This window comes from Endozoicomonas sp. ALE010 (genome assembly GCF_049310165.1).
Classification (GTDB): Bacteria; Pseudomonadota; Gammaproteobacteria; order Pseudomonadales; family Endozoicomonadaceae; genus Endozoicomonas.
In genome coordinates this window covers 1-57,671 of sequence record NZ_JBLYNV010000013.1, presented here as the reverse complement: position 1 = coordinate 57,671, position 57,671 = coordinate 1, and the positions used below count along the sequence as shown (strand labels likewise).

Genomic DNA, 57,671 nt, shown 5'->3' with positions numbered 1-57,671 from the left:
GGTCATCAATGAGGCCGACAGCAGCTTTATCGTCAATGCGGCAGAAAACAGCTGGACGATTGATCGTAACATTGGCCAGCTGGTGAGCTGGGTAAAAGACGGTAAAGAACAACTGCTTACCCCGTTGGCAGACAATTTCTACCGGGCACCGTTGGACAACGATATTGGTGTCAGCGAAGTTGACCGTCCGGACCCTAATGCCTGGATGCCACGCTGGGAGCGGGCCGGATTAAACAACCTGCAACACCGCTGCCTGCTGGTTGAATGTGATGCCAAGAAAGGGCTTGTTCTGGCTCACCATGGCTATTTCCACCCGGAACAACCGGAAAAAGAGATTCTGCGCAGCGTATGGACCTATCATTTTGCCGCCAACGGCAGTGCCCGTATCGATATTGAGGTCACTGTTGATGGTGATATGCCGCCTATGCCCCGCATCGGTGCCTGCCTGAGACTGAAGGAACAACCGGCACAAGTGAACTGGTTTGGCCGTGGGCCCCACGAAAACTATCCGGACCGCAAGTTAAGCGCGGATATCGGACACTGGGAGCAGTCCCTCAAGGCCATGCACACGCCTTACATTTTCCCAAGCGACAATGGTCTGCGGTGCGATACCCAGGCGCTGATGCTGGGCGATATCCGGGTAACAGGACAGTTCCATTTCAGTGTCAGCCCATACGGCCAGGCACAATTGGCAAGGGCAACACATACCCACGAGCTTCAGGAAGAAGAAGGCATTTTTGTCTATCTGGATGGCTTCCACATGGGTATTGGTGGTGATGATTCCTGGACGCCGAGCGTTCGCCCTGAGTACCTGTTGACTCAACCGATGTACCAGTGGTCGTTCGAACTGTCGTGATCACACGTTCATAACCCTGAATCCACAGTGATACGGGGTTATGACCAGCAAGCTTTGAAACACCCTGAGACGGTTAATGGTTCAGAATTAACCATCTGCCGGGATTCACTACATTTTATTGCTGCTGCTAAACAGGGGGGTTAACGATTCATTCAATGGAGGGTTAATTCAGATGCAATTCTCAGGTATCTTCCTGTTCCCCTGGATTGCTAAAGTAGTCAATCGTCGTTTGATGTGGCCCCTGGCCTGCGGCTTTCCGATTCTGTGCAGCTCCGTACTCTACTTTTCCAGCGTGATTGCCCCGGAAAGCGCCATTCTGGTAGGTCTGGCCGGTGCTGCTCTGAAATTTGGCAACGGTCTGTTCAATGGTCTCTCTACGGTTATGCTGGCTGATCTGGTGGACTACGGCGAAGCCAAAACCGGCTTGCGCAGCGAGAGCATTATCTTTTCAGTGCAAACCATGCTGGTGAAATGTGCCGGTGCCATGGCAGGTTTCCTGATTGGTTTTGGTCTGACGTTTATCGGCTATGTGCCCAACGTTGTTCAGACACCGGAAACCATTGTCGGACTGAAAGTACTGATGATCCTGATTCCCGCAGTACTGATTGCCCTGAGCGCCATCATCTATAAAAAGACTTATCGTCTGGATGCCCGCCTCAGCAAGGATGAAAGTGCTGTAGCTGCTAGTGTCTGAAGACCGGTAGTTCACAAATAACCTGTTTTTGTGCCCCCCTTATGTGGGGGTATTTTTGTTGAATAGTCAGAACCATTTCTTACGAGCACATTGTGATGAGCAAACCGTTAATTCACCTTTTCACAGACACCACCAGCCTGGTGATCAAGGCAGGCACATCCCTTCCGGGGTATTACTGCGCTGTTTGGTCATATGGGGGTAGAGCTGGACCCGGCCAGTGCTTCAGAGGAAGAGAAGCGCTCCTTTGCCAAATACATTGCCCTGCACAAGTCCTTAAGACACCTGTTGCATACCGGTGATCATTTCCGCTGCGACACCGCCCATAAAGCGTCACAGGGCTGGGGAGTTGTTATACCAACTCCACCTTCTAAATATGAACTGCGCAGCCATTTTGAACCGCTGGATCTTCGTTGGAATTCCTCGCAATAGCCCTGCTATTACTCGTCATTCCGCCTTGCCCAGCGGTCCAAAATGACTTGCTCGTTATCATATTTAGAAGGTGGAATTGGTATTAGCACCGATAAGCAGGAAGCCGTGGTGATGTTCGCCCAGCTGGATATGCCTGAGTATGCCATGTCCGCCACTGTGCAAATTCCCGGCCTGGACCCGGAAAAAGACTATAAGGTTCAGGTATTGGAAAAAAGTTCTTCCGATATTTACATGAAACAGTGTCCGCCCTGGATGACAGAGCCTGCCATTATGAGCGCCGCCCTGCTTGAACAGGTAGGTCTGATGATGCCAGTGATGCAGCCGGAAAGTGCACTGCTGATTAAGATTACGCAGGTTTAAAGTTAATACGATAACTGGCAACGTCCCGGGTTTTCAGATTTTGTCTGGAAACCCGAGTTTTTCAGCACCATAAAGTTTGTCACCGAATCCCCAAAAAACAGCCTGGGTTTCTGGCAAAACTGCAACTCTGGCAAAAGCACAACTCTGGCAAAAACACAATGATCTCTCTATTATCCGTACTCAATTAAAAAGCATGGATAAAATTAAAAGTCAGCTTATGCCAATTCTTTCATTTCTTCTCGGAGTGCTCCTGACGTGGCTGTTTATGTCAGGCCTGATGGCTCAGGGTCTGGCACTGTTGATACGTATCTGGTGGCCATCGTCAAGCCGCGAGCGCGAGTTGAAGGTTGATCAGTGGCTGTTGAATAACCCGTTACAGCCCTCCTCCGGCTGGCGCTTGCTGGGTTACTGGAGAGACACGTCCCAATACCGGCAGGCCTGCTCGGAAATGGCGGGGTTACTGGCCGACAAAGTCTGTCTGTCCAGTCAGGATGAAGTCCTTGATGTCGCTTTCACCAGCCATGATCAGTTGCTGGTCTGGTTGGATTATTACCAGGTTCAGCACCTGACGGCAATCGCCAGTGATGAGCAACAGATGGTCCAGGCACTGGAGCATTGCGGGCATTTCAATACGCTTAAACTGGTGCGGGGTGGTGACAAGTCACTGGCAGAACGGCCAGAGAATAGCTGCGACAAGTTAATCGGCCTGGACTGCGTTTACCATCTGGAGTCCCGCTCTCATTTTTTCAGCCATGCCAGGAAAGCACTAAGGCCGGGAGGCACTCTGGTGTTTACCGATATGGTGCTGGCCCGGCCATTTCAGGACCGCCGGGAACAGCGCCTGGTAAACAAGCTTGGTCGTATATCAGGACTCCTGGTTGAAGATATGCCCGTCAAAGAGACCTACGAAAACCTGCTTAACCAGCATGGGTTTGAGCAGGTTGAGATTCTGGATATTACCGATGATGTCCTTTCCGGTTTCTGTTTCTGGTTTGGCCAACACTACCAGAGCCTTTCAGCATTCACACGTTCCAAGATGTGGATCAGGCTGCGACTGCAAGTCTGGTTTATTCGCTGGATGCTTCACCGGGAGCAACTGCGCTATCTGATGATTATTGCCCGCTGACAGGCTCATATAGTTTATCCACAGCTTTTGTGGATAAACTTGTGACAACATTCGGGATAGTTCACAAACACCTGTCAATTCAGGCCACCCGGACAGATTGATTAAAAAATAATCAGACCGGCCTACTGGTATCCGTTCAAGTCTGTTTATTCACGGACAATAAACGAATCTTCTTAATAATGACCCGATCCCGTGTTATGACAAAATCACTGCTCTGGGTATACAGTTTGATTTCTGCATCCACTGCTTCGCGAAGTTTCACCCGACCTGCCGCCTGCCCCTGAAGGTTAATGCGGGTAGCACCGGGCTTAATCTTCTCAAGGTAGCGTTCCATGGACGTAAAAAACCGCAATGCAACCGGAATAATGTGTGCAGGCAGCAGGTTTGCCTCTGCCATCTCCTTGTGAATACCAATCTTAAGGGGCCTTGGATCCGAAACATTGAAGGCACCGGGCCAGATAATTCGCACCAGACGCAGCGCCTCAGAGTTCATTACGTCGCTTTCCGGCCGGTTATGCAGCCTCTCAAGAATTTTCCTGCCCTCTTCCGGAAGCGCTTGATTCATAGGGGAACCGGAAACATCCTGTTCAGAGGCCAACTGCTGTTCCTGCTTCTGGATGCCCTGGTCAGAAATATTACTGTCTTCTGCTGTCATCGACTGCCTTGCCCAAATAACACTCGGCATCCCGGGAAAATGCTACCACTCCCCTGAGATGCCCTTGAAAACCAACACCAAACCAGCCTGAGCCAGCGGGAGCACTATAATGACGGATTCAGCCCCGCCATAAAAGTGTAATTTATCAACAAACCGTACCAATCATAAGACAAGTACTGAAGAACAGGTCATTTTGGGCGACAGCAGACGAATGTTGAGCAAGTACGTGAATCAGAAGGGGCATAACCGGTTCTTCCTGCCCCCTTTGTGGCAGGCAATAAAAAAGGCAGTACCGTAAAGCACTGCCTTTTATATGGATCGCCCAAATAAAAACTGAGTTTTACAGAGGACGGATATCTTCAGCCTGCAGACCTTTCTGGCCCTGAGTAACACGAAACTCAACGCGCTGGCCTTCAGTCAGGGTTTTGAAGCCTTCGGTAGCAATCTGACGGAAGTGGGCAAACACGTCAGGTCCACCGTTTTCCTGGCTGATAAAACCGAAACCTTTCTCGTCATTAAACCACTTAACGGTTCCTGTAGAGGTAGACATACTCATATCCTGATATTCAAACACTATAGGGTGACTTTGTGGGCAAAGCCGTTTAGCTAGAAGTTTTATTTTTGTTTATGAAGGATATGCAGAGAGACTACGCTCGGAACATCAAATCTTTTCATAAAAAAACTAATATCACTTTTAACGGTCCCTATCATACAGACTCTCGTCAGAAAACTCATCAGTGATTACCTTATCTTGAAATAATTCCTGCCTCCATGAACCGGACAGCAGTGAGTAGTCGTAGCGTACACCTAAGGAATTTCAGGTACAGAATGGAACTCTACAGCACATCAGTAGTCGCTGCTCTGGGCAGCGAGTGATAGAACCTGTTGTGCCTTGCATAGTAACTGCCCACTAAACCAAAAATATACGATTCCATTGGCCAACTACTTAATGGCCACTTTGGAGAGGGCAAACAGGGCGTTTCAAGGCATGTTTTTTTACACCAGCTGTATCGGTGTCAGTTTCATCGAGTCAACGACTAATGCTGAAAGGGGGAACTTTTATACGAATCAGTGGTCTTTGGCTGTAATTCAACAGTTCAATAATTCTAATGGACACATTCAATCTGAACCTGGATCCCGATCTTTTTTATGCCAATTTACAGGGTTTTCCAGATGAATTTTTAACACTAAACGACATTTTCAGCTCATCGCCATGCATGGCTGGTTATTCTGTACACAGGCATGACTCACCCCTTGACGAATATTTCAATCAGGAAGTCACAAACCAGGAGCCACCTTCTCCACGGTCACTGAATGACTTTTCAATTTCTCATTTACCATTTGCTGAAAATGCATCAGCTCATTTTTCTCAGCCACCACCCCGTCCGGTTGCTGTGGTTCGCCCATTGAATAAAAACACAGAACAGCCAGGGCATACCGTAACTTCTGGATTTACAGGCACTGAATCTTCCAGTTCTGATGAACCTCAGCCACCTGCGCCTGAAGTGGCCAGTGCTTCTGAAAAACGCAAGACGAACAAAGCCAAATACCAGGCCAAATACAAAGCATCCGAAAAAGGCAAGTTGAGCAGAGCCAGATACTTCAGATCCGAAAAAGGCAAGGCGTCCAAAGCCAGATACACTTCATCCGATCAAGGCCGGGCGAAAAACGCCAGGTACAACTTATCCGATGAAGTCAAGGCAAATAGAGCCAAAAGGCACGCCAGGCATGCTACATCCGCTAAACGCAAAACGTACCTGGCCAAATACGAAGCATCCGATAAAGCCAAGGCATACAAAGCCATCAGAAATGCCAGATCAAACGCCTATACATCTGCCATAAGAAAAGGCTTCAGCGAAACATTGGCCAGGGAGAAAGGAGAGTTGGCAGCTAAGGCCAAAAGAGCAGAATTATCATCAGTGCTGCCTCTTGCCACTGTTAATTAGACTGGCTGAAGGAATATTTGTACCGAATTCACCTTCTCAACATGAACTGTCCAGACAGGGTTTTATTCTGAAAGCAAACGCATCAACCTACTCCCGCCCAAAGCCTGCTGGCCGTGTTGCCCAGCCAGCTGGTTCCAGGGGGATTCCTGATCGCTCAAGAAGTACATTTAACGGTAAAAGAGTCTCAAACCATCCGTCTTATAGAGGTAGAGCTCCCACCCTGGATGTCGGCAAACGTGTTGAGGACGCCTTTTGGGATAAAAACCCATTAAAGGAACGTCACATCTCCTCGGCCGCTGTGCTTGGCACCTATAGAAATGATAAAACGTCTCTCAGAGGTGGCTTCTTTCTGCAAAAGCTCTGCTTACAGAACATTCTACACGGCAATAAAAAAGTGTCCCCGGACCAGGTCATTCAGGAATTCAATCGGAAACCAGATGGTAACAAGCAGTGCAGATTAGCGATGGTCCGCTTCAAAGCGGAATGTTGCCTGAGGGGCCTGCTGTTAAATGGACGACAGGTCTCACCGGATACGGTGATTAATGATTTTAAGGCAGTCAGGGCACCACTGGAGCTGGCGCGCTTTAGGGCAGAATGTTGCCTCAGGGGATTGCTGTTGAATGACCAGCTGGTCACAACGGACGATGTGGTTGAGCATTTCCCGGATAGTCCGGAGGGCAAATTGGGGATGGCCCGGTTTAAGGAACAATGCTGCCTGATGGGCAAGTTAGTGAATGGCCGTCAGGTCACACCGGATACGGTAGTTAAGGGTTATCAGGCCACCAAAGCAACACTTGAGCTGGGGCGCTTTATTGAACAATGCTGCATCAGAGGGCTGCCACTCAATGGCCAGCGAGTCACACCAGCTACGGTGGTCAGGGAATATCAGTCAGCCGGAGCCTACCTGGAGCTGGCACGCTTCAAAGCGAATTGTTGCCTGAAGGGCTTGCCGTTGAGTGGCCAGCAGGTCTCACCGGATACGGTAGTTAAGGATTGTCAGGTAGCCAATGCAACATTGACGCTGGCACGCTTTAAGGAAGAATGTTGCCTGAGAGGCCTGGCGTTGAATGGCCAGAAGGTTACACCGGAGGCGGTGGTTGAGGATTTTCAGAAAGCCGGAACCACACTGGAGCAGTCCCGTTTCAAAGCGGAATGTTGCCTGAGGGGCCTGTTATTGAACGGCCAGCAGATAACACCGGATGAGGTGGTCAGGGATTATCAGGCAGCCGGTGCAACTCTGGAGCTCGCCCGTTTCAAAGCGGAATGCTGCCTGAGGGGCCTGGAGTTAAACGGCCAGCAGGTTGCACCGGATGCGGTGATCACGGTTTACCCTGACAGTCCCGAAGGCAAATTGGGCAGAGCAATCTTCAGGGTACAATGTTGCCTGAGAGGGCTGCTGGTGAATGGCCAGCAGGTCAGACCGGATTCGGTGGTTAAGGATTTCCCGGATAGTCCGGAAGGCAAACTGGGAATAGCGCGCTTTAAGGAAGAATGTTGCCTGACAGGCCTGGCGTTGAATGGCCAGAAGGCGACACCGGATGCAGTGGTTAAGGCTTTCCCGGATACGACAGAAGGCAGACTGGGAATAGCGCGCTTTATGCAGGAATGCTGCCAGAGGAGACTGGTATTGAATGGCCAGCAGGTGACACCGGATGCTGTGGTTAAGGCTTTCCCGAATAGTTCAGAAGGCAGGCTGGGAATAGCGCGCTTTAAGCAGGAATGCTGCCTGAGGAAACTGGTACTGAATGGCCAGCTGGTTACCCCGGATGAGGTGTATAAGAATTTTCAGACGGCCAAAGCGACACTTGAGATCGCACGCTTCAAAGAAGAATGTTGCCTGAAGGGGCTGCTATTGAATGGCCAGCAGGTAACACCGGAGACGGTGGTGAAGGATTATGAACGTGGTGGCTGGTTGCTCGAAAGAGCTATTTTTTATTCTCTACTGGCATTGCATGCCAGAGAGTTGAATGGCAACTATCTGGATAACCAGAAAGTGCTAGAAGCATTTAATGAAGTACCTGGCGATCATTCTTCACGACAAACGATGTATCTGATTCAAAGGCTGAATCAATCCCAGGGATATGATGAAACCAGCGAAGCTCAGGATATCATTCAAAAAGCCTGGCAACTATTAAACAACGTATCGCTCAAAGATGAGCAACATCGGCTGCAATGTATCTTGAAATTCATGGCTATGCAGAATGAATTGACTATCGATCATCAGGAAGTGTCAGCAGAACAGGTGTTGCAATCCATCAAAAAACTGAGGAACTCATTTCAGAATTCACGCGTACATTTCTTCTTCCTGGCACACTGCTATATCACGAGGCAGTCTATTGATGGACTGAAAGTCCATAAGGACCAGGTACTTGGCTGTCTTCAGAGTTTTCCGGAAGGAAGCAAACTGCGCCATGATCTAGGCTTCTGGTTTGAACAATACAGCTACGAAGCCCATTGTGTAAAAAACACCGGACATCGACATAGAGATAACCTCCCCGACCTGATTCCCAATATAGAGAACGCCGGCCGAACAACGAAATACCGGGGTGAAACAGACCATACGTGTGCCACTCAGGGCATTACCACCAATGGGGCACAAACTCTGAAGCAATGGTCAACAACTGGCAGAGCGGATTTCCCGGAAAATCCGGTTCTGCGGTTAAATGCGCTAACACTGAAAACACTGGAGATTATTCAGGAAATCAATGTTTCTTATAGCAATACCCCAATTCTGATTACCGGTTCTTATGCGCGTTTTTTACAGGACCACTGCTCATTATTTAATGATATTGACATTATCTGCTCAACAGAGGAGCCCGCCAGAATACTCTTTGCAAAGCTAGAGGCACTGAACACCACAGACTCAGACATTCCCAAAAGCATCACCATCTGGCAACTCCCGGGATGTCCGGAGATTAAACTACCAAAAACCTACAATATTCATCTCAGGGACGCGGATCTGTGTATGAAAGCCATGGGGCTTCAGGTCAGTGTTGACGACAGATTAACCCATGAAAATACAGCACCATTGGCCCTCCACGTTCCCGGTGTTGCGAGGCCGGTACTGTGTTTGTCGTTTGCTGATGAAACAAAGTTACTGAACGATACGCTGGAATACCTCGCTGAAAACCTGGATCCGCTGACCAGGCAACTACAAAGAGGGGCAGTATTTGACCTGCAACGAACCATTCTTTTTAACGACCCCCAAAATATCGAGGAGCGTATTTATGGCTTGCTTATTCGCTCTCTGCTTACCCTGAATAAAGCCAGGCAGTTTATCGATCTGCACTCTGAAGGCAAACCCGGAACACCTGACTGTCTGCCTGAATATCGTCAAGTACAACAACAACGCCTGCACACGCTTACGGCACTTCTTCAAAAAAAATTGGCTGGCCATGTTTGCCGCAGTGGTTTCGAGCACAGAATTAACAACTGGCTGTCGACCAATCAGTATGTGAGTGATTATGAAATCAAAAAGAAGGATTTTATCAAATCACTGCTTGTGATGATGCATTCGGCATAAGATCTGGCACACACAACAGTTACTCCAAAGTGCTATCCGTAGCACTTAATCTTTGGAATTATCTTAATCCTGTAAAATGCAGCCATTTTCAGAATGAGCTTATGCAATACTATATAATCCATGCGGTCAGTGTATAAGCTGTATTTTTGTCAATGTATCAGCACCAACCCGAGGTAATTTAATATGAAAGTATTCACTCAAATTTTTGCAAATGGCATATCTATCAAAGGCCATGGCACTAATAGCGTCAATGATTTTGTAGGTGGACTTGTTCCGGTAAATATTGAAAAAATGCCCTTTTTCCTTACCAGCCACTTGATATGAAAAACTGACAATGGCGTGTTCATTTTGCTTCATCTCAAGTAACTTCTGCTCACATGAAAATATCAGATCATCATGTTCTCCTTCAAACAACTCCAGTTTCAGTGTTTTTTTTCCCAAGTACATGTCATCAAGTTTGCCATAGACAGTCAGTGTTGATAGTGGTGCTGGTGCATTGAATTCATCACAAAGAATGGGCTGAAACGTTTTATTCTCCAGGTAATGAAAGACCCTCATAGCAACAAACCCACAATTGGCTTTACATTCTGCCTGGTTAATATTGGCAAGAATATCCATGTTCTGCTCCTCAAGCCTATCAGTTTGAGATGCAGTTATATTACTGCTTTGATTTTGTGCGGATAAACAGTCAGAAATCATACATTAGATCAGTGAAGCCGGAATGGGTCGGTACTCTCATTGTTAGCATTAACTTCTTTAAGCGTTAACCAACACAGTGATGTTTTATGCCATTGACCCGCCTCCCAATGCCATGAGGACTATGCCTCTGCGCTCTATAAAAGAAAGTTCATTCTGGTGGCGGTGTAAATGAAGTTTGAGGCCTTTGAGACTGGCTGATTTACGTTGACACAAACTACACTGGTAGGGATACCTTTCTGCTGACAGCTCCTCCTGCCGAATATGGGCATGTTTGGCACAGTTATTGAGTAGACCTTTCCCCTGGTTGAACAGCAATCCCCTGCATGATAGCTTGATATTGTTTCCAAATATTATTTTTTTCCGCTATTTGAGACCTGAGCTCTATCTCTAACCTGTTTTTTTCCGTTATTAGAAATCTGTTTTCTAACTCCAACCTGTTCTTTAACGCTACAATAGCCCTGTTCTCTAACTCAAGCTTGTTTTTTCCCATTATTAGAGACTTCTTCTCTAACTCCAGCCTGTTTTTTTCAGACTTCAACATTTTCACTTCATTGGCAACAGCCTGTTTATTAGCCATTACCCCTTTTCTATATCCTGCTTGATGACGCCTGTTTTTTTCCGCTCTTCTAATATATCTCACGAAACTTTCAACTTCCTTGCTATTTTCTTTCTTGAGAAGCAGATTAAGCTCTTTAGTTGATATCTCAGAAAGTTCCTGACGCGTATACTCTCTATTACCTATAAAAATTTTCTGAGCTGTTTTTTTCAGTGAGTTTTGATCCGTTAAGCCAGCTTCTGTCATTTTGCAGCTTTTGTCTCTGAGATCTGCAGCGACAGAATTATCACACTCTGCTTGACGTTTGACTCCCATGGCTAAGGCCCACTCGTCAATGCTTACCTTTCTGCAAAACGATTTTGAAGCCAGCGTTGCTTGCCTCGAAACAGTCCTGGTCGTCTTGAGAGACATATCGCCAGTATGTGGGCCTACCCCAGTCGCATCGACATTGGCTTGATACATTTATTGACCACCTTTTCTATTGACCACCTTTTACCGATTTTTTCTATGATTTTATTTGAGTTTTAATTAACGCCCCCTGAGGCTAGCTTGAATTTTATATCTGTCCAGTACCCAGATCGGGTAGAGATTCAAGCAAAGACCGAAGGTTCTGGAGCCACATGATGTCGTCTAAGGTTTGCACCGCTGTGTTTTCAAACAGAATATCCATCATCTGTTGTTCATTTTCGGTGAGGTGTGATGGGTCAAAGGGTCTTTCCGGATGATTGAATGGAAGATCAAAAACACTTAACTCCCCACAGTTGCCCTGATGCAATCTGAACTCGATAACGCAATAACTTGTTTCCTTAATTGTTGTTAATTCATAGAGGAAATAATATTTGTCATTGCGCTTGGGCAGAACAAAATCTCGCAAGTAACCAGCTGCCTTGCCCGGATCAGGCAATATCAGTTTTTCATTATCTCTGGTGACAATATAAGGAGTTGATAAAAAAGGGCTATACACATGGTGTTTACCGTGCTGTTGCCTTATTTTGAGGACTTTAAACAGTTCCCGGACTTCGTGAAACAGCCATTGCTCCAACTTTTCATAGGCGGTGCGTTTTTCAGGAAATTCTTTCCAGCCACCGTAGTCCAGAAATATCAGTATTATGACCTTGTACAGGTCGTTGTCCCGATCTCTATTAATGCTTGTGACCAACTCGTTAACGGTCTCATCTGATAGCAGTTGAAACACCTCCTGAAGCTGGCCAGCTCGGATGCACAAAGACACATGGCGGATAACTCTTTGACCACCACGCGTTCTGGTCGTAAAACCGTAGTTAATTATTTTCAGACAGTTGTACGACCAGTGCATTAAGACAGGCAGTGTATTTTCATGTTCCGTTTTTATTCCGAACTCCCTCAACAGAGCGGTAGCGATCTCTTTTGCTTCACACCAACCGGCGGCATCAAGCAGTGAATAGAGTTCCGTTTGCCGGGGGATATTCGCAAGTTGTCTGATATTTTTGAATTCTACAAAAAAGCTGGTCTGTTTGTAATAGTCCCAGCCGACCTCCCGATCCGGTATCTTTATTAATGTCAGAGGTCCTTTGCCGGTCGAGGTGCTGACCTCCGCTTGATTCAGCAGCCCATAGTTAATACCCTGGTCGTGTCTGAGGGAGGTCGGCTCATAGACTGCCGTTAATTGCAAAAGAGTACAGGTACGCTCGTCAAACCCATCGAGGCTTTCCAGCCATCGATTGTATTGTTGGATCAGTTCTTCCAGCGCCATGCCGGTCTCTGAGGGGATGGTTGCCAGCATTTCAAACAGCTTCTCTACCAGCTCACATAAACGCAATTTGACCAGCGTCTCCGATAACAGCGGTGCCAGCACCGTCTCCAGTATTGCCAGTATTTGCTCCCCACCCGTTTGATCAATGGTCAGACTCATTAATGGGTAGCCAAAGTGACATCCGAGGGTTTCCGCAAGTACTGTGCCTTTTCTGAGGGCGATGCCAGGAGCTGTGACTGTGACGTTGTTGGACTCATACTCCATACCAATGAGTCTGGTATTGTTGACTACCGGAGGAAGGCCCAGTATTTGGCTGATATCCCGGTTGAAATACCGACGCTGAACGGCATGGTCAGCCTCAAGAGGTCTGCTACTGTGGGCGGCCGGAACATTCGTTGCAATTGTCGTTGGTAACATAGGCAATGATGGTGGTTGCTCTTTTTCTGATTCAGTGCGTATTGCACCCCCGTATAACAAAAAACAGAAATAAAAAATATAATTTATATTCTTTTTTATTCGACAGCAGGGGGGATGAAAAGTTCATTTAGTAGAGTGTCAAATGTACGGAAAGGAAACCTCTGACTATCAGTGCAAGACGGCTCACAGCATTTGGATACTGCCGTTTTTTCCAAAGATCAGGCTGCCTGAGAGCATGTTGCCGCTGTGGATGTCCCGGTTTTGCACTGTGGATGTCCCGGTTTTGCATTGCATCACACACTCGCCCGCAGATGGAACTTTTTCGCAAACTCAGGTTCTATTAAGACTTAGAAGAGAGGGAAATATAAGAACTATCTTATGCCATTCGATGTTCCATGTAATCAAGCAGGATTATCGTCCAGAGTTCCACTGCAATTAGCAGAATCAACACCTGACCAACAGCTACAAACTGGCTATTTCAACTGCTTGCCCGTTGAGGTTATTCAACATATCGCAAATAAACTGACACTGCCCGACGCGCTCCGGCTCAAGCAGACATGCCATAATGCCAACAATTCTATTGATCAAAAGATTATCGAAGATTTAAGGCATCGAATTCAGTTCAAAAATATGAAAACAGTAGTACATTCGAGCAAATATGAGAGTTTAAAATCAATCTACAATTCAGGCAAATTTGATCATTTTTTTAAACGATATGTATACGACCAACACTCAGGACTTGTTAAAGATCCAGAACGAGTAGATATTAAATGTTTCCTGGCAATTATGGAGCTGGGTAACGCAACCACTAAATACAAAGATGAAAAATATACAATGTACACAGGACTATTTGAAAATGGGCATGTTTTTCTTATTGCACCTCGTCAATCCTCCAGTATTGAAGAGGATACAAATGCAAACAACCCCAACAAAGTTTTATTTAACGGAAATACATCCAGTGTAAATGTTGAAGCTATTTATTCGGGTAGAAGTTTTCAGGAAGTAAAGAAACTGGTAAACATAGTGCATAGTAACACTCCGCTATCAATACACATCTCTCATATTCTTGAGCACGAGTATCAGTAAGAGGCTGTTTTAAAACTACTTAAGCCTTCGCAGAATTATGCGAATCATGCATATATAAACGAAGGCTTCTGAACTCCTTGGCAACTGTTCATAGTCTTTAGACAGTTCCCTTTTGGGCTTACAGCGATAAAACCACTCTTCAAGGTAACCTCGGTAACCACAATCAGCCCAGACTTTCTGGATTTTTTTAAAATGTTTCTTAAGGTGATCACGTGGTCGTCCATTCTTTGGAGTATCATAGCCAGGGTCAGGAAACAGTGGTTCAAGGATTGCACACTCGTTATCAGTCAGGTCGGAAGGGTAAGTAGCTAACCATATGAAATCAGATACCGTAGTTATAGACGACTTTAGATTTTTATCCTGGGTTAATGATCAGTAACTTTTACAACAGGCTCTGAGTTGTTGAAACTCATCAAAAAGGAAAACTGAAGGAGCATATCACCCCTTCAACATATCAAACACCACCCGTGCAAACCCTCTGGCCAGCTCCGGGTTGGACAGGTACTGCAACATCATCTCCTGGTGAGCTTCGTTGCTGTCCATCACCGCATCATCAATGGCCTTCGGGAAATCCCCCAGCAAGGCCTGTTCAGCGGTGTTATTGGCAATCTGTTTCATCACCGTGTCGTTTTCCGCCAGCTTGTCCCGAACGGTATAGGCATAATTGATCAGGTCCGCATCCGACAGGTTGTCGGTAATAAACAGCTCATTCAATCGGGTAAGAATCTGCGACAGAAACTCCTCTTTCTTATCCTTGGGTTTGGCAGTACCCATATCGCTGCCCGGTTCCAGTTTGTACTCGGGACTGTCTTCCTTAAGCTGAATGTCCTGCTGCCGGATTTTGGCAAGACGATAGTGGCTCATCACCACGTTATCAAGGTCAATATCATCTTCGTCCAGAACCTGTTCCCGGAGCAGCGGCCGCAGGTAGCGGGCAAACAGGCTGAGCTGTTCCAGTTCAATATCATCGTAATCGACAATCTGGGACATAAACTCGTAGTAACGGGTATAGCTGCCCAGATCTTTCTTGAAAATCTCCAGCCGGTCTTTTTCCTGCTTGCACTCCTTCAGGCTGTTTTCCCCGTTGGCGATCAGCACCGCATCGCCGGACTTTTTCATCCGGTCCAGCATATCCCTGGCCTGCTCATAAGCCGCCACCGCAGAGCTGTAACGCTTCTGCCACCGTTCCACCGCAGGCTTACAGATATTACTGACAGCAGCATTGCTTTTCTTTCGGGTCAGGAAGGCTTCGCAGAACCGCTCCACTTCATTCCAGGTAAAAATGCCACTGGCCCGCAGCTTTTCATGCAGCTCAAAGATTTTGTCCGGGTCAGACACATCTGCCAGTTCTGCTGTCTGGTAGTAAGGCTGGAAGGCAGCCAGAATATCGTCCGGCTCATTAACAAAGTCCAGCACAAAGGTGCCGCTCTCCGCCTTGCCGGGATAAGTGCGATTAAGGCGGGAAAGGGTTTGCACACACTCCACACCACCCAACGGTTTATCCACATACATGGCGCAAAGCTTGGGCTGGTCAAAACCGGTCTGGAACTTATTGGCCACCAGCATAATCTGGTAATCGTCGGTATCGAACGCCTTACGCATATCCCGTCCTTTGAGGCCGGGGTTCATATTTTTTTCCGTAAATTTCTCATCAAGAATGGCGGCACTGTCCGGATCATTCTGGTCGAACTGCACCTCACCGGAAAAGGCTACCATCACGGCAATGGAACTCTTGTGTTCAGCCAGGTACTTCTCAAAGGCCAGCTTATAGCGTACCGCTTCCTTGCGGGAGCTGGTCACCACCATCGCCTTGGCCTGACCACCCAGCAGTCCCATAACATGTACCTGAAAGTGCTGGACGATCACCTTCACCTTCTGGCTGATATTGTGCTCATGGAGGCGTACCCAGCGCCCCACCTTCACCTTGGCACGTTTGCTGTCCACTTCCTCATCGGTAGCGGCAATCTTCTGGGCCAGCTTGTAGGCAACTTTGTAATTGGTGTAGTTCTTCAGCACATCCAGGATAAAGCCTTCTTCAATGGCCTGTCGCATGGAGTACACATGGAATGCCTGGGGCAGGTTCTTCTTTGAAGGTGGTTCATCCGGATTAGCCAGCCGACCAAAAGTTTCCAGCGTCTTCGCCTTTGGCGTAGCTGTAAAAGCAAAATAACTGAGATTGCCGCTCTTCCGTCGTGCGGCAACAGATGCATTCAACTTGTCTTCTGCCGATAGCTCTGCTTCTTTTGCTTCACCATCCACCATCAACACTTTTTTCAACTTCCTGGCAGTATCGCCCGTCTGGGAAGAGTGCGCCTCATCGGCAATAATGGCATAACGACGTTTCTGCAGATTGGTACTGCTCTCAATAGCTGCCAGTACAAACGGAAAGGTCTGTATGGTCACGATAATAATCGGCTGGGCATTTTCCAGGGCACTGGCCAGCTTCTCTGATTTGGAGCCCTGCCCTTCTTTACTGTTAATACGCCCCACCACCCCATCGGCGTGTTCAAACTGGTAAATGGTATCCTGAAGCTGATCGTCCAGCACCGTCCGGTCAGTAATCACGATCACAGAATGGAACTGTTTATCGCCATCGTCTTTATAAAGGGTGGATAACTGATGAGCGGTCCAGGCAATAGAGTTGGACTTGCCGGAACCGGCACTGTGCTGCACCAGGTAACGATGCCCGTTAACTTCGGTACGGGCAGCGCCAATCAGTTTACGCACCACATCCCACTGGTGATACCGAGGGAAAATCAGCGTCTCCTTTTTGGTTTTGCGGCCTTCCCAGTCTTCGGTCTCCTTAATCTCAAGGTGAGCGTAACGGGCAAGAATATTCAGCAGGTTATCCGGCAGCAGCACCTCATTCCACAGGTAATCGGTGGCATAGCGGTTCTCATCGTCGGGAATATCATTACCAGCGCCGCCTTCTTTTGTCCCCTTATTAAACGGCAGGAAGAAGGTATCAGCACCGGCCAACCGGGTTGCCATATAAACCTGATACTGGCTGACAGCAAAATGCACCAGCGCACCCCGCTTGAAGGTGAGCAGCGGTTCCGGCTTACCGGTTTCCGGGTCTTTGGGCAGGCGAGTTGTTTTATACTGCCGAATGGCGTTATCCACCGACTGCTTGAACTCGGATTTCAGCTCCAGCGTCGCTACCGGCAGACCATTGATAAACAGCACCAGATCAATGCGCCACGACCTGGCCTTTTTACCGGTTTCGGCAAGGTGCTCATCGGTAGCATGGGGCGAATACACCAGCTCCGGCACAAGGCGACAACGGTTCTCTTTATAACGGGCCAGCGTATCCGGATTCAGATCATGCTCCGGCATAAACTGGCACAGGCGAAACCGGGCATTGCGAATCTTCAGGCCGTGGCGCAACACCCCAAGGGTGCCGTAGCTGCGCAGCTCTTTATCAATGGCATTGGGGTCAGCCTTGTTAAGCTGGGTCACCAGGTGGCTGATAAAGTGCTGTTCCGAATCCGAGGGGAATACCTTACAGAACTTCTCCCACTCCTTCGCCTGAGTCTGTTTGACAAAACCAAGCACATCGCTGGTGTACAGCGCCGTTTCCCGGTGGTACTGGTCGCCGGAACCCAGCAGCCACCCATTGGCCTGCATCTGGGCGATTATTTCGTTCTGGAAAACGGCCTCAACGGTGGCGTCCCTGCTCATACACTACTCACTTTTGTTCTCAATACGCTGGCGGGCATTGTGAATGGCCTGCTGGAAGCGTTCTTCCAGCACCGCTTTGGGCGGCAGGCTGGTCAGGTAATCCGCCACATGGATGCCGCTTTTATCCAGCTCCAGCAGTTCAACCTCCTGATCATTTTTACCAGAACAAAGAATAATACCCAGGGGGGAGGCCTCATCGGGCTGGCGGTCATATTTATCCAGCCAGCGCAGGTAAAGCTCCATCTGTCCTTTATGTTCTGCCTTGAAGTTACCTACCTTAAGGTCAATGGCAACCAACCGCTTAAGTTTGCGATTGTAGAACAACAGATCAATATAAAAATCATCACCTCCGATCTGAATACGATGCTGCCGTGCGACAAAGGTGAAGCCCACGCCCAGCTCCAGCAGAAATTGTTGCATCTCCCGCAGAATGGCGTCTTCAAGATCCTTCTCCAGGTAAGCGTCATTCATTTCCAGAAAGTCGAGTACATAAGGATCTTTGAGTACCATTTCCTCATTGAGCTTGCCTTGGCTTCTGAGAATCTCCAGTTCCCTGGTAATGGTCAGCTCAGGTTTTTTGGACAGGGCTGTTCGTTCAAATAACAGTTTGTCGATACGGTCTGCCAGCGTACGGACTGACCAGCGCTCCTGTATTGCCATGGTCAGATAGAACTCTCGCTTCAGGCTATCCTCAAGGCTGATCAGTGCGGTGAAGTGGCTCCAGCTCAATTGTGCAGACAGTGTCTGCACAATCTCCAGAGAGGGAAACAACTCCGCAAACCGGATCATTTGAAACAGATTACGGCGAGACCAGCCGCGACCAAACGCCTGAGTCAGTCGTTTGGACAAGCCGGCAACCACCTCCTGGCCATAATTCGCACGTTCACCTTTGAGCACCTCGCTATTGATGCGCCCCCCCACCTGCCAGTAAAGCAGGGTCAGTTCGGCATTCACAGCCACCGCAGCCCGCTGGCGGGCGGACTGGATCAGGCCTTTGATTTCGCTGAACAGGGTGTCTGGGTGCTCCGGCGGTTCAGGCGGTTTGCTCATGGGGGGCCTCGGGGTGTTTTTGTTGTGGGTGGGCAGTGGGTGTCCAGTCACGGACATCGATCTTTCCGGTAACTGTGGCGGAGATCAAGGCTGCGCGGCGTTCTTGGAGGTATTTAGAAAAAATATGCTGCTCATCAATAAGAGCATCAATTACTTGAACTTGTTCTTCTAAATATTGAACGATTGCAGACACTTCATTCTTAGGCGGTGCAAAAATAGGTAGGTTACTAATATTTTCTTGTGTCATCGTTGGCATGTAACTACCTGTATTGTAATTGAAGATACAGGCCTGAAGAGCGTCGGTTCCTAAGAAGTACGACAAATATCTTGAATCAATCTTTGCACGCTTTAGAAGTACCATCTGAGGGTTGATAGTCATCGGAGTATCAGCTTTTGGTATCACCGCCACTTTACCGAAAGACCAGCTTGTTTTAGCTAACAGGATATCACCATCTTCTACCATGATTTCGGGTGATTCGTAGTACTTTTCCCAACTTAAGAAAGCTTGTTTTTCTAGAGAAAATCCCCTGCCATTTATGTTAGATGGGCCTAGAACGACAGCCCCTTCTCCTTCATCCACTATATCTTCTGCGTTATAACCTCGAAATCCAATGCGTCCTGCGATTTCGACCGTATTTTTCAAGCGGCATACGCTCCAGTGCTCCGGCACTTCACCCAGCCACTCCACACCGGAGTCTTTCATCGGTGCATCAGGGTTAAGGCCTTTGGTCACGGCATGGCTGATCACCGCCTGACGCTTCTCTTGCAGCAGCCGGATCAGGGTTTTCTGCTCCTCGATCAGGGTGTCGATTTTGGCGGTTTCGTGATCGAGGAAGTTGGCGATCTGACTCCGTTCAACTTCTTCGGGCGGCACACCAAAAGCGTAATTACCCAAGTGTTCTTGGGTCATACTCGGTAAAGCAGTATTGGTTGAATAACGGTCAAACTGAATTGTAAGCGCCAGATAATGCAGGTATTTAGCAGGTACATCACTGTTGATCTTTGTATAGTACATTGTATCAACAGTCCAAAATGGCTCTTTTATATAGAGAGGCTTATCTATAGTCCCCTTTCTTCCAAGCAGCACAGATTCTTTGTCGTAAAGAAACTCAGTAGCAAAAGTAAACTGCCCACCAGAGCCAAGTACAGGGTATCCACTGACTGCTTCAACCGCTTTATAGTCCTGACCATTTTGAATTTGTGCCATATGCTTGAGACGTTTAACTTCCCAATGAAGCGGAACTAATCCCAACCACTCAACCCCAGAGTCCTTATACTCCGCATAAGTCTTGTATTTGCCGCCAACATCAGCCATCAGGAATGCACCTCCGCCAGCAGCTTCATAATCCGCCCACTGACCGCATCCAGATCGGCATCAATGGCTTCCAGGGCTCGGGGTGGCTGGTACACATAGAAGTGGCGGTTAAAGGGAATCTCATAGCCGACAATACCGATCTCACCGTCCTGCTCATCCCGCTTGCTGGCATTGATCCAGGCATCCGGTACATGGGGCATCACTTCCCGCTGAAAGTAGGTTTCGATCAGCGTTGAGGTGGTCACCGATGGATCAAGGGGGATATTTTCGTTATCCCGCAGGTCGCCATCGGTTTCAAACTCGACGACGTTGCCTCGGTATTCAAAGGCACCGTAGAGGGGCTGCGACTCTTCTTTTAATACCTTTTTGACAACGGGCTCGGCCTCCGGGTTCTTATGGGTAATGGCATCCAGAAGCTGCTTCTTCTCTTTGGCATCCAGCTTGATCGCCCGCTTTTTAATCACTGCCTTCAATAATTCATCAAAGCGATTGAAATCATCGCTGTTCTCAATACCAACCTCAGACTGAAGCTGTTGCGCCTTTTCCATCAGCTTGCGCTGGAACAACCACAGTTTGGTATCCAGTACTTCTTTAACCTGTTTCTCTTTCAGCTCGGTGAAGTCTTTTTTGATTTTGTTGCGGATGGCTTCTTCCTGGTCTGCCAGTGTCGAGTAGCAGGCATCGCCAAACTGTTCGAATAGCCAGCGCATTACATTGTTAAACGGTTTGGGCGCATAACGCAGGCTGGCAACGGCTTCAGCAGTAATCCGGGCAGAAAGGCGCAGGGGGCGTTCTACCGTTATGCGACGATAACCGAACTGGTATGTCTCAAATAGTTTACTCATTGCTATGCCATTGGAGTCAGTAGCTTCCGCCTCAAATTTGCCAAAGCAGCGAGTCACCATGGCACGGTCTTCCGGGTTCATCATATTGCGCTTGGAACCCAGGGACTTGCGCATCTTGCCAAACAGCTTCGCACCATTGATAAGCTGGACCTTGCCCTTACGCTCCGCCGATTTTTTGTTGGATAGCACCCAGATATAGGTCGCAATGCCAGTGTTGTAGAACATATCGGTAGGCAGGGCGACAATGGCTTCCAGCAGATCGGCTTCCAGAATATAGCGTCGAATCTCACTTTCACCACTGCCCGCGCCGCCGGTAAACAACGGCGAACCGTTCAGGATAATACCAATACGGCTGGGGTTTTGATTATCGGGCGTTATAGCCCGAAATTTGCTGATCAGGTGCATCAGGAACAACAGGGAACCATCGGATACCCGTGGCAGACCCGGGCCAAAGCGACCATCAAAGCCTTTCACGTCATGTTCTGTTTTGACCGTACTTTCGATCTTCTTCCAGTCCACTCCGAACGGTGGATTGGAGAGCATATAATCAAACTGCTGACTGGCAAGCTGGTCACTGGACAGGGTGTTGCCCAGCTTGATACGGCTGACATCCTGCCCCTTGATCAGCATATCGGCTTTACAGATGGCGTAAGACTCCGGGTTCAGCTCCTGACCAAAGGCGCGCATCACCGCATTGGCGTTATGTTCATGCACATATTCCATACCGGAAGAAAGAAAGCCACCAGTACCGGCAGTGGGATCGTAAATGGTGCGGATAATGCCTTCTTTTGTTAAGGCATCGTCATCTTCCATAAACACCAGGGAGGTGGTGAGCTGGACAATATCCCGTGGGGTAAAGTGCTCCCCGGCGGTTTCGTTAGAGCTTTCGGCAAATTTGCGGATCAGCTCCTCAAACACCAGGCCCATATCGTGATTGGAAATGGCATCCGGGCTCAGGTCGATGCTGCCGAACTTCTGCACCACCTTATACAACAGGTTGGCCTCCTGCAGGCCGCCAACAAATTCATCGAACTTGAAATGTTCAAAGATCTCCCTGGCATCCCGTGAGAAGGCAAGCACATAGCTTTCCAGATTGTCTTTAATACCGATCTGTCCAAGTTTGGAGAGATCCATCGGTGATGTATTAAAGAAGGACAACCCGGCCGCCCGCAACAACAGCTTCTCCCGTCCCTCTTCCGGCAGGTTCATCACCGTCACTTTTTCATACTGGGCCAGCACCGCTTCTTTGGTAGGCTCCAGCACACACTCCAGACGCCGGAGCAAAGTAAACGGCAAAATGATGCGACCGTACTGGGACTGTTTAAAATCTCCCCGCAGCAGGTCGGCAACGGACCAGATAAAGGCGGCAAGATTGTTATGGGTGTTGGACATAATGGGTACTTGGCATCAGGGACAATAATGCCGGGGAACAAATAAGCAGACAGGCTCGCTGTCATATAGACGAAGGCAGAGCATCAGACCCGGCTATGGGAAATTGGTTACCGGGGGAGTGTACCGTTAATTAACTATCGGATGTAGTCGAGATGGTAAATATGCTGGGACTAAACAATCATAATCCAGTAACCGACTTGGTATTCAGACGGAGGACATAGCCAAAATGTTCCTCTCTTTGCTTATCTTTAAAACCCAGTAGATCACCCACAGCACATTCGAGCATCATCACATTCTGAACTCAGGAAGCTCACCTTCGCCATAAAGCTCTCCCTTTAAGCGGCTAAACAGTTTTTGTAACGTCCCTGACAAGTAGCTTTCAAATTTCCCCTTACCCAGAGTGCGTTCATAAACATCGGCAGGTATAAATCGCCGCATTTCAGTTTTAAGCCCACCGCCGGTCACTATTTCAGGGATATTCCGAATCAGCTGATCCAGCCGCTGCTCAAAGTCATCAAGCCGGTAGTCGTTCACTTTCTTCTTCACCAGCTCAACATTCACTTCAGCACCCTGTTGCTGAAGCCAGGGCAGGTCCCAAATATCACGGTAACGAATGTATTTTTGTGTTGCAGGCAAAGCGATCAGTTTGTCTGCCAGCACTTCGTCAAGGGTTTCAGTAAAAACCAGAGTGTCTCCATAACCATCGGGAAGAAACGGGTAATTCACTCGTAGCGGCAATGCTTCTTTGGTATATGCCGGAACATTAGCGACTTCAATCTTGATTTTTTGCCGGGGAATATCTTTACGCTTCGGAGAGATTATTACTGAGATTTGCCATTTATCAATATTCATTTGTGCATAACAAGGCTCTTTTCTAAGCGTCGCCGGCTCTTTAACCAATACCTCCAATCCATATCTGGCCCCAATATAGTCCTCAATACAGGTCTTTATATTGGCAAGAGAGGCTGACGAAAAATCCACCCCTCCAACAAAATCCAGATCCTCACTGAACCGGTTACCTCCATGACACAGACGAAGCGACGTACCGCCCTGAAACACCAACTGATCCAACAGGCCTTCCCGGTCAAGACAGAACAGAATGTCATAGTGAAGCAGCTCTTTCTCAACGACTGGCCGCATTAGTGCGAGATGATTATTTTGCATAATCCTCTCAACCAGCTGTGAAAAATCTTCAGTGGTCATTTTCATAACTCTGTGACTCCTTCACCAAATGACTATTCCTCCCCACACGCCTCAAATCACGCATAGCCGCCTCAGGCGTAGCAATTTTTAACGGTCTGTCACGATCAACGACACTGTCCAGAATATCGGCGACTGAACGGCGGGTATGGGTAAATTCAAGAACCCCAAAAGGGGTTTTATACTCTCCCTTCCGGCCTGTGGTCATAATGGTCAGCCGATCAACAGGGATTTGGGAAATAACGCCATACTCTGATAGCGCTGATTCCAAACTGATGTAGTTGTACTCCCCCCTTCGCAAGGCTATGGCAATGCGCTCCAGCATATCTGCATTTTTGTTGCTTGAGAGGGTGAACGTATAAATCCCTTTCATCATCCGACGAAGAATATCATTCTTCACCAACCGAACCAGTCCGGCCTGAAAGGCTCGCGGGGAGTCTTCACTAAAGATTTTGCCCAAATCCCTGGCGGTAAAAACCGAATGTCCCATCCGGTCAAAAGCCGATAGCCGGTGGATTGCAGTGGCCTGATCCATCGTTACCACTCCTTCATGTAAACGTTTTAATCACTTAAATGGTGTATTTCTGTCTACATAATAGCAAAATACACAGCATATAAACGCGAACAACATTAAATAGTGGTATTTATGTCTACTTATTGGCCAGTTGATTAAGGTCAGTTACCGGTACCTTAATCCCTGCCAGTGGCTGGTTTTCTTGGCGTAGCGTTGTTTCAGCTCGGCCAGCCTCTGGTCATAGGCTGTTTGTCTGTTCAGCATTTTGGCCATCAGCTGAAGATCGCCAAGCTTTGTTGACAGCTCGGAATACACGGTAGATGAGCCTCTTTGCTCAAACAGTTCTTCCACCCGACGCCAATAGGCCTCTTCATTGGCAGCAACGCTTTCGGCCTTTTGCTGCTGTTGCAGCTGCTTTTGCATCATGGCCTTTTCATCAGCCTTTTTCCGCAGCTCCCGGGCAGAAGCCAGCAGATGGCCAACCGTGACTGAACTGCTGCGCGGTATTTCCTGAGTTTGATCCACCAGGGCGGCAAACTGTTCTCTTCGTGCAGTACCGGTTTCATCTAACAGTAACGCTTTCAGCTGGGCTCTGGCCGTCGCTTCCGGGAGTTGCATGACATATTGATCAATTAACACTTCAGGCTCAACACTGGCATAATCCGGTTTGACCCTGGCCGACGCAACAACCCGTTGGGCATCCAGTTTCAGGAAATCGCACAACGCACTCTGGCTGGCAGAAAGGTCATCAAGGCCCAGAGGGATGGCGGGGGACAGCGCATCCGGTTCCAGCTCATCCAATTGAGACAACCAGGCCAGATACAGTGAACGATAGTCACCGTGCATCAGCTCACTGCGAATGTTCAGCAGGCTGCCCATCCAGCCATCGCCTTCATCCCACTCATCGTCGTAGCCGTCTTCATCTTCATAGACAAATTCAATAATCCAGTGCGCGCCAGACGATTTGTAAGTGCAGATATCCCCCTGGAGGTAACGCAGCAGTGTCGATTCATCAATAAGATGACGAGGCACCTTAATCGCAAAAATTTTGCAACCAAAATTGGAAACATAAACATAAGCATCGAAGAACCTGCTCAGTAACTGCCTTGGGTCGGCTTTTAAATCACCGTAGTTATAGGTGTTACAGAACCGGGTAGACGATATCTGTGCCCGGCTGGAAATCCCCCGAAGATACCCCATCTCCTCTTTCGACAACTGCCGGTCAACGGCCACCAACTCGTAATACTGGTATTCACTCATAACTGTTATGCCTTCTGCACCTTTCTACAGCTTACGTACCTCGTCAAGGCTGACCACATTATCTGGCAAAGCCAATGAACTCTCCAGCCCAATAACAGTAGCTGCTGCTGCAGGAAATGGATTCGGAAAATTCTCATCCGGCGTTTGTGGATATGCCCATTCAGACAAACCTCTGGCAAACCGGAACAGCCAGTCATCCACCATCCGCGACATGGGAATAAACGACTCCATTCGTTTTGCACCGGGAAACGCCCTGGCCTTTTTGTGAACACAATTGAACATGGATGGCAAGAACAATCCATTGATAATCATCAGACAAACAAGCAAGCAAGCCGGTATAGACGACGCTGGAAAGGGTTTGACACAAGACACAAATAAAAGAGAGTAACTTGATGAGAGGTGTAGGCTATACGTAGATTGGAAATCATGAAAGGCAAATGTATGAGCGCTTACTCATGCACGCAGATACCTCTATTATGATTATGGCGCACCCGAGAGGATTCGAACCTCTGACCTCTGCCTCCGGAGTGATCATTCACCCCATCATCCCAGCCATTGCCTTACAACTTAAAACAAGCCATTATATAGATAACTCATTGATATATATAAAGTTATCACCCACCCACATATTGTACCATGTTGCATGGAATTGTATATCGCTGTCTGAGTTTTACTGGAAATATACTGGAAAAAAATCACTTCCGGCGCTCATTCAAATAATAAAGAGGTAAACGGACATGCCTAAGACCACCAATGAGAAAATTTCATTCACCAACACTTCAGTTGATGACCTGAAACCCAGAGACAAATCATATCGGGTATGGGAGCAAAAACAGCAAGGTCTCTATGTCCTTGTCAGCCCGAAAGGCACCAAAACATATTATCTCAGCTACACAGTGCCGGGTTGCAACCAGAGAAAGGATTTTAAGTTGGGTCGTCATGGAGCTATCACCCCATCTGATGCCAAAAGAATGGCGAAGGCATCCCTAGGAGAGGTAGCCAAAGGTATTGATATTCAGGCTTCCAGAAATGATTCACGTCGCCAGGCAGAGCTGGAAAAAAGCAGCACTCTTGGTGCATTCATCGAGCAGCGTTATAGGCTTTGGGCTCTTACCCACAAAAAACAAGGTGAGGAGGATCTCAAGCGAGCAGAGAGGCATTTCGGAAAGTGGTTCGACCTTCCACTATCAGAAATATCAGTTCGGCGCCTGACACTCTTTCAGACAGAACAGCTCAAGAAGGGCCGGAAAGCATCGGGTATCAACCGGGACGTAAACTGCATAAGAGGAATATTGAGTAAAGCCGTAGATTTTGAATTGCTGGAAGGGACCCCATTACGCAAGCTCAAGAACCTTCCCGTTGATAAGAATAAGCGCGTTAGATACCTCTCCATAGACGAAGAACAGCGTTTGCGTATTGCTCTGGACAACTACGATGATGAGCAGAGGAACAAACGAGTCCGCTATAACCAGTGGCTTTTGGAACGGCGTCGTCCAAATATTCCAGAATTGGCTAGTACTTTTGCATGCCATGTAAAGCCGGTTGTCCTGATCGCTCTGAATACCGGTCTTCGCATTACCGAGGTGCTTGAGCTGAACTGGAACCAGGTCAATATAAATCAGCGCCTACTGACAGTGATAGGAGATAGAGCCAAAAACGGCCAAACCCGTCATATTCATCTGACCGATGAAGCCCATTACGCCTTTCGGGAGTGGCGTAAACAAAATATGGAAACCAAGGTCATTTTTCCTAATAAAAAAACGGGCAAGCCCATGAAGGATATTAAATCCTCCTGGACGAAGATCAGAAAAGAAGCAGGCTTATATAAACCAAAAGAAGAGGATTTACACTTCCGCTTTCATGATCTTCGACACTCATTTGCCAGCAACATGGTAATGGCGGGAGTTGACCTGAACCATGTCAGGGATGCGATGGGTCATCAGTCTATTGATATGACACTCAAATATGCTCACCTGGCCCCTCAATCCAGGCAGTCTGCTATTGCTGTACTGAATGATTATATGAAGGCTTCCAGACAGGCTATGGATGAAGGTGTATCTGAGATCAGTAATGAGCCAGAACAGGAGAAATCTGAAATAGCCTGACCTTCCCATTATAAACTTGGAAAATGCCATTCATTATTAGGTGTGCTCAGATTTGAGTACACCCCCCCTTTTTTTCTATCCTGTAACCTAAGAAAAATCAGGGGTAGCTATCAGATGACTACAAAAGTATAAGATGCGTCCAAACTTGGACACATCGGAATTTTCAGTAACTGTCCATGTAAAAAGATTAACCTTTCTGAAATCAATTCACTCATGACAGTGCTCACATTTGGGCACTGCAAACTTTCCAGTTCCTTAAATTGAGGATTTGAAAATTAATAGTATTTACCCAGCCTTCCCCAAGTTTGAGGAGACCCATCTCACAATATTTCATCAATGACTATCAGCAAGTTTGCTGACACCCCACCAGCAATAGCTATTAGTGGCACTGTCCAAACTGACCACCTCTGCTGTTCAAATGTGACCCACCCTGCTGTTTTTGTGTGACCACCCCGCTGTTCATAGTCCAGTGTATTTTTTGAAATCATCCATCCTGCTCTTCAGCTTCAGGATCAGTGGATGGCTATTCGTACGGTTCGGATCGTCGTCGAATAATACGGACTCAAGCTTTTCGGCTTCTGTCAGGAATACTGACCACAAAAAAGCCTTTTCATCAGCAGCGTTTTTTGTCAACCCGATTTTTCTGGCTTGGGCCAACCATTCTCCATAAAGTTTCAAACTGCCAGAGAAAACAAGCTCACAGTGAGCGAAAAAACCATTAATCAGCTGGCGTTGATGGTCATTATGATCATTAAACTCAAAATAGAATGGATCATAAACCGACGTTGTAAACAGGTGCTGCAGTTGTTCAGATATTGTCGTGTAAAGTTCTTCTGCAACAGCAGATAATGGCGTTAGTAAGCTCTGTCTGAGAAACAGTTTGGTTACTGTCATCTGGCAGCCATGTGCCCGTCGACAAGTATTTTTCTGCTCAGCCCACCCCTCTTCAATAGCCAATGCCAGAAAACAGGTCAGCGAATCAAGCGTGTAAGGCACTTCAAGTTTATTAACAGTTTTGGCCCTTAATGTCTGTCTTCTGACAGCGCTATTTTCATCACTGAAGAGTTTGCCCCTGTACATTGAGGGCAGCTGTAACAGGATATGGTTTAAAAAATCCTGATCAATCTACTGTTGATCAATGAGTTCCCAAAAGCAATGACAGAGAATGCCTTTCGCCCCCTTTGTTTTACTGCATGATTCTACTTGGTTTACCAACTTTTCCTGAGAGGCAGGCTGCCCGTTTTCTTTTCTGTTCCAGAACCTTGAAGAATGGTTCAGCCAGCCGGGTTTCTTCTCTGCCAAAACAGAGTCTTCCAGCAAGCACTTCTTAATCTGGTAAGCGGTTTTTACCCCAAGGCGTTCTTTTATCCAGGCAACCCAGTATCGCGTGGTCAAGGATCGTGTTCTCCGCGACAAACGTTTGTAATCAGTAAAGGAATACATAAGAAAAAAATTGCGCATTGGATGTGCGAAAATTGCGCTGTGCCCGGCAGGGCCTTGGTATATCAGCACTTATCTTTTTCAATGCAAAAAAAGTCGTGCCTTTTTTCTAAAAATAAGCCGCTACGCAAGAATTGTAAAAGCGCTTATTCTTACTAAATGACCACTTATCACTGATATAGATGTGTGGAGGTTAGCTTGAGTACTGGACAGCCTGAGGCGAGGGTGACCGCGTTATCGGCCAAACTGGAAAGTGACCTGCTGACGCTTTATCGCTCACCCGTATTGAGCGGGGAGCAACTTCGTCAGGCAATGGGGTATCGGACCATGGGCGCATTGCGCCAGGCCATCAATCAGCACCATTTTCCTGTGAGGCTGTTTACTATGGCCAAGCGGCGGGGGCGATTTGTCCTGGTCGCTGATGTTGCCCGGTGGCTGGCAAAACAGAGTATTGAAAACTCGTTCAACACGACTGAAGAGGATGAGCAATAAGTAACTGAGAAAGCTTGTTATTCCATTTCAAGGCACTGAAAGCAAAAAGCCAGAGTTGTCGGGACTCTGGCTTTTCACGGGAGGATGAGATAAGACTCAGTCCCCTCATTTAAGCTTTCCAGCTCAACCCTGTCAAATGTCTACATTGATTGGCTGGGTTGAGTTTGCCTTGTTTTCCCATGTTCTTGATGAAAACAAGGAGGATGCATGAAGTCATCTACCTTGCGTGAGCTTTTGCGCTTGCTGCTGTCAACCCATTTTTCAAATCGCCATATTGCTCAATTGACGCAGTTATCAAAAACAACCGTTCGACGATACCGGTCGCGAATCAATAAAAGTGAGTGCTGTTGGGGAGAAGTGAAACAGCTGGATGACCCTGCTTTGTTCCGGTTGGTCAGCTCTTCCTCTGGGCTTAAACCGGACAAGCGGGCTCCAGACTGGTCGCACATTCATAAGTTATTGCAGGACAAGCATCAGTGTCGTCTGCAGATATGGGAGGAATACCGTCGTATCAACCCTGACGATGCGTACTGTTATAGCCAGTTCAATAAATATTACCGGGATTACCGAAAAACTATTGATTTATGCATGCGACAACATTACGAGCCGGGTGATGTCTGTTTTGTTGATTATGCAGGTAAACGTTTGTCGTTTGTTGATTCTGCAACAGGCCAGACACAAAAGGTGGAACTGTTCGTGGGAGTGCTTGGCTACTCACAGTTAATCTTCTGTGTGGAAGTGAAGGTAGGTCATCAAAAGGTTGAAATATTCCATCAGCACCATCGGGTGGCAATCCACCCCCGAAGTCATAGAGAAGAGGGTGCAACCACCTATCCGGAGCACCGTCCTACCCAGCATCAGGCATACGCAAACCAGACCCGGGATTACTTTATCAACTGGGCCAAAGAACAGAGTGCTGATGTGCTGGCAGTTGTGACAGCGCAGTTTGAGAACCTGCCTGAACATTCCTTAAAAGGCGTACGAGCTTGTAGCAAGCTGCAAAAATTGTGTCGGCACTATGGAGTCCAGCGATTCATGAATGCCTGCACCTGTGTGACCGAAATTCAGTCTCTCACTGTATCCAGCGTGCACTCAATTCTGCAATGCCACCTTGATGGACAGCAGATTACGGAAACCTCCACACAACACAAGCTTCCTGCCCACTCCAATGTCCGGGGTGCTTCTTACTATGCGGATCATGAAGGTCATTTGAAATGAGCACGCAACAACTGATAGAGCAAATCAGAGAGCTTCGGCTACCGGGCTTTGAGCAAGCATTGCCCCGTATGTTTGAAACACCCGACCAGATGAAACTGCCTTTTGAAGATCGTCTCAGCCTGTTACTTGAAGCTGAAACGCTGGATCGTAAGCAGCGCAAACAGCAACGACTCAGGAAGGCGGCAAAAATCAAGCAGGCCAGCGCCTACGTGGAAGATATTGATTATGCGGCCAGTCGGGGGATTGATCGGGGTGCATTAGAAACACTGTGTCGATGCGACTGGATAACCAGAAATCAGTTTTTATTGATGCCATTATGGATCGTCTGATTCACCGTTCACACCGTCTGGAACTGTCAGGGGAGTCAATGCGTAAGAAGCAAAGTCTCAGTTCGGTAAAACAGGAATAATATTCAGTAAACCGCAGGCGTGAACAATCAAAAAGGGAACCACAGACCAGTTCTTAAATAATCTATGGTTCCCGTATCTGCAAACTGATGAATACGCCGGATACGGTGCTGTGGCTGAAAAAAAAGACCTTTGGTACTCAGGCAGTGCCATTTTTTACAGCCTGATCGAAAGTGCAAAGGCTAATGGACTGGAACTCTACGATTATCTCTGTCGTGAATTGTAACGAGTACCCGGCTGTAATTCTGTGGATGCTTTGGAAGTCTTGTTGCTATAGCAATTATGTGAACAGAGTCAAAAAATATATTGACTTTATTTATAGCTGTTGACACCGATTTACACTGCTGTTTGAATGTGTTTCATTCAATAAGAACAACTCAATAGTGAAAGGGATACATGGAATGACCCGAGGAATGATGGCCTACGTTCGTGGCCGTACTGCTTATATCCAGTCTTTCGCTGGTACCTGGAAAGAATCGCCTGTTATCAGTAGATGTCGCAAGCTGAAAAGCTTTCCTTCTCCAAGCCTCTTCTAACTGAAAGTTCGTGTTCTGCATCAGGCACGATGTCCATTCATAAAAATAAGTATCTGGACAGTCGTAGTAGTGAGTCAATTCAATTCCATAGATAGTGGCATACATTGCCTGGTGATGCTGGCCAAATTTCATGGCGTAGCGGCAGAGGCTGAGCAGTTGCATTACCAGTTTGGTCGTGGCGATGCAGCGCTTGACGATATAGCCATGCTCAGGGCGGCTAAATCCCTGAAGTTGAAGGCCAGAAAAATCAAAGTGGCAGTGGATCAGCTGACTGATCTGCCGTTGCCTGCGATTGCACGACAGGTGGATGGTCACTACTTCATCATTGCCCGGGTACATGAAGGGAAGGCGCTGATTCAAAGTCCGCTGAAGCAATCCCCCGAGGCAGTATCGTTGGATGTGTTGGAAACGATGCTCTCTGGCGATGTTCTGTTATTCACGAAACGCTCTTTATTGCCGGGCAGTTTTGCCAAGTTTGATTTCAGCTGGTTTATTCCCCCTTTGCTGAAGCATAAAAAACTGCTGTCGGAAGTATTGCTGGCTTCCTTCTTTATTCAATTGTTTGCACTGATCACCCCACTGTTCTTTCAGGTGATTATCGACAAGGTGCTGGTTAACCAGGCATTAACGACGTTAGACGTATTGGCATTTGGCCTGTTGGTACTCTCATTTTTTGATATTGTCCTAAATGGCCTCAGGAATTATGTATTCAGTCACACCACAAACAGAGTCGATGTGGTGCTTGGCTCAAGGCTGTTCAACCATTTACTTCGCTTACCCATTGCATTCTTTCAAGCTCGTCGAGTAGGCGACACGGTGGCCCGGGTTCGGGAGCTGGACACCATTCGGGAGTTTATTACCGGCTCTGCCCTGACGTTGTGTATCGACCTGTTATTCACCGTCGTCTTTTTTGTGGTGATGTATTTTTACAGCCCAACGCTGACCTGGATTGTGTTGGGTTCCATTCCTTTTTATATCCTGCTCTCTTTGATCGTTACCCCGATTCTCCGTGCCCGACTGAATGAGAAGTTCAAGCGTGGCGCAGAAAATCAATCCTTCCTGGTGGAATCGGTCACTGGCATGGAAACCATCAAAAGCTCAGCGGTGGAGCCCCAGATGCAGCGGCACTGGGAAGATCAGTTAGCGGCTTATGTGTCTGCCTCCTTCAGGGCTATGAACCTTGGCAATATTGCCAGCCAGTTTGCCGGGTTAATCAATAAAGTCGTCACGGTGCTGACGTTATGGGTCGGTGCCACATTGGTCATCAACGGAGAGATGTCCGTGGGTATGCTGATCCCCTTTAATATGATTGCCGGTCGGGTGAGTGCGCCGATCCTGAAGCTGGTGCAGCTCTGGCAGGATTTCCAGCAGGCCGGTATTTCGGTGCAACGATTGGGCGATGTACTGAATACCCCCACGGAACCGGGGCACGATCCAAACCGAACCACATTACCTACATTGAAAGGTCAGGTACGTTTTGAACACGTGACCTTCCGTTATCAGCCCGATCGGCCTGCTGTACTCAATGGCGTATCGCTCACGGTCAACCCCGGGCAAGTGATCGGTATTGTAGGGCGTTCTGGCTCAGGCAAAAGTACGCTGACAAAACTGGTGCAGCGATTGTATGTACCTGAATCTGGTCGTCTATTGGTGGACGGTGTTGACCTGGCACTGGTGGAACCCGCCTGGTTACGTCGTCAAGTGGGCGTGGTGCTGCAGGAAAACTTTCTGTTCAACCGCTCAGTGCGGGACAACATTGCCCTGGCTGATCCCGTTGCTTCCATCGAACGGGTGATGGCGGCGGCACAACTCTCCGGCGCGCATGATTTTATTCTGGAATTGCCCGAAGGTTACGACACCAATGTGGGCGAGCAGGGCAGTTCACTGTCTGGTGGTCAGAAACAGCGCATTGCCATTGCCCGTGCTTTGCTCACCAATCCGAAAATCCTGATTTTTGATGAAGCCACCAGTGCCCTGGATTACGAATCGGAACACATCATCCAGCAGAACATGAAAAAGATCAGCCAGGGTCGCACGGTCTTTATTATTGCCCATCGTCTTTCCACGGTGCGGGATGCCAACCGCATTATCGTGATGGATAAAGGGCGTATTGTTGAAGAAGGCAGTCACGATCAGTTGGTTAAACAAGGCGGCCATTACGCAAAGCTCAATGCTCATCAGCACGGTTTACGGGAGGCAGTCTAGATGAAGGCACTGTTCTCAAAAGCCACCAAAGCACTGTTGAGTCGAACTGAGCGGCCTGAAGCACTGGACAACACTCGACGTCAGTTTATGCCAGCGGCTTTGGAAGTGGAAGATACCCCCGCCAGCCCGGCAAGCCGCATGATTGTTAAGGTCATTATTGCACTGTTTGTGATCGCCATACTCTGGGCCTGCTTTGGCAAAATCGATATTGTGGCCACCGCCCAGGGCAAAATTATCCCCGGCGAACGGGTGAAAACCATTCAGCCCATTGTGATTGGGGAGGTGCAGGCCATTCATGTGCACGAAGGCGATGAAGTAAAAGCCGACGATGCGTTAATCACTCTGGTCGGCACCGTCACTGAAGCCGAAAGTGTTCGGTTGCAGCAGGAGATTACAGCCTTGAGCCTGCAGCTCGCCAGACAGCAGGCGTTTGTGACTTATCTTGATCAACACTCCTCCGACCTCGTTCCCACGGTCCCCGTGGGAATGCATACCCCCTCTGCTACAGAGGTAAAAACTTTCGAACAACAATTATTACTCCAACAAATCGAAGATTACAAAACCTCGGCAAACACCCTGATCAGCCAGAAAAAAAGCAAACGCGCCGAACAACAAACCATTGTCGCTCAAGTAAACAAACTCAAACGGGTACTGCCCATTATTGAAGAGCGTACCCAATCGTTGAAAGCCCTTTACGACAAAAGTTACGGCTCCAAGGTGCAATACCTGGAGTTGGAACAGCAACGCATCGAGCTGGAAGAAGATATCAAGGCGCAAACCGCCGCTGTCAACCAACTGGGTGCAGAGGCAGAAGCGTTGCAACATCAACTGGCCAGCCTTCACGCCCAGACACGTCGGGAAAGCCTCGATCAACAGGAACAACTGCGCCGCCAGCTGGATACTCTGGAACAGGAGCGAATCAAAGCAGAAGAGCTGCACGACCAGCAAAAGATCACCTCACCCATAGACGGCACAGTACAACAACTGCAAGTGCATACCATTGGTGGAGTTGTACAACCGGCACAGGCACTGATGCAGATCGTCCCCGCCGAAGCGAAGATGGAAGTAGAAGCCTGGATACTGAACAAAGACATCGGTTTTGTTCACGAAGGTCAAAGCGCTGAAGTGAAAATCGACACCTTTAACTTCACCAAATACGGCCTGATTGATGGTACGTTAACCACCGTCTCTAACGATGCCGTGCCCGATGAACAGCTGGGGCTGAGATACCTGGCCAATGTACAAATCGAAAAAGACTGGATGCAGGTAGAAAACCGTAAGGTGAATCTGGCTCCGGGAATGAGCGTGGCGGTAGAGATCAAAACCGGACAAATACGACTGATTGAGTATTTTCTGAGTCCGTTGTTGAGGTTTAAGCAGGAGAGTATTCGTGAACGATAGTTTTAGATTAGGGATTTTCTGGGAAGTAATTGTTACGACAATTGTTTTTTTGGTTATCTTTTTATTCATCAAAGGAATAGGTTTTGGCGCTATCTTTATGTCTGCATATATCGCTATATGTTGTGCAGTTTTTTATATCCTTTGTACCCCAGGACTGCTAACACACCCAAAAATCTCCTTTATGAAAAGTTGGTCAAGTGTTGCCTTTATTTCACTTTTACCACTGCTTTACTATCTGTTTATTATTCTTTTTCGGTTGTTTTTTTATGATGGATACCGAGAGTATATTTCCTTTTTATCTCCTGCCGAATCGGTTGCCAGCACTCTTATACCTGCAATGACTATTACTGAAGAAGCTCTGGTAAAAAATGGGCTTTATGATCGAGTAGAAGAAGCACGGCATAATTTTTCATTTGCAGTCTTTTGCAATTTTCTTAGTTTTTATTGGGTTCTTTCCTATTTCCCGCGCTGGATTGAAAGTGAAATAGACTTTATTAAAGAGCACGGTATTTCTCAGTCAGACACTCTTGAATTCTCATGGGTTTCAAAATTAGGAGTAATTTTAATATGTGTGGTTGCCATGTACACCTACTTTATGAATTGGGCAACCGATAGCTCATGCTCTGTTAAATGTTATGGTATTGATAATTCAGATCTTGGATTCCTCTTTTTATATTACCTAGGAAGCATACTAGGCTGTACTCTCGGCGGATCTTATAAAGTCATTTACATTTCTAGGTTTATGAAACAGCAAAATGGAAAGCTATATAGTGAGTAAAATTTTTTATCTCGTTCCCACGCTCTTCGGGGGGATGCATAAGGAGACAAACAATTGAACAAAAAAAACGATATGGATTCCTACGGTGGATTGTGGGAGCGAGTAAATTTTAAGCAGGAGAGTACTCGTGAACAATAAGAGTATTTTGCAAAGGTACTATCAAATCATATCATTTACATTGGTAATGATAGCTCTATTTATGTTTTTTAAAGGAGTCTCATTACTTTCAGTAAGTATGTCTGTTTACATTGCTTTGTGCTGTGCTTTGTGCATATATATTGCGCATTTAAGAAATACAGGGGTTTTAAATTATAAAGAGCGTTGGCTACTCGCCTGCTTATTAGGTGTTCCAATACTATATTTCTTATCAATTATGTTTCTTCGTACTTTTTTCTACGAGGCATATGGAACGTATATTTCACTATTTTCAACTGCTGAAAAAATTGTTGCAGAGGTTATTCCTGCAATGGGAAAAACTGAAAGAGATCTTGTGAAGCTAGGGTTGTACGAACGTGTTTCAGAAGTACGCCATAACTTTTTCTTTGTAGCGGGCTGGAGTTGCTTAACGGCTTATCTCATATTTTCTCACTCTATAAGTATGTCTGATTTAGAAAAACAAAATGTATTGAACTTTGGCTTCTCTGAAACAAAAATAATTGGCCCTATGAAAGCTGTTATCTTCATATTGTGTATTCTCATGTTGTCTTTATTTAATATCAGCTTAGTCAGATCAGAATCATGTTCTGTAAGATGTGGAGGTGCTGAGGACGATGATATCCCTTTTCTAGTTCTAAATGGTATGGCCTTTTTTGTTTCTTATATTGTAAGCACTCTTTTATTTAAAAATAAGGTGCTCTCTGAGTACTCTAATCAAGCGATAAAACAAAAAGGAGAAGCCTCTAATGAGTGATATGATTATAGATTCATCACTAGAGTATGATAAAAATGCTGCTGATAAAAATCAGCAACTTAGAGATGTGCTTAACAATCATCTTTCAGCAGCAGCCAGTGGTATAGAAACTGCCATTGAAACGATGCAATCAGACCTTAATAAAAATAATTATATTAGGAGTGAAGATCTAAAAAAATACACCAAGACAATAGAGCCCTTGTTAGGAGATCTTAAAAAGTCTCTTGTTATTTTTCACAGTGCCGCACCTGTGAAATTTGCGTCAAATACCATTAATGCAGTTACTATTGTAAATGAGCTATCTGATGCCATTAGTAAAGGGGAGAGTACTTCGGAGTTATGGATATCACTTGGTAAGATCGCAACTACATCCCTTGCTGCATCTGTTGCTGTTGGCATTGCTGGAACATTTATTAGTGGCGTTGCAGCGCCAGCTATTGGAGTGGCTGTGTTATTAGGTGCTGCAGCGACAGCAGGAACGTACCTCTCTAGTTATCTCTATGATGAATTTTTTAGCTTAATAGAGAGCGACAGAAAAGTGATTATTAGTCCATCACCCATTATCGAAAATACTTCCATTGAGCCTGAAACAGTCCACTTGTTTTCTGATCAACAAGGTGGTTTTGTAAGTGTAGACTCAACAACTTTCGAGATCAAAATTCAAAGCTACGAAGATTACCTGAAGGACAATCTCAAGCCCATTCTCAGCATCCCTGAGATTAAATATATTGATAATAATGGCCAACGATTTGCTGTTATTGAGGGCCGCAATGATGGAATTGTTCTAAAGAATAACCTTCATCGTATTGCTTCAGAGAGCTTTGTTTCTTCTGATGTATTCCTTGGTATTGGTGAAAAAATCAATCTGGGTGAAAAAGGTATTTATGTCATAAAAAGTGGGGATACACTGACATCTATAGCTCATGGTAATGGGTTCAAGGTAAAAGAGCTGGTTCTTCTGAACCGCTGGTTGGCAGATAAAAGTGACCGTTTTACGTTTCACAATGGACGCTTTCTGATTCCTGAAGGCGAAGCTATCCAGAATGATACCACCATTCATCACACTATCACCGGAGACTCCGGTGATAACTACCTGGCAGATTTTGATGGTGGTAATGACACTCTGGATGGGCAATCCGGCAACGACATTATGGAGGGCGGTCAGGGCAATGACACATACATTGTTGATAGTGCTTCCGATCAGGTAATTGAACAAGCTGATGAAGGTATTGATACGGTCACATCTTCGGTCGTGTTTACACTGTCCGATCATCTTGAAAACCTTGAGCTGACCGGTGAAGCAGAGCTGGTTGGTATTGGTAATGAACTTGATAATGAAATTACCGGCAACAATGCCCGCAATACACTGAACGGCCAGGATGGCGATGATAAGCTGCTCGGTAAAGGCGGTAATGATGATCTGCTGGGTGGTGAGGGTAACGATCATCTGGATGGTGGTGATGGTGAAGATACTCTGGTCGGTAATGCTGGCAATGATGCCCTTTTGGGAGGGGCTGGCGATGATACCCTGATTGGCGCAGAAGACGATGATTCGTTGCTCGGTGGCGAAGGTGCAGACAACCTTTATGGCGGGGATGGGCGAGATATTTATCATGCAGATGATGAGGATACGATCCTCGATTCTGATGGTAATGGTGTCGTCTTGTTGCGAGGCAAGGCCCTCTCTGGTGGTTCCCGCAGACAAGATGATCCACCCAATGAATATAAAGGCGGCGGGAATACCTATTTTCTCAGTGGTAAAACCCTGACCATCAATGGCGGCTTGACCATCAATAACTTCACCAATGGCCAGTTAGGTATCCGGCTGGAAACCGAAGATGAAGAGCCGGAAGAGCCACCCGAGCACAATCCAAATGCAACAACGGTTAGAAGTTTTGATCCGCTTTCTTTCGATTTGGATGGCAGTGGTGATATTTCAACCAGTAACGTTGAATCGAGCACGGCCTTCTTTGATCTTGATGAAGATGGTATTGCCGAGAAAGTTGGATGGATTAATGCTGACGATGGCCTGCTGGTTAATGATCTGAACGACAATGGTTCGATTGATGATATTTCTGAGTTGTTTGGTAACGCTCAGATCAATGGCTTCAAGGCGTTAAAGCGGGCTGGTGACAGCAATGATGATGGCGTGATTGACAGTAATGATGAGATTTTTTCCCGCCTGAAAGTCTGGAAGGATACTAATCAGGATGGTTTGAGCCAGGAGGATGAGCTTCATACTCTCGAATCTCTGGGAATTGAGTCCATCAATCTGGAACACGAAGAAGTCAACAAGGACAGTAACGGTAACCGTATCCTGGCGGAAGGTTCTGCGATTATCAACGGAGACGAGGCTTATGCCGCTGCATTTGACCTTCAGCTTGATAACCGTGTGACGAAAGATCCTGGCACTCATACTTTGGATCGCAGCGTTCTGGAAGATTTGCTGGAACAGAATATTGATTTACCGCTGCTCCGCGGATTTGGTTCCGTGCAGGATTTGCAATCCGTATACGCCAAAAATGATACCACACTGGAACTTGTACAATCGTTGGCAGCAGCTGATGCGGCAACCGTTTATGCGAAGTTTGACAAGGTGCTTGCGGACTGGTCGGGTTTAACCGCACTCAGGGAAAAGGCTGGGTTGAGTACTAATCGACCATTGTCTACTACTGAAAAGCTCTGGATTATGGAGAGCTTTTCTGGCATTGAAGAATTTAAAGGAACTATTGAGTTCCAGTTTGCGCAAGGTCGAAACCCTACCGTTAGACGTTTAAATTCTGGCTATCTTGATGGCCGTTTTGAGGCATTAAAGCACCATTATGCGGAACGGTTTCTGGTGCAATCGGTCATGAGCGATGCATTTAAAGGCACATTCTATTCAGTCACTAATAACCGGGTGGAAATCGCTGACAAGGAAATGCTTGAGGCATCGCTGGTTGAATACGCCAAAACTCTGAGTACGACAGATGATGCTGTTGCTTTTGCTCACATTTATAGCACCTTCCGTCATCATTTGGGTGTTAATGAGCAGGCAATGGCTGCGCAGTTGTCAGAGGTGCCAGGTGCTGCAATTTTCCATGATTTGCTAACGGGCGAAATCCAGGATGTCAGCTTCTGGAAGAAAAACCATATTGGCTCCAATGGCAACAGCTACCTGATCGGTTCTGCTGGCAACGATCGTCTGAATGGCGGCGATGGCAATGATGTGTTGGATGGCAACGGCGGTACAGATACTCTGACCGGTGGTAGTGGCAATGACGTGTACCTGTATGGCACCGGCGATGGCAATGTGACCATCAATAACTACGATACCCATACAAACCGTCGTGATGTGCTGCGCTTTAAAGAAGGTATAAAGCCCGAGTCTATTCGTGCCACTCGTTTCAATGAAAATCTTATCCTGACATTTAAAGACTCCGGGCAGCAGATCACCGTTAATCATTATTTTAATGGTGATGCTACTGGTGGTTATGCACTGGACATGATTGAGTTTGCCGGTGGTGAACAGTGGTCAGTTGATAATGTGAAGGCGTTGGTTCAAGATGGTTCGGAAGGCACTGATTATCTTTACGGTTATGCTGTGGACGATCATCTTGAGGGGCTTGCCGGTGATGATCATATCTTTGGCTACGGCGGTAATGACCAGCTTAATGGTGGGCAGGGTCATGACAGGCTTGAAGGTGGGACTGGTGATGATACCTATGTGATTGCCAAAGGTGATGGGCATGACAGGATCACTGAGCATTCGAGTGGCAGTGATACGGATCGCATTCAACTGGGTGAAGGGATTTCACCGGAGAGTGTGGTGGCTCGGCGGCAGAATACAGATCTTTTATTACACATTGGAGATGACCAGTCGGTTCGTGTTCGCAATTATTTTCTTCTTGATGCAGCAACCAATTACGCGGTTGACACGATTAACTTCGCTGATGGGACACAGTGGGATGTTGAAACCGTCAAAGCCAAAGTGCTTCTGGCTACAGACAGAAAGGACATGCTCTGGGGGTATGCTTCCGATGACCATCTGAACGGCCTCAAAGGCAATGATGTTATTTATGCTGGGGCTGGTTCTGACACCATTGTGGCTGGTGAAGATGATGACACGATACACGGTGGCTCAGGTAATGATACTTATGTGATTGCCAAAGGTGATGGGCATGACACGATCATTGAGTCTTCAAGTGGCGGTGATACCGATCGCATTCAGTTGGGTGAAGGGATTACCTCTGAAAATGTGGTGGCTCGGCGGCAGGATGCAGACCTTCTATTGCTCATTGGAGATGACCAGTCGGTTCGTGTTCGTAACTATTTTAACAGTGATGGGAGCACCAATTACGCGGTTGACACGGTTGTTTTTTCTGATGTCACACAATGGGATGTTGAAACCGTCAAAGCCAAAGTGCTGCTGGCTACAGACGGTAATGACACGCTCTGGGGGTATGCATCGGATGACCATCTGAACGGCCTCAAAGGCAATGATGTTATTTATGCTGAGGCTGGCTCTGACACCATTGTGGCTGGTGAAGATGATGACACGATACACGGTGGCTCGGGCAATGATACTTATGTGATTGCCAAAGGTGATGGGCACGACACGATCATTGAGTCTTCAAGTGGCAGTGATACCGATCGCATTCAGTTGGGTGAAGGGATTACCTCTGAAAGTGTGGTGGCTCGGCGGCAGGATGCAGACCTTCTATTGCTCATTGGAGATGACCAGTCGGTTCGCGTTCGCAGTTATTTTAACAGTGATGGGAGCACCAATTACGCGGTTGACACGATTGAGTTTGTTGATGGTACACAGTGGGATGTTGAAACCGTCAAAGCCAAAGTGCTGCTGCCCACAGACGGTAGTGACAAACTCTGGGGGTATGCAACAGATGACCACCTCAGCGGCCTTAAGGGTAATGATGTGATTTATGCCGGGGCTGGCTCTGACACCATTGTGGCTGGTGAGGGCGATGACACCATAGATGGTGGTTCTGGTAATGATACCTATGTGATTGCCAGAGGTGATGGGCACGACACGATTACTGAATATTGGCGTGGCAGCGATACGGATCGCATTCAACTGGGTGAAGAAATTTCACCGGAGAATGTTGTGGCTCGGCGGCTGGATGCAGACCTTCTCTTATATATTGGAGGTGATCAGTCGGTTCGTGTTCGCAACTACTTCAACAGTGATGCAGCAACCAATTACGCGGTTGATACGATTGATTTCGCTGATGGTACACAGTGGGATATTGAGACCGTCAAAGCCAAAGTAATGCAGGCCACAGATGGTAATGACAAGCTCTGGGGGTATGCATCGGATGATCATATCAGCGGCCTCAAGGGGGATGATGTCATTTATGGCGGGGCTGGCTCTGACACCATTGTGGCTGGTGAAGGCGACGACACGATAAATGGTGGCTCTGGCAATGATACCTATGTGATTGCCAAGGGTGATGGACATGACACGATCACCGAATCTTCAAGTGGCAGTGGTGCGGATCGCATTCAACTGGGTGAAGGAATTTCACCGGAGGGAGTGATAGCCCGCCGACAGAGCTCTGACTTGTTACTGCTCATTAATGAGACCCAAACGGTTCGTATTAACAACTACTTTCATCGTGATGCAGCAACTAATTACGCGGTTGATAAGATTGAGTTTGCTGATGGTACACAGTGGGATGTTCAAACTGTGAAAGCCAAAGTGCTTCTGGGCACAGACGGTAATGACAAACTCTTGGGCTATGCATCGAATGACCGCCTTGAAGGCAGAGAGGGCGATGACTCCCTCCATGGCCGAGCTGGTAATGATTATCTTGATGGCGGCAACAATGATGATCGTCTCTATGGTGATGCCGGCAATGACCAGCTTTACGGCGGTGAAGGGGACGACTACCTCGATGGTGGCCAGAATGATGACCAGTTAACTGGTGGTACAGGTAATGACCGACTCCATGGTGGTTATGGAAATGACTCGCTGGCCGGTGGCAAGGGAGATGACAACCTGAGTGGCGGTCATGGGGCTGATGATTACCACTTTGCCCAGGGCGATGGAAAGGATGAGATTTGGGACAACTATGAGGAGCAGACGCGTATATTACTGACAGGTCTTGATCTGGATCAGATCACTTTCCGCCGGGTGGATGATGACCTGACTTTGACCTTCCGTGACAGTGCAGAAGATAAAATAACGCTCAAGTATTTCTTTGTTAACGACCTGCCATCGAGTGACCTGACTCTGATTGGCCCTGATGAAGATACTCGGGTTCTGGATAAAACAGCGATTAACTTAAAAACACTGGAAGGCACCGGCCTTGATGATGTGATTGAGGGCAATAATCTGGTGAATCAGGTGGCTGCTCTCGATGGTAATGACCATGTGCTGGGTTATGGTGGAGATGACGTTATCAGTGGTGGTGAAGGTCAGGATCGTCTTCAGGGCGGTTTTGGTAATGACATACTTGTCGGTGATGGTGGTGACGATTCCCTTGAAGGCGAAGCCGGTGCTGATCAACTAACCGGTGGCTTGGGTAATGACACCCTGACCGGCGGTGAAGGTGCTGACACTTATCATTTTGCTGCGGGAGACGGGCAGGATGTGATTCATAATTACGATAGTGACGGCGCAGATACCATTCAGTTTGCGGAGAGTGTTTCACCGGATAGTGTTGCGGTATCAAGGGCTGGTGATGATCTGTTGCTCAGTTACGGCGAGCGTGATCAGGTGACTGTTTCCCGGTTCTTCCAGGATGAAGGGCATTCCAGATACGCTCTGGATACGGTGACGTTTGCTGATGGCACCGTCTGGAACAAAGAGTTCCTGCTGGATAAAGCACTGCTTGGCGATGGTGGCGATAACCTGCTTCGAGGTTATAAGACAGACGATGCGCTTTCCGGTGACGCGGGTAACGATACTCTGGTCGGTAATGCGGGTGATGATAGCCTGCGTGGTGGTACTGGCAACGACCAGCTGGAAGGGGGCGTTGGCGATGACACCTACCATTTTGCAGCCGGTGATGGCAATGATGTTATTGAAGATAGTGCTGGCATTGATACCCTGATCTTTGAAGACCTGAACGACGATGATGTGTTACTTCGTCGACAGGGCGATGATCTGGTCATTAGCCGTCATGCAGACAGTAATGACAGTGTTCGTATCCTCAATCACTTTACCGACCAGGCGGGTGTTGTCAGCCTTGGTGCCATTAATGTCATTACATTTGCCAATGGCACCCGCTGGAATACAGACGACATTCTGGTTCAGTCGGTCAAAGGCACTGAAGCTGATGATCAGATTCTTGCCCATGCTGAGAATGATGCGATCACCTCGTTGAGTGGAGATGATGTGGTTCATGGTCAGGGAGGCCATGATCAGATCGACGGCGGTGACGGAGCAGATACGCTTTACGGTGAAAGCGGCCGGGATGTTCTGTTGGGTGGTCAGGGCGATGACCGTCTTGAAGGTGGAGGTGACGATGACCGCCTGGAAGGTGGTGAAGGTGTCGATACCCTGTTCGGCCAGGACGGTAATGATCATCTTCTCGGTGGTGATCAGAATGACGACCTCAGCGGTGGCGACGGCGATGACCAGCTCTTTGGTGACGGTGGCAATGACACGCTGAACGGTGACTGGGGTGATGACACCCTATGTGGCGGCACTGGCGATGATGTGCTCACCGACCACACCGGTAATAACACCCTGCGTGGTGGTGAAGGTAACGACAAATTATCTGGCCGTGGTGATCTGTTTGGTAACGATGGTGACGACACCCTGGAAGGCAGTGGTCTTTTAGTGGGTGGCGACGGTCAGGATGTGCTGACTGGCCAGAGTGGCAGTACCCTGAAGGGGGATGCAGGTAACGATACCCTGATTGTGGACAGCCAGCCCTGGGAAAGAGGTGTTCTGAGTACCCTGGAAGGTGGCGCAGGTGATGACACTATTTATGGTGGTTTCACCGATGACCTGTACTTGTTTAATTTGGGTGACGGTGCTGACCGGATGATTGAACGGCGCCTGGGCGAAGCTTATAGCAATTATGACGCCTCTTTTGATGTGCTTCGTTTTGGTGAAGGCATTGCCGCCATTGATCTTTCCTATGCCCGTCGAGGGGATCATATGGTCATCAGCCACAGTAACGGCAGTGACCAGATCACCATTGAGAATTGGTTCCGGGAGCCTACCGAGCACTTCAAAATCAATAGTTTTGAGTTTGCCGATGGCACCATCTTATCCGATGCCGACCTTGAAGAGCAGGTAGTAACTTATGGAACTGACGGTAGCGATCAGACCATGATTGGCTACCGTGATCATCATGATGAAATCCATGCCGGTGCCGGAGACGATAAAGTCTGGGGACGTGCCGGTAATGATGTGATTCATGGCGATGCCGGTGATGATTACCTGGACGGTGAAAGCGGTGATGATCGTTTATTCGGTGGTGATGGTAATGACCAGCTTCGTGGAGAGGGCGGCAACGACACCTTGATAGGCGGCGCGGGTCGGGACACTTACGTCTGGGCTGTGGGTGATGGCGCGGATGTTATTGATAACCGTGGCGGACAAGGACTGTTGTTGCTTCAGGGTGGTGCAACCCCGGAGTCTTTGGACTTCAGCCGTGATGGGGATGACCTGCTGATTGCCATGAAAGATCAGACAGGTCAGTCCATCCGCATAAAGAACCACTTCCTTGGCGGTGACTGGGCACTGGATGGTGTACAGCCAGATGGTGGCTTTATGATCACCACCAACAAGATCAATCAGCTGGTTGCCGGGGGCAGTGATCCGGACTTTGCTTCAGTGGTGAAAGGCACTAACGACGGTGATCGTCTGGTTGGTAGTGCAAACAATGATAAGGTTCTGGGTGAAGGTGGTGATGACACCCTGTTCGGAATGTCCGGCAATGACCGGCTGGAAGGTAGTGATGGAAACGATCGCCTGATGGGTGGTAATGGTTCTGGTCAGGGGTCTGGTGATGATGTCCTTGCCGGCGGTGCTGGAAATGACGTTCTAAACGGCGAAGATGGCAACGACACCCTGAATGGTGGTGTCGGTGATGACCACTACTATTATCAGGCCGGAGACGGTGTAGATACCATTGATGCCACGGGTGGCGGTACCGACTGGGTGCTTTTCAATGGCGGTATCAGCCGTGACCGGATCAGCTTCCATAAGGATGGCAATGATCTGGTCATGCTTCTGGATAATGATCTGAAGCAACAGCTGCGGGTGAAAGATCACTTCCTTGGTGGTGAGAAAGCCATCAGCTATGTGCAACCTTCTGACGGTGGCTATGCTATCCCGGCCTCAAGCTTTGCATCGTTACTAACGGCTCTCCCGGGCGGTGGTGATGGCAGCGGAGGTGAGACTGGCAACGGTAATGGTGATGAATCGGGAGATAACTCTGGTGGCAGTTCCGGTGGGGGTAACCAGGGTGGAGAGACCGGTGAGCCAACCGAGCCAGGACTGGGCGGTGACGATGTCATCACAGGGACCGCTGCCAATGAAGTGCTGCTGGGCGGTGCCGGTAATGACACATTGATTGGCGGAGCTGGCAACGATCATCTGATTGGCGGTCAGGGAGATGATATCTATCACTTCTCCAGTGGACAGGATGTGGTGGATAACACGGGTGGTGGTACCGACAAAGTGCACTTTGTAAATGGTATCACCTTTAACCAGGTAGCCTCTGGCCTCTCCAAAATGGGCGATGACCTGATTCTCAAGGTGAATGGTGGCCCGGATCAGATCACCCTCAAGAAATTCTTCCTGGGCGGTGAACATCTGATCGACAGCTTCACGTTTGCTACTGGTGGTCAGATCACGGCAGCCCGGATTTTTGCTGCCTTTGGTCTGGCCATTCCAACCCCTTCTGAAAACAGTCTTAATGAGGTTGATGGCACAGCCGGTGATGACGCATCGTTAGCGGGTACAACCAACGTTGATCACATCCGTGGATTTAATGGCGATGATCAGCTATCCGGGGATGGCGGTGATGATCTTCTGGAGGGCGGAAATGGTCACGATACCCTGAATGGACAGGCTGGAAATGACACTCTGAAAGGTGGACGTGGTAACGATACCTATGTGTTTACTGCCGGAGATGGTCAGGACGTTATCAACAATGCTGGCGGTGGTAATGATACGCTGTTGTTTGAAGGTATCAGCTTTAACCAGGTAGCCTCAGGCCTCAGCCGTTTTGGTAGTGACCTGATTCTCAATATTCAGGGTGGGACTGATACGGTTACGCTGAAAGACTGGTTCCTGGGTGGTGATAACGTAGTGGATACCATTCGGTTTGCCAGTGGCGGTCAGATTACCGCAGATCAGATATTCGGTGCTTTTGGTGGCACTAACCCTGATACCAATGGTTCACCGGACTACCAGAACGTTCCGGACGAACGGGGTTATGCCACGATTCTGAACGGCCAGGCTGGTGATCAGATCATTCTTGGCTCTTCCGATGCTGAAATGCTGGATGGTGGAGCCGGCGATGATCATCTTCATGGCAACGTTGGCAATGACTATCTGATGGGGGGTGATGGAAATGATACCTACCATTTCACAACAGGTGGTGGTGCTGACACGATCAATAACCTGTCCAATTCAGCAGTGGATCAGGATGTACTGCAGCTGTTGGGCATTGAAGAAGAAAACCTCTGGTTTACCCGCTCCGGTGACCATCTGCTGATTGATGTTATCGGTTCTGATGATCAGATTACGGTACAGGACTGGTACAGCAATGATGCCCAAAAGTTGGATAAAATCCGCACGGGCGATGCTGTGTTGCTGGCCAACAAGGTGGAGAACTTGGTCAATGCCATGGCTGGGTTTGATGCACCGCCAGCTGGTGAAGCTCAGCTGCCACAGAACGTTCGCGATCAGGTTACTCCGGTGATTGCTGCCAGTTGGCAGACGACCGTGAGTTAAGGTTTACACCTTATATTCACGATGAAATGAAGGCAGCACTGGGTAACTGGTGCTGCCTTTTTGGTTTTGGGGTACGAGCAGGTTACAGCGGGTTAAACTTGCTGTTACAAATTTTTTCTGAATGGACACATTGCAGCACGGTGTGCCATCAGCAGTAGGGGGGGGCACTTTTGAACAGCAGGCCGATCCATTTTGGACAGTGCCACTAGTCTATTCTTCCAGAATACTCGTAAAGACCGTCTGATCCGGCATATTCCGTAAAGCCACATCGTTTGCACCCGCCTCAAGAATGATATGAGCGAGCTTATGCGCCAGGTGCATATTCAGACGATCAAAGTTAATGATGACAACGGAGCAGCGCCACAGGCCAGTAAAAATACTCAGCCTGATTCAACTCCGGTAATACCAGGTGATTGAATAGCCCCGCAGAACTGTCTTTTCGAGAAGCAGCCCAACACTCGGGAGCCCCTGCATACAACATCAGGAGCCGAGTATCAGGAATCACCAAGTTTCGGAAATGAGCAGGAATCGATTTTTTATCCATTGATATCATCTGGCTCATTCAACGTCAGTTCAGCCAATGAACGTACCTGGGTAAAACTGTCCATCCACTCATCAAGGTACGTGGCCCGTAACCGTGACAAATCTTCATAAAAATCACGTAACCATCTTGTTTTTATTAGGAAAAATATCAAATTCTAACGGTCGTACCTTTTTCTTCAGGTCCAGCCGGTAATCCCCCAGAAGATTAATATGATGGTCACGGTACGGTGAGAGGTGGCTCAGCATTTCATCCGTGATTTCATGCCCTTCTTTTCGTAACTCAGTCAATGTGCGACTCAGAGTTTCGACTGTGTGAAGTATGACCATATTGGCAGTCAGGTGATTGTACTTGATAATTTTGTCCTGCTGGCTCCGGTCATTCTCCCTTATGACGCCTTTGTTGCCAAAGAACAGCAAGGCAGAGAAGTCATTGAACTTTTCGCTTTTGTTGGTTGCGGCGTTAATCATTCTCCGCATTCCCGTGTCCTGAATGTATTCCAGAAGGAAAAGTGTTCTTACTGCCCGACCCAGTTCTCTGAACCCATAATACACAGAGTTTTTTCGGCTTTTGCTGTTGAGCCGCTTGATGATGGTCGATGCTGAGATCTTCCCGGCTTTGATGGACATGGCAATTCGCAGCATATCCTCCCAGCAAGCCTCGATCCGTTCCCATTTCAGAGTTTCCCGGAACAAAGGACCAATATTATCAATCTTTAGCCCAGTTTCAGGGCGATAAAATATCAGCCTTTTTATGTTTTTGATGCGAGGCATCAGCTTTATACCCAGCAGATGTGCCAAACCAAATACTGCAAGGCTTTGCCCATGGGTATCGGCATGTAATGTGTCTGGTTGTATATCTGACTGGTTCTCCAAAAGGGCATCCAGTATATAAATCGCTTCATAGACTCCACAGGGGATGAAACGGCTAAACAGAGCTATGTAGGTATCAGAGACATGGTAATAGCCGATGCCGCCGTATCCCCCATAGCGAACATGGTATTCTGATAGCAGATTATTTTCATAAAGATCCCACTTTGTACCATCCGCTGAGGCACTCTTTCCTGTTCCCCAGTAACCGGGTAAAGAAAATTTGTTGTAGGCATTAATCACCTCTTTAATACATTGGCTCAGGCCTTCTTCTGAGCTGTATTTCAGGTTCATGCGGGCAATCTGTTTGCGGCTGACTCCTTTGACGGATCGTGATAATTGGGCCGATCCCAGGTTGCAGCCATAGCAGAGTAGAGCCAGTACAAAGCGTTCCTCAAGGTTGTCGATGCGGCTTTGCTGCCCTGATAGCGGTCGCCAGTGCCTACTTAAATTGAGCCACAGCTTTGTTTCGGTCAGTAAATCAAGAATATTGATTGACGGTGTTCGTTCTTGAATCAGAGTCTCAAGAACTTCCAGTTCAGCGGGTTTCTCTTCGGCACGAATAGGAGAGATGACCAGTTCGCCATCCTTTATCTTTGCCTGAGTATTACTTGGAAAAGCCATATCCGTCTTTTGACATACAGCTTTCAGGCGCTGCCTCAAATCCTGACAGAAGGCAACTTTATCAGCAGGGAAACCGACCATATCGCAGTAGTCAGCCTCGCCGTCCCGATACTCCTCATCGCTGATTAGCTGCAGACGCCGGTCACTGAATTCGGTACTGTTTTCAATAAAGAGATCAGCACATTGCAGTCCCTCAGCAACCAGAGTCAGAAGGCATAACTCAAGATAAAGCCGATGAACCTTTACGATTTGTTTTGTCTTTTTATCAGTGCCGGTCACCAGCTTCCACCACTTTCTGGCTGGTATCCAGTCCCAACTGATTTGAGTATCACTCACATCCAGCCAGGTTTTGCGTGACTTCTGGTGCTTTTTGATAAAATGCCATGCCTGTATCAGCCGATAGTCATTACAGGCCGTCCTCAAAGTGAATAACGACATTGCGGTAAGCAGACTGGACCGATGGTATCTGTAGGAAGGAATGGTGAAAGGCAGGTAATTGCCATCAGAGTATTCCAGCAGTTCATTGCAAGCTTTGATGACTTCCTGAGGTTTGTTTTTCAGGGCCTGGCCAATGGATTCAAGAGTAGGGTCTGAGCTTGTGCTTTCCTGCTGGTAAGCCTGACTGACCGACTTTAGCTGGGCAATGAGTTTTTCCTGTTGCTTCGTCTTGCCTTTCTGCCACTCCTGCAGTTTGGTCTGTGCCCTGTTATGAATACTCCGAAGCAATTTCAAAAAAATACTGGCAATGTCGTCGAGTACCTGAGCGTGTCGATAGCGCAATAACAAAGCAAGAAGTAGAGCCTGTTTCTCCGATTTTATACTTTCCATTTCGGATCGATCCTGGGCACACGCTTCAAGTTCCAGTGCCCGGCATTTTTCAGGTGTCATTTCCGGCAGGTTCGGAAGATTTTTACGAATATTTTGGTACCATTGCAACTGGTTGAGGTGCACGGAAGCATTGTTGCGACTCACTTTTTTGTTGATGGGCTTCAGTCGATCCCATGGTTCCTGCTCCAACAATTCGGATAGCTGCTTTTTACTTTCCGTTGAAAGCTTCTGCCAATAGCTTGAGTAAAGGTTACTGTTGAACTCGTGTCGGGCACTGACTGCCATTTTGTTTAAGGTTGAAAACCCTGGGAGTTCACATCGGTCTTTTAACAGAAGCTCAATGACTTCATTAATCATATCCTGTTGATAGTGGCGCGTTTCAGCCGATACTGCCATAGCTTGTTCTGCCAGATCTGTATCAAATGGCCTTACGCCCAAATGCTGCCTTATCTGCTCGATGTAAAACGACCGACGAGAGCTGTGGGCGTCGCGTCGGACGGATTCAACGGTAGATCGATGCCGCAATTTCTTACCGTAATATTGTATAAAACCGGCAGGTATATCTTTGAAGGCAACGTGATAGCCCAGGTGCTGGAACATTTTAAGATGGATCAACAATACATGTCGGTGCAGAGGCTTGGTAACGACCTGCTTAACCCATTTCAGTTCGTCCGGAGCGGGTTCCCAAATAGATCCCTCCAAGTCTTTGAAGGTCGTTCTCGAACGCAACCGGGGATAGGCGGTTTCATGAACTGCAACCATTGATACTTCGTCTTATTATTAATGCTCGGACTGAACATGTTCCCTTCAGTCAGTCAACTTTTCCAGCCATGGGGACTCCCCTGTAGCGCAGGTAGGAGTAAAGTGTTGACTTGCAAATGCCCAGATGGGAAGCAATTTCATCAACGGTTAATTGACCTTCTTTATATAAGGTCTCAGCAGCGCAGGCGATTTTCTGTGCCCGCTCGGGTAGCCCCTTAGGCCGCCCCCCTCTGCGACCGCGCAGCCTTGCAGACTCCAGGCCTATGCGGGTACGCTCCCTGATGATCTCTCGTTCAAATTCAGCCAGTGCCGCAAAGAGATTAAAGCTTAACCTTCCCTGTGGCGTTGAAGTATCCACGGGGTCATTGAGGCTAATCAGGCCGATTTTTTGCTCAATCAATTCGCTGGCCAGAGATACAAGATGTTGAAGTGATCGTCCCAAGCGATCCAGTTTGCAAATGACCAGCATGTCACCAGGTCGGATTGCTTTCATAAGATCTTCAAGACCAGGTCTGTCTGATTTTGCTCCACTGGCCACATCCTGAAAAATTTTCTGGCAACCAGCTTTTCTCAGCGCATCAATTTGTGAGTTCAGATTCTGATCTGAAGTACTAACACGAGCGTACCCAATTTTCATGTTTTCGGTCAAAGTCGTCTGCTGTTCTCAACACTACAGAAGAAAAGTAGACGATAAAAAGTTAGACGGCAAAAATGCACGATTTGGCGGGAGGTACAGAGGTTGGTCGAACCTCCGTACCGCAGTCTGAAAAAACGACCGTTTTTTCAAACGCAACGAAATAGCCTACACGTTATGCTGGATATCGTGGATCACCTAATCACAACTTTTATACCTTTTTCTTCTTTAATAAAACAGATACTTCAGGGGGTAAAAGCGGCTCTTCGCTGTTTCATATGGATTTCAGCACATCAGCTACAGGGCTAGCGATCATGTAGATCCATCATCAAAAAGGTTCCTGTGTTGCGGTAACCTCTTGCCCTGCTTCTGGCCGCCTGAAAAAGACTGTTTAGGCCTTCCATTCGGGCATTTGTGTAGGTTGACGTCCAGCGTTTTAATATCCTGTCAGCATGGCTCTCTACTGTTGATATCGCCTTTCGCACTGGTTCCAGAACCTGACAGTTGCCCAGCTCTGATTTTGCATACTTGAGAAAGTGTGTCAGCCTCCAACGTGCTGCCCTTTATCGCGGAGATAATGACTGTGTGCAACGGCAAGCTCTCCCGCCACTCGAGCAGTATTAATCAGAACCGCCTTGTTTGCTTCCGCTGAACGGCCCGCAGTAGCTTTCTCGATAGCCTTCATAATGAATTTCGTCACTGCGTTTCCGGTCACCCCTTCTGTCTCCGCTTGTTCAACAGCTTGTTTTACTACAAGCTGGATATCCTTACTGTCAATAGCATCCTCTTCACGGGTTGGCGTCGTAATCAACATACCAGCGGCACCGGGAATAGACCAGTTGATTTCAATCGCTCTGGCAATCTCATCAGCATGATCCATTCTCATCGGGCTCTTATATCCACTGGTCTGGCAGTAAAATGCCGGAAAGTCGTTAGACTGGTAAGAAACCACAGGTACGCACTGGGTCTCGAGGTACTCTAGTGTTAGACCAATATCGAGAATATTCTTTGCTCCGGCACAAACTACAGCAACTTTAGAGCGCGTGAATTGGATCAGATCAGAAGAAATGTCCATAGATGTTTCCGCCCCTCGGTGAACCCCGCCAATCCCAGCTGAACTGAAGAAAGGAATGCTAGCGAGTTCGGCTATCACCAGAGATGATGCAACAGTCATCGCCCCCATCTTTCCTGAAGCTAAAATAAATGGCAAATCTCTGCTTGAGACTTTCGGAATATTTGGAGTTGATGCAAAGCGCTCAATTTGCTCGCGATTCATGCCCACCAATACCACACCATTGTCGATACCGATTGTGGCAGGTATGGCACCGCTTTCACGAACGGCAGCTTCAACTTTCAATGCAGTGGTAACATTATCTGGATAATCCAATCCGTGAGTCCCACTTTCACCACCAAAATAACGTAATCATTTGATTTTGAAGCATATATTCTATTCGAATATATGGTTGGCACGATATTTAATCGTTTAAAATCAAAATGTTACCAAGGGGTGGTGAAGGTCGGGTGAGTAATTACGTTCGATTCAAGGGCAACCACTGCGTGACCAGCTTCAAGTGCCGCTTTCACTTCCGGGTGAAACTCAAGTGTTATCATTTGTTCCATAATACTTCTATCCTTATTTTTCATTTTAAAGGAAGAAATCTCAGAGGCTTGACCCTGAGTACTATCCAGAAAACCAGGGTTGCCCGAGGGGCAATCAAACTGGCTTAAGTTCGTTCGCTATTCGACCCAGTAGTCGGTGCAGGGATTATTTTAATATGTTTAGTTTTTGCTTCAATTCCTGCACACCGGTGGCTTTCAAAACTTGGTAGTGGTCAGCATTTAGCTCAAGGTATTTCGGTGCTTCTTTGCTAAAGGCCGGTGTATTTTCAAGGAATGAATAATGGTCATTCTGTGCTTTAATAATTGTGATCGGCGCATTCAGGCATCGGTTTTCCAACTCTTCGAATTGATAACTAAAGCCATAGGTCATAGTGACAATGCGGATAATACGCTTGACCAAGTCAGGTTGCAGTAGCGGAAATCGCTGGCAGATAAATGCAACAAACTCATGTTCCGTGCGGCACAGCTCAATACAGCGTTCCATCAGCCTGCCTGCGACTTTGTGGGCAAAAACAGAAAATAAAATGGCCAGAAAAACCGGGTTCTTGAAGCTGGCCTCATGCTTGAATGCCTGCTCTCTTTCCATCTGGGTGATTGGTGCACCTGGTGCAAGCAGGTAGAGTGCCTCAACAGTCTCACCCGTGGCTTCTAGCTGAGCAGCCACTTCAAAAGCAACCCGTGCGCCGAAGGAATATCCCCATAGTGTGTATGGTCCTTCAGGTTGAACCGCTTTGATTTGCTCAATGTCTTCTTTGGCCATGTCACGAATGGACGCTAGTGGTAATTCATCTGCATTAATCCCCTGTGCTTGAATCCCATAGAAAGCACGTTCGGGGAGCAATTCGTTGGCGATCAGCTTCAGGTTCAGAGGATAACCTCCTAGGCCTGGCCAGCAAAATATTGGTTTCTCAGAACTCTGATTTAGATGGATCACTCTCAAGCATGGGCTTTGCTCCGTTACATTGTTGTCAATCCATTGAGCCAGACCAGTCACGTTTGGCTCCTGAAATAAGACCTGAAGTGGCATTTTGATACCAAACGTACCATTGATGCGGTTGATCAGAGCAACAGCTGTCAGGGAGTTCCCGCCAGCTCTAAAGAAGTTATCAGTGGCGGAAACGTGCTCCCACTTCATGACGCGGCACCAAATGTCACCGACCTTTTTCTCCGTCTCCGTTGTCAACGGGATCAGTGCTTGATCAGCATTTACCTGATTGATTTCATCAAGCTGGTTTAGAGCAATATGGTCGACCTTTCCGTTATTCGTCTGTGGTAGTTTATTCAATACAAGAACTTTGTTCGGAATCATGTAATGTGGCAACAGCAAGGCCAATTCATCTTTGAGTATCTCTGTCGGACCCTGCATATGAACACGATCTTCATTCATGCCTTCACTCATGTGTTGTGCTTCGCTGATCGGCCCACCAACACCAAAGTAAAAACTGTCCATCGGGCGACCATGTTCTGCCAGAATTGCTCTCATTTTCACGGCTGCGGGAAGGTCATGATTGGTTTTTGAACTGTATCCGGAAGACATGATTCCAATCAGAGAGGCGTTACTTTGTAGGCGGTGAAGTGCACGACCCAAATGAATATAGTGACTATCTGAATCTTCACCATGACATACGAGTCCGACACCAAAACTCGAGCGTTCAAATACTTTCTGGTTGATAGCAATCACATCACGCTTTTGCAGCATCTGATTGGTTAGCCAATGCAAATCACCATTTTGGTATTGATAAAGGCCGGGTGAAAGCCCTTCAACTTTGTCCCCGTGTACTTGCACAAGATACTGTGGGCTGGCTGCTTGATGAGTCAACAGGTATGCCTCAAACCGGTAGTTGCCGAGGTAAAAATCCTCACTTTTGCCGTCATACCACTCTGGCAAAGTATCACGTGCAACGGTCTGATCTTGAAGTAAAGATAGGCCATGTTTGGGTAGCAACTCATCGAACACACCCAACATATGCCCCGTTTCCATTTCCAGTACTTCAAGGATATTGTTTTTATACACAGGCTCAATAGCGCCACACTTTCCAATGAAATGTACATTCAAGGTTGGGGTATGATGTGCCAGTAGCGCATGAACTTTGACCAGGCAATGTTCTGCGGGGTGATAGTAGTAAATTCCTGGCTTCATCCCCAAGACGCCATTGATTTCAAAATACATTTGCGTGGCGTATAAGGCCCCTGGTGATGCATAGGCATATTTTGGGAGCAGACGCTCTTCACTTATGAACTGACCAAAGTTTCTTAGCAGACCACCAAAATCCGTCATCGAAAGAGCATCAACACAGCCTGTAAATTTGGCTGGAAGCGGTTGACGTTCCAACATGTTCAGCAACATCGCTTTGGACACAGGAACCTGACCTTCAAAGAAACGGTAAGTTTTTCGGCCGAAGGCATTTACTCGCTGCATTGTCGTCGCCGTTTTCCCTGGCAAGGGCTGGATGTCGTCTACGTCGCAGAGAGTCAAGTCACGGCAACCGGAATTCGATAATTGTGCCTTTACCTGAAACTTGTTCGATTTTGATTGATGATGACTGTCATGATTGCCCTGATCCATTAGTGCCGCTTGCCTTTCATCGAGCTCCACACAGGCAATTAAGTTCTGGTGACCAGTTCGCGGATCACTTTTAACCACCATAGCTGCCATTTTGACCCACTGATGATTTTCAATCGCCAGACGTATCTCATCGAGTTCAACCCGATAACCGCGTAGCTTGATCTGGCTATCCACTCTACCTACAAAATGTGTATTCCCCTGAATATCCTGTTTCACTAGGTCCCCGGTTTTATACATAATTTCATGTCCGGGCAGGTATGGACTTGGGTTAGTGATAAACCTCTCATCTGTCATTTTTGGTCGGTTATAGTAGCCTTTTGCAACCTGAACACCAGAAATGTGTAGTTCACCAATTTCACCAACCTCCGCAGGTTGACCGTCTTCCGTTAGTACGTGGTACAAGCTGTTTGCGACAGGTTTACCAATTGAAATCGCGTCCGGATATTCGTCCAGTGACGCATGAGATAATGTGAAAGTAGAAGAGTTGATCGTACACTCAGTCGGACCATACAGGTTCGTCAACTCAGTGTGTGGTAGACACTGGAAAAATTCTTTAGCAAGATTGCGTGTCAGTGTCTCGCCACCACTGAACACTTGTTTCAAGCCAAGGCAGTCCGTAAACAGTGGATGCTCTACTAATGCTTGAAGTGGTTTAATGACTTAGGACACCTCGTTAAGCACAATAGTACCATTGATGACGAGGTAGAAAGTGACAAAGCAGCGTAAGAATTATTCTCCGGAATTTAAGCGTAAAGCCATTGCTATGGTAGTTGAACAGGGGCAGGCTGCTACAGAAGTGGCCAGAAGTCTTGGTATCCATGATGGTAACCTAAGACGCTGGGTACGTGAGCAGAATGAAAAAAAGGAAATGTCTTTTCCTGGCAAAGGGCAGCAAGCTCTGACGCCTGATCAACAGCGAATAAAAGAGCTGGAAGCTGAAAATCGCCAGTTGAAAATGGAGCAGGAAATCCTAAAAAAGGCGACGGCCTTCTTCGCGAAAGAACTGTTGTAAGGTTTGCATTCATACAACAGGAGAAGGTGGTCTATCCGGTGCAGGTACTCTGCAAAGTGATGCAAGTGGGGCGCAGTGGCTTTTACCGCTGGCAGAAACAACAGACTCAGCAGGAGAACTCCAGGGCTGAACAGTTCCGCCTGGAGGCTGATGCGCAGCAGATTTTTGTCGACTCTGATCGCTCATATGGCAGCCGAAGAATGGCAAAAGCACTGCGAAGCAAGGGTTACAGCATAGGTCGCCATCAGGCAACAACACTGATGAAACGGTTGGGGCTGGTCGTGAAGTATGCGAAAAAATTCAAGGTGACGACGAATAGCAGGCACAAGTTTCCAGTTGCAGAAAATCTCCTGAACAGGGAGTTTGCAGTCACGAAGGCGAATAAGGTCTATACGACAGATATTACTTATTTATGGACTCGCGAGGGATGGTTGTATCTGGCAGTGGTTATGGACCTCTATTCAAG

42 protein-coding genes and 1 pseudogene (1 of these 43 running past the window's edge) are annotated in these 57,671 nt (G+C 47.6%); 21 read left to right on the top strand and 22 right to left on the bottom strand.

The features are described from left to right. From ACO6UY_RS07955 to ACO6UY_RS07935, 5 genes are all read left to right on the top strand, one after another. Nucleotides 1-856, top strand: the 3' portion of a protein-coding gene (locus ACO6UY_RS07955) for a beta-galactosidase (RefSeq protein ID WP_422446958.1). It extends 2,207 nt beyond the left edge of the window; the window shows 856 of its 3,063 coding nt (coding positions 2,208-3,063); its start codon lies beyond the left edge, outside the window; it ends in the stop codon at nucleotides 854-856. A 172-nt stretch (nucleotides 857-1,028) separates the two neighbouring features. After that, nucleotides 1,029-1,550: an MFS transporter gene (locus ACO6UY_RS07950; protein WP_422446960.1), complete on the top strand. Its 522-nt coding sequence runs from the start codon at nucleotides 1,029-1,031 to the stop codon at nucleotides 1,548-1,550. Nucleotides 1,551-1,721: 171 nt separating this feature from the next. After that, complete coding sequence (locus tag ACO6UY_RS07945) at nucleotides 1,722-1,979, top strand: hypothetical protein (RefSeq protein ID WP_422447927.1); 258 nt, start codon at nucleotides 1,722-1,724, stop codon at nucleotides 1,977-1,979. Nucleotides 1,980-2,021: 42 nt separating this feature from the next. Next, nucleotides 2,022-2,339: a GH36 C-terminal domain-containing protein gene (locus ACO6UY_RS07940; RefSeq protein ID WP_422446962.1), complete on the top strand. Its 318-nt coding sequence runs from the start codon at nucleotides 2,022-2,024 to the stop codon at nucleotides 2,337-2,339. A gap of 265 nt (nucleotides 2,340-2,604) precedes the next feature. Continuing rightward, a complete protein-coding gene (locus ACO6UY_RS07935) occupies nucleotides 2,605-3,465 on the top strand; it encodes a methyltransferase domain-containing protein (protein ID WP_422489560.1) in 861 nt (286 codons plus the stop codon). 136 nt (nucleotides 3,466-3,601) lie between these two features. Here the strand turns inward: ACO6UY_RS07935 and ACO6UY_RS07930 are convergent, their stop codons facing one another. Continuing rightward, on the bottom strand, nucleotides 3,602-4,150 hold the full coding sequence (locus ACO6UY_RS07930; RefSeq protein WP_422489558.1) for a ProQ/FINO family protein: 549 nt from the start codon (nucleotides 4,148-4,150) through the stop codon (nucleotides 3,602-3,604). Between the two features lie 310 nt (nucleotides 4,151-4,460). Beyond that, the gene (cspE, locus tag ACO6UY_RS07925) at nucleotides 4,461-4,670 is read right to left on the bottom strand and encodes a transcription antiterminator/RNA stability regulator CspE (RefSeq protein WP_101748687.1); all 210 of its coding nucleotides are present in this window, start codon (nucleotides 4,668-4,670) and stop codon (nucleotides 4,461-4,463) included. Between the two features lie 667 nt (nucleotides 4,671-5,337). Between cspE and ACO6UY_RS07920 the strand changes: the two genes are divergently transcribed. Together ACO6UY_RS07920 and ACO6UY_RS07915 are read left to right on the top strand one after the other, a co-directional pair. Further along, complete coding sequence (locus tag ACO6UY_RS07920; protein ID WP_422489556.1) at nucleotides 5,338-6,066, top strand: hypothetical protein; 729 nt, start codon at nucleotides 5,338-5,340, stop codon at nucleotides 6,064-6,066. Continuing rightward, entirely contained in the window at nucleotides 6,050-9,589 is a 3,540-nt protein-coding gene (locus ACO6UY_RS07915; RefSeq protein WP_422446970.1) for a hypothetical protein, read from the top strand. The genes ACO6UY_RS07920 and ACO6UY_RS07915 overlap by 17 nt, the downstream gene beginning before the upstream one ends. 126 nt (nucleotides 9,590-9,715) lie before the next feature. On the opposite strand, the gene ACO6UY_RS07910 is transcribed toward ACO6UY_RS07915, so the two are convergent. The 3 genes from ACO6UY_RS07910 to ACO6UY_RS07900 all read right to left on the bottom strand — a co-directional run bounded on the left by ACO6UY_RS07910 (nucleotide 9,716) and on the right by ACO6UY_RS07900 (nucleotide 12,993). Next, nucleotides 9,716-10,207, bottom strand: coding sequence for a hypothetical protein (locus ACO6UY_RS07910; RefSeq protein WP_422446972.1), 492 nt, complete (start codon nucleotides 10,205-10,207; stop codon nucleotides 9,716-9,718). A 361-nt stretch (nucleotides 10,208-10,568) separates the two neighbouring features. Further along, nucleotides 10,569-11,306, bottom strand: a complete 738-nt coding sequence (locus tag ACO6UY_RS07905) for a hypothetical protein (RefSeq protein ID WP_422461520.1) — start codon at nucleotides 11,304-11,306, stop codon at nucleotides 10,569-10,571. Between the two features lie 94 nt (nucleotides 11,307-11,400). Then, nucleotides 11,401-12,993 carry a hypothetical protein gene (locus tag ACO6UY_RS07900; RefSeq protein ID WP_422446975.1) on the bottom strand — a complete coding sequence of 531 codons (1,593 nt, stop codon included), beginning with the start codon at nucleotides 12,991-12,993 and terminating at the stop codon, nucleotides 11,401-11,403. Nucleotides 12,994-13,371: 378 nt separating this feature from the next. Here ACO6UY_RS07900 and ACO6UY_RS07895 point away from each other — a divergent pair, with 378 nt between their 5' ends. Further along, the gene (locus tag ACO6UY_RS07895) at nucleotides 13,372-14,079 is read left to right on the top strand and encodes an F-box protein (protein ID WP_422446977.1); all 708 of its coding nucleotides are present in this window, start codon (nucleotides 13,372-13,374) and stop codon (nucleotides 14,077-14,079) included. Nucleotides 14,080-14,094: 15 nt separating this feature from the next. Here the strand turns inward: ACO6UY_RS07895 and ACO6UY_RS07890 are convergent. From ACO6UY_RS07890 to ACO6UY_RS07850, 9 genes and pseudogenes are all read right to left on the bottom strand, one after another. Beyond that, nucleotides 14,095-14,190 (bottom strand): annotated as a pseudogene (locus ACO6UY_RS07890) (IS5/IS1182 family transposase); the annotation flags it as partial. Nucleotides 14,191-14,517: 327 nt separating this feature from the next. Beyond that, nucleotides 14,518-17,760 (bottom strand): type I restriction endonuclease subunit R, encoded by a 3,243-nt coding sequence (locus ACO6UY_RS07885; RefSeq protein WP_422489554.1) that lies wholly within the window; start codon nucleotides 17,758-17,760, stop codon nucleotides 14,518-14,520. Nucleotides 17,761-17,763: 3 nt separating this feature from the next. Next, complete coding sequence (locus tag ACO6UY_RS07880; RefSeq protein WP_422446981.1) at nucleotides 17,764-18,810, bottom strand: PDDEXK nuclease domain-containing protein; 1,047 nt, start codon at nucleotides 18,808-18,810, stop codon at nucleotides 17,764-17,766. Beyond that, nucleotides 18,794-20,125 (bottom strand): restriction endonuclease subunit S, encoded by a 1,332-nt coding sequence (locus ACO6UY_RS07875; protein WP_422489552.1) that lies wholly within the window; start codon nucleotides 20,123-20,125, stop codon nucleotides 18,794-18,796. The genes ACO6UY_RS07880 and ACO6UY_RS07875 overlap by 17 nt, the downstream gene beginning before the upstream one ends. Then, a complete protein-coding gene (locus tag ACO6UY_RS07870) occupies nucleotides 20,125-22,362 on the bottom strand; it encodes a type I restriction-modification system subunit M (protein WP_422489550.1) in 2,238 nt (745 codons plus the stop codon). Before ACO6UY_RS07870 ends, ACO6UY_RS07875 begins: the two co-directional genes overlap by 1 nt. Before the next feature lie 288 nt (nucleotides 22,363-22,650). Further along, nucleotides 22,651-23,571 (bottom strand): nucleotidyl transferase AbiEii/AbiGii toxin family protein, encoded by a 921-nt coding sequence (locus tag ACO6UY_RS07865; protein ID WP_422446989.1) that lies wholly within the window; start codon nucleotides 23,569-23,571, stop codon nucleotides 22,651-22,653. Continuing rightward, complete coding sequence (abiEi, locus tag ACO6UY_RS07860; protein ID WP_422446991.1) at nucleotides 23,555-24,097, bottom strand: type IV toxin-antitoxin system AbiEi family antitoxin; 543 nt, start codon at nucleotides 24,095-24,097, stop codon at nucleotides 23,555-23,557. Before abiEi ends, ACO6UY_RS07865 begins: the two co-directional genes overlap by 17 nt. A gap of 144 nt (nucleotides 24,098-24,241) precedes the next feature. After that, the gene (locus ACO6UY_RS07855; RefSeq protein WP_422446993.1) at nucleotides 24,242-25,336 is read right to left on the bottom strand and encodes a hypothetical protein; all 1,095 of its coding nucleotides are present in this window, start codon (nucleotides 25,334-25,336) and stop codon (nucleotides 24,242-24,244) included. A gap of 24 nt (nucleotides 25,337-25,360) precedes the next feature. Further along, nucleotides 25,361-25,618: a hypothetical protein gene (locus ACO6UY_RS07850; protein ID WP_422489549.1), complete on the bottom strand. Its 258-nt coding sequence runs from the start codon at nucleotides 25,616-25,618 to the stop codon at nucleotides 25,361-25,363. A gap of 455 nt (nucleotides 25,619-26,073) precedes the next feature. Between ACO6UY_RS07850 and ACO6UY_RS07845 the strand changes: the two genes are divergently transcribed. Continuing rightward, entirely contained in the window at nucleotides 26,074-27,441 is a 1,368-nt protein-coding gene (locus ACO6UY_RS07845; protein WP_422461531.1) for a tyrosine-type recombinase/integrase, read from the top strand. A 459-nt stretch (nucleotides 27,442-27,900) separates the two neighbouring features. Here ACO6UY_RS07845 and ACO6UY_RS07840 read toward each other — a convergent pair whose 3' ends face one another. Together ACO6UY_RS07840 and ACO6UY_RS07835 are read right to left on the bottom strand one after the other, a co-directional pair. After that, nucleotides 27,901-28,521, bottom strand: coding sequence for a hypothetical protein (locus tag ACO6UY_RS07840; protein ID WP_422461533.1), 621 nt, complete (start codon nucleotides 28,519-28,521; stop codon nucleotides 27,901-27,903). 45 nt (nucleotides 28,522-28,566) lie between these two features. Next, nucleotides 28,567-28,836, bottom strand: coding sequence for a hypothetical protein (locus tag ACO6UY_RS07835; protein WP_422461534.1), 270 nt, complete (start codon nucleotides 28,834-28,836; stop codon nucleotides 28,567-28,569). 243 nt (nucleotides 28,837-29,079) lie between these two features. Here ACO6UY_RS07835 and ACO6UY_RS07830 point away from each other — a divergent pair, with 243 nt between their 5' ends. The 10 genes from ACO6UY_RS07830 (at nucleotide 29,080) to ACO6UY_RS07785 (ending at nucleotide 48,166) form a co-directional block, all read left to right on the top strand. Beyond that, nucleotides 29,080-29,373 carry a hypothetical protein gene (locus ACO6UY_RS07830; protein WP_422447001.1) on the top strand — a complete coding sequence of 98 codons (294 nt, stop codon included), beginning with the start codon at nucleotides 29,080-29,082 and terminating at the stop codon, nucleotides 29,371-29,373. Between the two features lie 207 nt (nucleotides 29,374-29,580). Further along, nucleotides 29,581-30,591, top strand: coding sequence for a hypothetical protein (locus ACO6UY_RS07825; protein WP_422489548.1), 1,011 nt, complete (start codon nucleotides 29,581-29,583; stop codon nucleotides 30,589-30,591). Further along, nucleotides 30,588-30,920 (top strand): ATP-binding protein, encoded by a 333-nt coding sequence (locus ACO6UY_RS07820; protein ID WP_422464167.1) that lies wholly within the window; start codon nucleotides 30,588-30,590, stop codon nucleotides 30,918-30,920. The genes ACO6UY_RS07825 and ACO6UY_RS07820 overlap by 4 nt, the downstream gene beginning before the upstream one ends. Further along, nucleotides 30,866-31,000: an ATP-binding protein gene (locus ACO6UY_RS07815; RefSeq protein ID WP_422466708.1), complete on the top strand. Its 135-nt coding sequence runs from the start codon at nucleotides 30,866-30,868 to the stop codon at nucleotides 30,998-31,000. Before ACO6UY_RS07820 ends, ACO6UY_RS07815 begins: the two co-directional genes overlap by 55 nt. A gap of 603 nt (nucleotides 31,001-31,603) precedes the next feature. Then, complete coding sequence (locus ACO6UY_RS07810) at nucleotides 31,604-33,739, top strand: type I secretion system permease/ATPase (RefSeq protein WP_422489546.1); 2,136 nt, start codon at nucleotides 31,604-31,606, stop codon at nucleotides 33,737-33,739. Further along, nucleotides 33,740-35,140 (top strand): HlyD family type I secretion periplasmic adaptor subunit, encoded by a 1,401-nt coding sequence (locus tag ACO6UY_RS07805; RefSeq protein WP_422489545.1) that lies wholly within the window; start codon nucleotides 33,740-33,742, stop codon nucleotides 35,138-35,140. Continuing rightward, nucleotides 35,130-35,918 (top strand): hypothetical protein, encoded by a 789-nt coding sequence (locus ACO6UY_RS07800; protein WP_422447013.1) that lies wholly within the window; start codon nucleotides 35,130-35,132, stop codon nucleotides 35,916-35,918. The genes ACO6UY_RS07805 and ACO6UY_RS07800 overlap by 11 nt, the downstream gene beginning before the upstream one ends. Before the next feature lie 127 nt (nucleotides 35,919-36,045). After that, entirely contained in the window at nucleotides 36,046-36,828 is a 783-nt protein-coding gene (locus ACO6UY_RS07795; protein ID WP_422447015.1) for a hypothetical protein, read from the top strand. A gap of 598 nt (nucleotides 36,829-37,426) precedes the next feature. Continuing rightward, the gene (locus ACO6UY_RS07790) at nucleotides 37,427-47,749 is read left to right on the top strand and encodes a calcium-binding protein (RefSeq protein ID WP_422489543.1); all 10,323 of its coding nucleotides are present in this window, start codon (nucleotides 37,427-37,429) and stop codon (nucleotides 47,747-47,749) included. Between the two features lie 294 nt (nucleotides 47,750-48,043). Then, complete coding sequence (locus tag ACO6UY_RS07785; protein WP_422447021.1) at nucleotides 48,044-48,166, top strand: hypothetical protein; 123 nt, start codon at nucleotides 48,044-48,046, stop codon at nucleotides 48,164-48,166. Nucleotides 48,167-48,406: 240 nt separating this feature from the next. On the opposite strand, the gene ACO6UY_RS07780 is transcribed toward ACO6UY_RS07785, so the two are convergent. From ACO6UY_RS07780 to ACO6UY_RS07755, 6 genes are all read right to left on the bottom strand, one after another. Continuing rightward, nucleotides 48,407-51,373 (bottom strand): Tn3 family transposase, encoded by a 2,967-nt coding sequence (locus tag ACO6UY_RS07780; RefSeq protein ID WP_422444843.1) that lies wholly within the window; start codon nucleotides 51,371-51,373, stop codon nucleotides 48,407-48,409. Between the two features lie 49 nt (nucleotides 51,374-51,422). Then, nucleotides 51,423-52,010, bottom strand: coding sequence for a recombinase family protein (locus ACO6UY_RS07775; protein ID WP_422489541.1), 588 nt, complete (start codon nucleotides 52,008-52,010; stop codon nucleotides 51,423-51,425). A gap of 302 nt (nucleotides 52,011-52,312) precedes the next feature. After that, a complete protein-coding gene (locus ACO6UY_RS07770; RefSeq protein WP_422489576.1) occupies nucleotides 52,313-52,552 on the bottom strand; it encodes a transposase in 240 nt (79 codons plus the stop codon). After that, on the bottom strand, nucleotides 52,549-53,394 hold the full coding sequence (locus tag ACO6UY_RS07765; RefSeq protein ID WP_422489539.1) for a pseudouridine-5'-phosphate glycosidase: 846 nt from the start codon (nucleotides 53,392-53,394) through the stop codon (nucleotides 52,549-52,551). The genes ACO6UY_RS07770 and ACO6UY_RS07765 overlap by 4 nt, the downstream gene beginning before the upstream one ends. Before the next feature lie 110 nt (nucleotides 53,395-53,504). Then, nucleotides 53,505-53,627 carry a hypothetical protein gene (locus ACO6UY_RS07760; RefSeq protein ID WP_422489537.1) on the bottom strand — a complete coding sequence of 41 codons (123 nt, stop codon included), beginning with the start codon at nucleotides 53,625-53,627 and terminating at the stop codon, nucleotides 53,505-53,507. A gap of 145 nt (nucleotides 53,628-53,772) precedes the next feature. After that, complete coding sequence (locus tag ACO6UY_RS07755; protein WP_422489574.1) at nucleotides 53,773-56,850, bottom strand: thioesterase domain-containing protein; 3,078 nt, start codon at nucleotides 56,848-56,850, stop codon at nucleotides 53,773-53,775. A 52-nt stretch (nucleotides 56,851-56,902) separates the two neighbouring features. On the opposite strand from ACO6UY_RS07755, the gene ACO6UY_RS07750 reads away from it, so the two are divergent. Together ACO6UY_RS07750 and ACO6UY_RS07745 are read left to right on the top strand one after the other, a co-directional pair. Beyond that, entirely contained in the window at nucleotides 56,903-57,205 is a 303-nt protein-coding gene (locus ACO6UY_RS07750) for a transposase (protein ID WP_163372995.1), read from the top strand. Between the two features lie 11 nt (nucleotides 57,206-57,216). Next, nucleotides 57,217-57,671 (top strand): IS3 family transposase (locus ACO6UY_RS07745; protein ID WP_422461421.1); only part of this gene is annotated, 455 nt, incomplete at its 3' end.

Coding starts and splice junctions, on each gene's coding strand:
- abiEi (WP_422446991.1), bottom strand. CDS start 24,097: ATGGATCAGGCCACTGCAATCCACCGGCTATCGGCTTTTGACCGGATG.
- ACO6UY_RS07900 (WP_422446975.1), bottom strand. CDS start 12,993: ATGTTACCAACGACAATTGCAACGAATGTTCCGGCCGCCCACAGTAGC.
- ACO6UY_RS07825 (WP_422489548.1), top strand. CDS start 29,581: ATGAAGTCATCTACCTTGCGTGAGCTTTTGCGCTTGCTGCTGTCAACC.
- ACO6UY_RS07815 (WP_422466708.1), top strand. CDS start 30,866: ATGCGACTGGATAACCAGAAATCAGTTTTTATTGATGCCATTATGGAT.
- ACO6UY_RS07910 (WP_422446972.1), bottom strand. CDS start 10,207: ATGGATATTCTTGCCAATATTAACCAGGCAGAATGTAAAGCCAATTGT.
- ACO6UY_RS07845 (WP_422461531.1), top strand. CDS start 26,074: ATGCCTAAGACCACCAATGAGAAAATTTCATTCACCAACACTTCAGTT.
- ACO6UY_RS07840 (WP_422461533.1), bottom strand. CDS start 28,521: ATGTACAGGGGCAAACTCTTCAGTGATGAAAATAGCGCTGTCAGAAGA.
- ACO6UY_RS07760 (WP_422489537.1), bottom strand. CDS start 53,627: ATGGAACAAATGATAACACTTGAGTTTCACCCGGAAGTGAAAGCGGCA.
- ACO6UY_RS07865 (WP_422446989.1), bottom strand. CDS start 23,571: ATGAAAATGACCACTGAAGATTTTTCACAGCTGGTTGAGAGGATTATG.
- ACO6UY_RS07785 (WP_422447021.1), top strand. CDS start 48,044: ATGAGCGAGCTTATGCGCCAGGTGCATATTCAGACGATCAAAGTTAAT.
- ACO6UY_RS07870 (WP_422489550.1), bottom strand. CDS start 22,362: ATGTCCAACACCCATAACAATCTTGCCGCCTTTATCTGGTCCGTTGCC.
- ACO6UY_RS07950 (WP_422446960.1), top strand. CDS start 1,029: ATGCAATTCTCAGGTATCTTCCTGTTCCCCTGGATTGCTAAAGTAGTC.
- ACO6UY_RS07895 (WP_422446977.1), top strand. CDS start 13,372: ATGCCATTCGATGTTCCATGTAATCAAGCAGGATTATCGTCCAGAGTT.
- cspE (WP_101748687.1), bottom strand. CDS start 4,670: ATGTCTACCTCTACAGGAACCGTTAAGTGGTTTAATGACGAGAAAGGT.
- ACO6UY_RS07875 (WP_422489552.1), bottom strand. CDS start 20,125: ATGGCTGATGTTGGCGGCAAATACAAGACTTATGCGGAGTATAAGGAC.
- ACO6UY_RS07775 (WP_422489541.1), bottom strand. CDS start 52,010: ATGAAAATTGGGTACGCTCGTGTTAGTACTTCAGATCAGAATCTGAAC.
- ACO6UY_RS07850 (WP_422489549.1), bottom strand. CDS start 25,618: ATGTTCAATTGTGTTCACAAAAAGGCCAGGGCGTTTCCCGGTGCAAAA.
- ACO6UY_RS07905 (WP_422461520.1), bottom strand. CDS start 11,306: ATGTATCAAGCCAATGTCGATGCGACTGGGGTAGGCCCACATACTGGC.
- ACO6UY_RS07885 (WP_422489554.1), bottom strand. CDS start 17,760: ATGAGCAGGGACGCCACCGTTGAGGCCGTTTTCCAGAACGAAATAATC.
- ACO6UY_RS07920 (WP_422489556.1), top strand. CDS start 5,338: ATGGCTGGTTATTCTGTACACAGGCATGACTCACCCCTTGACGAATAT.
- ACO6UY_RS07820 (WP_422464167.1), top strand. CDS start 30,588: ATGAGCACGCAACAACTGATAGAGCAAATCAGAGAGCTTCGGCTACCG.
- ACO6UY_RS07780 (WP_422444843.1), bottom strand. CDS start 51,373: ATGGTTGCAGTTCATGAAACCGCCTATCCCCGGTTGCGTTCGAGAACG.
- ACO6UY_RS07940 (WP_422446962.1), top strand. CDS start 2,022: ATGACTTGCTCGTTATCATATTTAGAAGGTGGAATTGGTATTAGCACC.
- ACO6UY_RS07805 (WP_422489545.1), top strand. CDS start 33,740: ATGAAGGCACTGTTCTCAAAAGCCACCAAAGCACTGTTGAGTCGAACT.
- ACO6UY_RS07880 (WP_422446981.1), bottom strand. CDS start 18,810: ATGAGCAAACCGCCTGAACCGCCGGAGCACCCAGACACCCTGTTCAGC.
- ACO6UY_RS07855 (WP_422446993.1), bottom strand. CDS start 25,336: ATGAGTGAATACCAGTATTACGAGTTGGTGGCCGTTGACCGGCAGTTG.
- ACO6UY_RS07935 (WP_422489560.1), top strand. CDS start 2,605: ATGTCAGGCCTGATGGCTCAGGGTCTGGCACTGTTGATACGTATCTGG.
- ACO6UY_RS07930 (WP_422489558.1), bottom strand. CDS start 4,150: ATGCCGAGTGTTATTTGGGCAAGGCAGTCGATGACAGCAGAAGACAGT.